At 60.0% G+C, this 57,671-nt stretch carries 50 protein-coding genes and 2 riboswitches (2 of these 52 running past the window's edge); of the genes, 21 read left to right on the plus strand and 29 right to left on the minus strand.

Annotated elements, in window-relative coordinates:
• From BMS17_RS01255 to BMS17_RS01285, 7 genes are all read right to left on the minus strand, one after another.
• Positions 1-128: the 5' end (the start) of a RidA family protein gene (locus BMS17_RS01255; protein ID WP_046027435.1), read on the minus strand. 262 nt of this gene lie to the left of the window's left edge; 128 of the gene's 390 nt are visible here — the first part of the coding sequence; its start codon is at positions 126-128; its stop codon lies off the left edge, out of view.
• A 44-nt stretch (positions 129-172) separates the two neighbouring features.
• Positions 173-964: an amino acid ABC transporter ATP-binding protein gene (locus BMS17_RS01260; protein ID WP_077430242.1), complete on the minus strand. Its 792-nt coding sequence runs from the start codon at positions 962-964 to the stop codon at positions 173-175.
• Complete coding sequence (locus BMS17_RS01265; protein WP_046027437.1) at positions 961-1,623, minus strand: amino acid ABC transporter permease; 663 nt, start codon at positions 1,621-1,623, stop codon at positions 961-963. Before BMS17_RS01265 ends, BMS17_RS01260 begins: the two co-directional genes overlap by 4 nt.
• Positions 1,624-1,631: 8 nt before the next feature.
• On the minus strand, positions 1,632-2,294 hold the full coding sequence (locus BMS17_RS01270; protein ID WP_008015908.1) for an amino acid ABC transporter permease: 663 nt from the start codon (positions 2,292-2,294) through the stop codon (positions 1,632-1,634).
• Between the two features lie 52 nt (positions 2,295-2,346).
• Positions 2,347-3,195: a transporter substrate-binding domain-containing protein gene (locus tag BMS17_RS01275; RefSeq protein WP_077430243.1), complete on the minus strand. Its 849-nt coding sequence runs from the start codon at positions 3,193-3,195 to the stop codon at positions 2,347-2,349.
• 414 nt (positions 3,196-3,609) lie between these two features.
• The gene (locus BMS17_RS01280; RefSeq protein ID WP_077430244.1) at positions 3,610-3,891 is read right to left on the minus strand and encodes a type II toxin-antitoxin system RelE/ParE family toxin; all 282 of its coding nucleotides are present in this window, start codon (positions 3,889-3,891) and stop codon (positions 3,610-3,612) included.
• Entirely contained in the window at positions 3,881-4,129 is a 249-nt protein-coding gene (locus BMS17_RS01285; RefSeq protein ID WP_046027440.1) for a type II toxin-antitoxin system Phd/YefM family antitoxin, read from the minus strand. Before BMS17_RS01285 ends, BMS17_RS01280 begins: the two co-directional genes overlap by 11 nt.
• Before the next feature lie 332 nt (positions 4,130-4,461).
• On the opposite strand from BMS17_RS01285, the gene BMS17_RS01290 reads away from it, so the two are divergent.
• Positions 4,462-4,905, plus strand: a complete 444-nt coding sequence (locus BMS17_RS01290) for a thioredoxin family protein (RefSeq protein WP_046027441.1) — start codon at positions 4,462-4,464, stop codon at positions 4,903-4,905.
• Positions 4,906-4,971: 66 nt separating this feature from the next.
• On the opposite strand, the gene BMS17_RS01295 is transcribed toward BMS17_RS01290, so the two are convergent.
• Entirely contained in the window at positions 4,972-5,838 is an 867-nt protein-coding gene (locus tag BMS17_RS01295; RefSeq protein ID WP_077430245.1) for a LysR family transcriptional regulator, read from the minus strand.
• 103 nt (positions 5,839-5,941) lie between these two features.
• Between BMS17_RS01295 and BMS17_RS01300 the strand changes: the two genes are divergently transcribed.
• The gene (locus BMS17_RS01300; protein WP_077430246.1) at positions 5,942-7,489 is read left to right on the plus strand and encodes an MFS transporter; all 1,548 of its coding nucleotides are present in this window, start codon (positions 5,942-5,944) and stop codon (positions 7,487-7,489) included.
• A 63-nt stretch (positions 7,490-7,552) separates the two neighbouring features.
• Positions 7,553-7,810, plus strand: coding sequence for a DUF2790 domain-containing protein (locus tag BMS17_RS01305; RefSeq protein WP_077430247.1), 258 nt, complete (start codon positions 7,553-7,555; stop codon positions 7,808-7,810).
• Here BMS17_RS01305 and BMS17_RS01310 read toward each other — a convergent pair.
• The gene (locus BMS17_RS01310) at positions 7,801-8,211 is read right to left on the minus strand and encodes a MerR family transcriptional regulator (protein ID WP_046027445.1); all 411 of its coding nucleotides are present in this window, start codon (positions 8,209-8,211) and stop codon (positions 7,801-7,803) included. The genes BMS17_RS01305 and BMS17_RS01310 overlap by 10 nt on opposite strands.
• 77 nt (positions 8,212-8,288) lie before the next feature.
• On the opposite strand from BMS17_RS01310, the gene BMS17_RS01315 reads away from it, so the two are divergent.
• Positions 8,289-9,512 carry an NADH:flavin oxidoreductase/NADH oxidase family protein gene (locus BMS17_RS01315; protein ID WP_077430248.1) on the plus strand — a complete coding sequence of 408 codons (1,224 nt, stop codon included), beginning with the start codon at positions 8,289-8,291 and terminating at the stop codon, positions 9,510-9,512.
• 128 nt (positions 9,513-9,640) lie between these two features.
• The gene (locus BMS17_RS01320) at positions 9,641-10,705 is read left to right on the plus strand and encodes a ComEC/Rec2 family competence protein (RefSeq protein WP_256577237.1); all 1,065 of its coding nucleotides are present in this window, start codon (positions 9,641-9,643) and stop codon (positions 10,703-10,705) included.
• 59 nt (positions 10,706-10,764) lie between these two features.
• Here the strand turns inward: BMS17_RS01320 and BMS17_RS01325 are convergent, their stop codons facing one another.
• The 4 genes from BMS17_RS01325 to cobW form a co-directional block, all read right to left on the minus strand.
• On the minus strand, positions 10,765-11,457 hold the full coding sequence (locus tag BMS17_RS01325) for a VWA domain-containing protein (protein WP_256577238.1): 693 nt from the start codon (positions 11,455-11,457) through the stop codon (positions 10,765-10,767).
• Positions 11,439-12,437, minus strand: a complete 999-nt coding sequence (locus BMS17_RS01330) for an ATP-binding protein (RefSeq protein WP_077430251.1) — start codon at positions 12,435-12,437, stop codon at positions 11,439-11,441. The genes BMS17_RS01325 and BMS17_RS01330 overlap by 19 nt, the downstream gene beginning before the upstream one ends.
• Positions 12,438-12,579: 142 nt before the next feature.
• Positions 12,580-16,437 carry a cobaltochelatase subunit CobN gene (cobN, locus tag BMS17_RS01335; RefSeq protein ID WP_077430252.1) on the minus strand — a complete coding sequence of 1,286 codons (3,858 nt, stop codon included), beginning with the start codon at positions 16,435-16,437 and terminating at the stop codon, positions 12,580-12,582.
• Positions 16,438-16,440: 3 nt separating this feature from the next.
• Positions 16,441-17,508, minus strand: a complete 1,068-nt coding sequence (cobW, locus tag BMS17_RS01340) for a cobalamin biosynthesis protein CobW (RefSeq protein ID WP_077432157.1) — start codon at positions 17,506-17,508, stop codon at positions 16,441-16,443.
• A 102-nt stretch (positions 17,509-17,610) separates the two neighbouring features.
• A riboswitch (cobalamin riboswitch) is annotated at positions 17,611-17,823 on the minus strand.
• Between the two features lie 178 nt (positions 17,824-18,001).
• Positions 18,002-18,230: riboswitch (cobalamin riboswitch) on the plus strand.
• Between the two features lie 121 nt (positions 18,231-18,351).
• On the opposite strand from cobW, the gene BMS17_RS01345 reads away from it, so the two are divergent.
• The 4 genes from BMS17_RS01345 (at position 18,352) to cobM (ending at position 20,504) form a co-directional block, all read left to right on the plus strand.
• The gene (locus BMS17_RS01345; protein ID WP_046027452.1) at positions 18,352-18,546 is read left to right on the plus strand and encodes a CbtB-domain containing protein; all 195 of its coding nucleotides are present in this window, start codon (positions 18,352-18,354) and stop codon (positions 18,544-18,546) included.
• 11 nt (positions 18,547-18,557) lie between these two features.
• Positions 18,558-19,265, plus strand: a complete 708-nt coding sequence (locus BMS17_RS01350; protein WP_077430253.1) for a CbtA family protein — start codon at positions 18,558-18,560, stop codon at positions 19,263-19,265.
• A complete protein-coding gene (locus BMS17_RS01355; RefSeq protein ID WP_046027454.1) occupies positions 19,262-19,675 on the plus strand; it encodes a cobalamin biosynthesis protein in 414 nt (137 codons plus the stop codon). Before BMS17_RS01350 ends, BMS17_RS01355 begins: the two co-directional genes overlap by 4 nt.
• Before the next feature lie 82 nt (positions 19,676-19,757).
• Positions 19,758-20,504 carry a precorrin-4 C(11)-methyltransferase gene (cobM, locus tag BMS17_RS01360; protein ID WP_046027455.1) on the plus strand — a complete coding sequence of 249 codons (747 nt, stop codon included), beginning with the start codon at positions 19,758-19,760 and terminating at the stop codon, positions 20,502-20,504.
• A 170-nt stretch (positions 20,505-20,674) separates the two neighbouring features.
• Here the strand turns inward: cobM and nfuA are convergent, their stop codons facing one another.
• Entirely contained in the window at positions 20,675-21,259 is a 585-nt protein-coding gene (nfuA, locus tag BMS17_RS01365) for a Fe-S biogenesis protein NfuA (protein ID WP_046027456.1), read from the minus strand.
• A 197-nt stretch (positions 21,260-21,456) separates the two neighbouring features.
• Positions 21,457-23,754, minus strand: a complete 2,298-nt coding sequence (locus BMS17_RS01370) for a fatty acid cis/trans isomerase (protein ID WP_046027457.1) — start codon at positions 23,752-23,754, stop codon at positions 21,457-21,459.
• A gap of 155 nt (positions 23,755-23,909) precedes the next feature.
• Here BMS17_RS01370 and metH point away from each other — a divergent pair, with 155 nt between their 5' ends.
• The gene (gene metH / locus BMS17_RS01375; RefSeq protein WP_077430254.1) at positions 23,910-27,620 is read left to right on the plus strand and encodes a methionine synthase; all 3,711 of its coding nucleotides are present in this window, start codon (positions 23,910-23,912) and stop codon (positions 27,618-27,620) included.
• Positions 27,621-27,750: 130 nt separating this feature from the next.
• Entirely contained in the window at positions 27,751-27,969 is a 219-nt protein-coding gene (locus tag BMS17_RS01380) for a DUF2970 domain-containing protein (RefSeq protein ID WP_046027459.1), read from the plus strand.
• Here BMS17_RS01380 and BMS17_RS01385 read toward each other — a convergent pair.
• The gene (locus tag BMS17_RS01385; RefSeq protein WP_046027460.1) at positions 27,966-29,039 is read right to left on the minus strand and encodes an ABC transporter substrate-binding protein; all 1,074 of its coding nucleotides are present in this window, start codon (positions 29,037-29,039) and stop codon (positions 27,966-27,968) included. The two genes, BMS17_RS01380 and BMS17_RS01385, sit on opposite strands and share 4 nt — an antisense overlap.
• Positions 29,040-29,563: 524 nt before the next feature.
• Here BMS17_RS01385 and BMS17_RS01390 point away from each other — a divergent pair.
• Together BMS17_RS01390 and BMS17_RS01395 are read left to right on the plus strand one after the other, a co-directional pair.
• The gene (locus tag BMS17_RS01390) at positions 29,564-31,222 is read left to right on the plus strand and encodes a nitrite/sulfite reductase (RefSeq protein WP_046027461.1); all 1,659 of its coding nucleotides are present in this window, start codon (positions 29,564-29,566) and stop codon (positions 31,220-31,222) included.
• A complete protein-coding gene (locus BMS17_RS01395) occupies positions 31,206-31,700 on the plus strand; it encodes a DUF934 domain-containing protein (protein ID WP_046027462.1) in 495 nt (164 codons plus the stop codon). Before BMS17_RS01390 ends, BMS17_RS01395 begins: the two co-directional genes overlap by 17 nt.
• 52 nt (positions 31,701-31,752) lie before the next feature.
• On the opposite strand, the gene BMS17_RS01400 is transcribed toward BMS17_RS01395, so the two are convergent.
• Together BMS17_RS01400 and sohB are read right to left on the minus strand one after the other, a co-directional pair.
• Complete coding sequence (locus BMS17_RS01400; RefSeq protein ID WP_077430255.1) at positions 31,753-35,505, minus strand: dermonecrotic toxin domain-containing protein; 3,753 nt, start codon at positions 35,503-35,505, stop codon at positions 31,753-31,755.
• A gap of 189 nt (positions 35,506-35,694) precedes the next feature.
• The gene (sohB, locus tag BMS17_RS01405; RefSeq protein WP_046027464.1) at positions 35,695-36,717 is read right to left on the minus strand and encodes a protease SohB; all 1,023 of its coding nucleotides are present in this window, start codon (positions 36,715-36,717) and stop codon (positions 35,695-35,697) included.
• A gap of 203 nt (positions 36,718-36,920) precedes the next feature.
• Here sohB and BMS17_RS01410 point away from each other — a divergent pair, with 203 nt between their 5' ends.
• The 6 genes from BMS17_RS01410 (at position 36,921) to BMS17_RS01435 (ending at position 43,410) form a co-directional block, all read left to right on the plus strand.
• Positions 36,921-37,631, plus strand: coding sequence for a histidine phosphatase family protein (locus tag BMS17_RS01410; RefSeq protein ID WP_077430256.1), 711 nt, complete (start codon positions 36,921-36,923; stop codon positions 37,629-37,631).
• A 64-nt stretch (positions 37,632-37,695) separates the two neighbouring features.
• Entirely contained in the window at positions 37,696-38,010 is a 315-nt protein-coding gene (locus tag BMS17_RS01415) for an SCP2 sterol-binding domain-containing protein (protein ID WP_007976511.1), read from the plus strand.
• Positions 38,011-38,304: 294 nt separating this feature from the next.
• Entirely contained in the window at positions 38,305-40,152 is a 1,848-nt protein-coding gene (locus tag BMS17_RS01420; protein WP_077432158.1) for an amidohydrolase, read from the plus strand.
• 64 nt (positions 40,153-40,216) lie between these two features.
• Complete coding sequence (locus BMS17_RS01425; RefSeq protein ID WP_046027466.1) at positions 40,217-41,080, plus strand: LysR family transcriptional regulator; 864 nt, start codon at positions 40,217-40,219, stop codon at positions 41,078-41,080.
• 99 nt (positions 41,081-41,179) lie between these two features.
• Positions 41,180-42,325, plus strand: a complete 1,146-nt coding sequence (locus tag BMS17_RS01430) for an SRPBCC family protein (RefSeq protein WP_077430257.1) — start codon at positions 41,180-41,182, stop codon at positions 42,323-42,325.
• Positions 42,322-43,410, plus strand: coding sequence for an SMP-30/gluconolactonase/LRE family protein (locus BMS17_RS01435; protein WP_046027468.1), 1,089 nt, complete (start codon positions 42,322-42,324; stop codon positions 43,408-43,410). Before BMS17_RS01430 ends, BMS17_RS01435 begins: the two co-directional genes overlap by 4 nt.
• Before the next feature lie 117 nt (positions 43,411-43,527).
• Here the strand turns inward: BMS17_RS01435 and BMS17_RS01440 are convergent, their stop codons facing one another.
• From BMS17_RS01440 to BMS17_RS01475, 8 genes are all read right to left on the minus strand, one after another.
• Positions 43,528-43,710 (minus strand): hypothetical protein, encoded by a 183-nt coding sequence (locus tag BMS17_RS01440; RefSeq protein WP_046027469.1) that lies wholly within the window; start codon positions 43,708-43,710, stop codon positions 43,528-43,530.
• A gap of 109 nt (positions 43,711-43,819) precedes the next feature.
• Positions 43,820-44,062 (minus strand): DUF465 domain-containing protein, encoded by a 243-nt coding sequence (locus BMS17_RS01445; RefSeq protein WP_046027470.1) that lies wholly within the window; start codon positions 44,060-44,062, stop codon positions 43,820-43,822.
• Positions 44,063-44,219: 157 nt separating this feature from the next.
• On the minus strand, positions 44,220-46,331 hold the full coding sequence (locus BMS17_RS01450) for a PAS domain-containing sensor histidine kinase (protein WP_046027471.1): 2,112 nt from the start codon (positions 46,329-46,331) through the stop codon (positions 44,220-44,222).
• 129 nt (positions 46,332-46,460) lie between these two features.
• A complete protein-coding gene (locus BMS17_RS01455; RefSeq protein ID WP_175648942.1) occupies positions 46,461-49,559 on the minus strand; it encodes an error-prone DNA polymerase in 3,099 nt (1,032 codons plus the stop codon).
• Entirely contained in the window at positions 49,535-50,950 is a 1,416-nt protein-coding gene (locus tag BMS17_RS01460) for a DNA polymerase Y family protein (RefSeq protein ID WP_077430259.1), read from the minus strand. The genes BMS17_RS01455 and BMS17_RS01460 overlap by 25 nt, the downstream gene beginning before the upstream one ends.
• Positions 50,951-50,957: 7 nt before the next feature.
• The gene (gene imuA, locus BMS17_RS01465; protein WP_046027478.1) at positions 50,958-51,575 is read right to left on the minus strand and encodes a translesion DNA synthesis-associated protein ImuA; all 618 of its coding nucleotides are present in this window, start codon (positions 51,573-51,575) and stop codon (positions 50,958-50,960) included.
• Positions 51,575-52,192 carry a transcriptional repressor LexA gene (lexA, locus tag BMS17_RS01470; RefSeq protein ID WP_046027479.1) on the minus strand — a complete coding sequence of 206 codons (618 nt, stop codon included), beginning with the start codon at positions 52,190-52,192 and terminating at the stop codon, positions 51,575-51,577. Before lexA ends, imuA begins: the two co-directional genes overlap by 1 nt.
• A gap of 176 nt (positions 52,193-52,368) precedes the next feature.
• A complete protein-coding gene (locus BMS17_RS01475) occupies positions 52,369-53,301 on the minus strand; it encodes a LysR family transcriptional regulator (protein ID WP_046027480.1) in 933 nt (310 codons plus the stop codon).
• Positions 53,302-53,404: 103 nt separating this feature from the next.
• On the opposite strand from BMS17_RS01475, the gene BMS17_RS01480 reads away from it, so the two are divergent.
• Together BMS17_RS01480 and BMS17_RS01485 are read left to right on the plus strand one after the other, a co-directional pair.
• Positions 53,405-55,147 carry an amidohydrolase gene (locus BMS17_RS01480; protein ID WP_046027482.1) on the plus strand — a complete coding sequence of 581 codons (1,743 nt, stop codon included), beginning with the start codon at positions 53,405-53,407 and terminating at the stop codon, positions 55,145-55,147.
• Positions 55,148-55,256: 109 nt separating this feature from the next.
• Positions 55,257-55,994, plus strand: a complete 738-nt coding sequence (locus BMS17_RS01485) for a TorF family putative porin (protein WP_046027483.1) — start codon at positions 55,257-55,259, stop codon at positions 55,992-55,994.
• Between the two features lie 106 nt (positions 55,995-56,100).
• Here BMS17_RS01485 and BMS17_RS01490 read toward each other — a convergent pair whose 3' ends face one another.
• The 3 genes in view from BMS17_RS01490 to BMS17_RS01500 are tightly spaced (each overlapping or abutting the next) and all read right to left on the minus strand, a layout consistent with a single transcriptional unit that may run on beyond the window.
• A complete protein-coding gene (locus BMS17_RS01490) occupies positions 56,101-56,394 on the minus strand; it encodes a DUF971 domain-containing protein (protein ID WP_046027484.1) in 294 nt (97 codons plus the stop codon).
• Positions 56,391-57,353 carry a HEAT repeat domain-containing protein gene (locus tag BMS17_RS01495; protein ID WP_046027485.1) on the minus strand — a complete coding sequence of 321 codons (963 nt, stop codon included), beginning with the start codon at positions 57,351-57,353 and terminating at the stop codon, positions 56,391-56,393. Before BMS17_RS01495 ends, BMS17_RS01490 begins: the two co-directional genes overlap by 4 nt.
• On the minus strand, positions 57,350-57,671 hold the final stretch of the coding sequence (locus BMS17_RS01500; protein ID WP_046027487.1) for an ABC transporter ATP-binding protein. It continues 527 nt past the right edge of the window; the window shows 322 of its 849 coding nt (coding positions 528-849); the start codon falls outside the window, past its right edge; its stop codon occupies positions 57,350-57,352. Before BMS17_RS01500 ends, BMS17_RS01495 begins: the two co-directional genes overlap by 4 nt.

Below are 57,671 nucleotides of genomic sequence, written 5' to 3' on the forward strand. Positions count from 1 at the left end.
ATTTCGCCATCCAGCGCCGGCACCTGGCCAGACACATGCAGCCAGCCATCGGCTTCAACGGCGCGTGCAAAAGGACGGGGCTGGCCGCCACCGGCGGTGCTGCCGGTGCCGTAACGAGTAATGCTCATGAGTGTTTCTCCTGATTGAGAAGTGAAAATGCTTCTGAAAAAAATCAGAAGCGCGTGTTCTTGAGAAATTCCGCCAGTCGCGGTGATTGCGGACGTTCGAACAGCTCCTTGGGTGGCCCCTGCTCTTCAATGCGCCCCTGATTCATGAAAACGATCTTGTCCGAAACTTCGAACGCAAAACGCATTTCGTGGGTGACCAGCAACATGGTCATGCCTTCGTCGGCCAGGCCCTTGATCACGTTCAGCACCTCGCCTACCAGCTCAGGGTCGAGCGCCGAGGTGACTTCATCAAACAGCATCAGGCTCGGGTTCATCGCAATCGCCCGGGCAATCGCCACGCGCTGTTGCTGACCGCCGGACAACTGACCGGGATAGTGATCACGGCGCTCCAGCAAACCGACGCGCTCCAGCCATTTTTCCGCCAGCGCGACCGCTTCGTCCTTGTGGAGCTTCTTGACCTTGAGCAAACCCAGCGTGACGTTTTGCAACGCGGTGAGGTGCGGGAACAGGTTGAACTGCTGGAACGCCATGCCGGTCATCGCACGATGACGGGCGATGACTTTTTCCGGGTGGCGCACACGCTTGCCGTTGACCTCGTCATAGCCGATGGACTCGCCATCGAGCATGATCTGCCCGCCCTGAAACTCTTCGAGCATGTTCACGCAACGCAACAGTGTGGTTTTGCCCGAGCCGCTGGAGCCGATCAGTGTGACGACGTTGCCGCGCTGCATGCTCAGGTCTACGCCCTTGAGCACTTCGAGCTTGCCGTACTGTTTGTGCAGCCCGCGAATGTCCAGCAGGGCCTGACCGTTTTGCATGTTGGAAGTTTGAGTCATGGCAAGGCCACCCGCTTTTCAATGTGCCGGCCGAGTAATTCGATGCCGTAGTTGATGACGAAAAACAGAAATCCGGCGAACAGGTAAAACTCCAGGGTCATGAAGGTCCGGGCGATGATCTGCTGCGTGCTGAGCAGCAACTCGGCCACACCGATCACCGACAACAGGGTCGACGCCTTGACGATCTCGGTCGATGAGTTGACCCAGGTCGGCAGGATTTGCCGCAGCGCCTGAGGCAACAGCACATACCCGAGGGCCTGATAAAACGTCAGGCCGATGGCTTTGCTCGCTTCCATCTGCCCGCTGGGTAATGCTTGCAACGCACCGCGCACGATTTCGGCGACGTGGGAGCCGCAAAACAGCGTCAGACCCAAGGCACCGGCCTGAAACGCGCTGATCTGCCAACCCAGTGCCGGCGCCATGTAGAAGCAGGCCAGCACCAACACAAATACCGGCGTCCCGCGAATCAGGTCGACATAAAAACGAAACGGCGCGCGCATCCAGAACTTGCCGTAGGTCAGCACCAGGCCGGCGACAATGCCGACCATCGTACCCAGCAAAATGGCCAGTGCCGACACCTGCACGCTGGTCAAAAAGCCTTGCCACAACACTTCGCGGGCCACCCATAACTCATGCAACCAACTGGGGGATTCGTACATGGGGCCTCCTATCGGCGGATCGCCAGACGCTGTTCGAGGTAACGCAGCATCATGGCAATGAGGTAGCAGGCCGCAACATAGAGCGCCGTGGTCACCAGCCAGGTTTCAATCACCCGGTAGCTCTCGACATTGATCTTGCGCGCGTAATAGGTCAGCTCCGGCACCGCAATCGCAGCGGCCAGCGAAGTGTCCTTGAACAGCGAAATGAAGTTGTTCGACAAGGCTGGCAGCACATTGCGCAACATCACCGGAACGGTGACGTACGCCTTGACCTGCCACTCGCCCAGGCCAATGGCCAACCCGGCTTCGCGCTGCCCCTTGGGAATGCTCAACAAGCCGCCCCGGAACACTTCGGTCAGATACGCCCCGGCATACAGCGACAGCGTGATGATGAACGACGGGATCTTGTCCAGGCGAATGCCCAGGCTCGGCAAGGCAAAGTAGATCAACAGAATCAATACCAGAATCGGTGTATTGCGGATCACCGTCACATACACCGACGCCAGCACCCGCAATGCGCGGTGCTTCGAAAGCAAAGCAAACGCCATCATCAGGCCGATCACACAGCCGATGGCGATCGACACCAGTGCCAGTTCGAGGCCCAGACCGAGCCCCGCCAGCAAGGTGTCGAAATCGCGCCACACGGCGGCAAAATTCAACTGATAGTTCATGGTCAGCAGTACCTTGAGCGGGGCGCGTTACAGGCGCCCCGCTCTCACGGGATCATTTGAATTCGACAGGGAAACCGATGGCCGGCGACGGCAGCTCGACACCGAACCACTGTTTGAACGACGCCGCGTAGGTCGGGAACTCCACGCCGGTCATGGCTTCATGCAAGGTGGTGTTGACGAAGTTCAGCCAGTCCTGATCGCCACGTTTGACTGCGCAGGCGTAGGTTTGCGGGCTCCAGGCGTAAGTCGGGCTGCGATAGCGGCCAGGGTTCTGCACCATCAGGTATTTGACCGACGACTGATCGGTGGCGGCGGCATCGGCACGGCCGGAGTTCACGGCCTGGTACATCAAATCCACACTGTCGTACTGATCGACCTTGGCCTTGGGCAGTGCCTGGTGCACCAACTCCTCGGCGTACACGTTCTGCAACACCGCCACGGTCACGCTGTCGCCAGCGGCCTTGAGGTCTTCGATTTCCTTGTACTTGCTGTTCGCCGGCAACAGCAGGCCGACGCCTTCACGGTAATACGGCAGGGTGAATGCCACCTGTTGCGCACGACTGGCGGTCACGGTGATGAACTGGCAACTGATGTCGACCTTGTCGGTGAGCAGATTGGGAATCCGCGCATCGGACGACTGCACCACGAACTCGACCTTGGTCGGGTCGTTGAACAACCCCTTGGCAATCATCCGCCCGATATCGATATCGAACCCCTGCAACTTGCCATCCGCTCCCTGGAAGTGCCACGGCGCATTGGTGCTGCCCGTGCCCACAATCAATTTCCCGCGGGCCAGCACGCTATCGAGCTTGCTGTCTGCTGCCTGGGCCATGCCCATGACAGAGGCAGACGCGGCGAAAAGGAAAACACACGCTTTAAACAAGGAAGGTCGGCGATGCATGGCAAGCACTCCAGGGTGATGTTTATTCCGCTATACCGGACACGAGTATGTAACAGCGGAATAGACAGCAGAAAGTGTGCCACAGGTTGTGGAGGGAATGTTGGGGAGATTGAAAAGTGTTTTGAATCAAATGGATGTGCGAAAGCACGGCAAGAGTGTTACGGAACGCACGATCAAGGGAGCGCTACCGTTGGCCACAGTTGGCGGGTATCTGGTTCACATCTGGGATGTCGGTGAGCCAAGACGGTGCTGACTAATAATGCATTCTTTCTTGGAGGAATCGAGAAGGGCAAAGTATTGCGTGCCCTACACTCCACATTTTCTTCCACGATCAATCAGGGCATCTGGCATCTACGAGTACAGCGTCTCCGTCGGCGCACATTCCTTTCGGAATAAGCCTTCAGACAGCTCCCGTCAGCGATCGCCTGCATTTTTGTAAACATCGCCCCGTTCTCGTTTCCCCACGGCGATGACAGTCACTATCAACACCTCGTCCTTCACTCGATAAACCATCCTGTATCCAGCACCACGTAGCTTGATCTTGTAAGCATTTCCAAGCCCGCTTAGCCGGTCTGCGGGAACATGCGGATTAAGCAGTCGCTCCTGAAGCTTCCTTTTGAATTGCTCCCTTAGGTTGCCCCCCAGCTTTTGCCATTCTTTCCACGCTTTTTCAGAGAATTCCAGCTCATAGGTCATCAATTGAAACCTTTATGGTGGGATCGTTCTCTCGTTCTTTGCAAAGAGCGATTAACTCCAAATCTTCCAAACGACTCATCATCGCTTCGTACTCCTTGGCGGGAACGCAATAGAAAGCCGGCTCATTACGGTTGAGGATCGCAACAGATAAACCACCACCGGCAGCAACCGTACCCATCGGGTTTTTTTTCAGCTCGGAGATGCTCGCCACGACTTGCGAAAGCACGATATGTGTCATGAATTTGTTCCTATGAGTGCTTTTAGAGACGCTAAAAATAGCACTCTAAAGCGCATCTGAGTTCCATCCTTTTGAGAGAAATTTCACGCCCCCAAGGCAAGGGTGTCTCATTACAGATCCTGAACAGTGCTTGTTCTCGATTGCACAAAAAGTATCACGTCATACGCATCTGGATTTCTGAGATCTCCGTCGGGAGAATCGTGTAATACCGTGCGCAACTTCCGAGACAACGTAAGAAGTTTCCCACCTGTAATTTCTGACAGTAGACGCACCTCATTCCCCTCCTTTACCGTCGACAAACCCTCGATGGTCGTTGTGAAAAGGAGATTTCAATGAGCTCGACAAACCACCTGACCTCGCTGGCCCCGGTGTATCGCAAGGCACTGAAAACCTGGCGTCCTGTGATCCTGTATTTCGGCAACGAACACTGCCCGGCCTGCGAATGGGCGGAACCGATCTTTCGCCAGGTTGCCGAGCGCTATCGCCATCACGCGAATATCTACGTGTTGAACACCAGCGAATCACCTCGGCATCCGAACGTTACGGGTACGCCGACGGTGCTGTTTTTCAAGGACGGGAGATTGAGGAAGAAACTCAAGGGCATTGGCTCTCAGGAGACCCTGGAGCAGGATTTCGCCCACCACGTCGGCAGGCTCAGGCCGCGATATGTGCGCCAGGCGCCGAGTCACGATCTAGCATGGTTGCGCCAGACGTTGCGCAGATTGTGTACCGTGCCTCGGGCCTTTGAGCGGTTGAATCGTCGAGCCGGGTGTTAAGGCTTGGCAATAGTGGTGTTTGACAGGACGCTATCGCGTGCAAGCTTGCTCGCGAAATTGTCGTGCTCAGGAATGTTTGACCTGCTCGATGTACCTCACCACCGCCGCCGATTTCTCGAAGCGACGATAAATCAGCGACAGCCAGGACGTCGCTTCACAGCCGCTGATCTTGCGATACAGGACGCCGGGCAAACCGACGTGGCCGACCACCGATTCCGGCACGACTGCCACGCCCTGCCCCAACGACACCAAGGCAATCACGGCCACCAACCCGCCCGGTTGCGCCCCCAGGGTCGGCGAAAAGCCGCCTTGGGCGGCCACTTGCAAGGTGCCGCTGATTTGTTCCGGCAGGATGAACGTCTCGTTTTGCAAATGTTGCGGGCCGATGTCCGGCAAACGGCACAGCCAGGACTCGGCCGAGACCGCGAGCACAAAACCTTCTGCGTCGAGGCGGATCTCGTCCAGTCCTTCCGGCAGCGTCATCGGCGAACGGACGTAGCCCATGTCAAATCGACCATCGAGCACCATGGCCGGCAACGTGGCCATGGAGCTTTCCCGCACATTCAGACTCACGTCGGGGCATTCGCGGCTGAAGGCTTGCACCTGTTTTTGCAGCACGCCGCCGAACACCGCCGAGGCCACGTAACCCAGTTCGATATGACCAATGTCGCCACGCCCAGCCCGCTGTGCGTTGCGCTGTGCACATTCGAATTGGCGCACGGTGGCTTCGGCCTCGATCACCAGCGCCGCGCCCGCCTCGGTCAGCTTCACGTCACGCTGCTGGCGCAAGAACAACCGAGCCCCCAGTTCGCTTTCCATGTCCTGGATCTGTCGGCTCAAGGTCGGCGGCGCGATGCCCAAATGTTCGGCGGCGCGGGTGAAATTGCGCTGCCGGGCAACGGCCAGAAAATAGCGAAAATGGCGAATTTCCATTAGTGCGTTAGCCCAAAGGTAATGAATTGACGGTCCATGCCTAACAAAGCAAGCCCCTGCTGGCGATAAGCTGCATGGCCCCTCACAGTAAAGAGCTCCGGTCATGCCCGTCAAACCCAAGGTCAGCCCGCGACTGACGTTACTCACAGCCTCAGGTGTCTGCTCGCTGATCGTGCTGGACACCAACATCGTCGCGGTCACGTTGCCGACCATCGCACGGGACCTCGGCGCAAACTTTGCCGACATCGAATGGGTCGTCAGCGCCTACATGCTGGCGTTCGCCGCCCTGCTACTGCCCGCGGGCAGCATTGCCGACCGCTTTGGCCGGCAGAAAACCCTGCTCTGGGGCCTGGGCATTTTCATTCTTGCGTCCCTCGGGTGCGGTGCGGCGCCCAACGCGTTGTTCCTCGATATTGCGCGGGCGATCAAGGGGGTCGGCGCGGCACTGTTGTTGACCTCGGCACTGGCCTCCATTGGCCACACCTTTCACGATGAAGTCGAGCGGGCCAAAGCCTGGGCGTTCTGGGGGGCGTGCATGGGGGTGGCGATGACCGCGGCGCCGACGGTCGGCGGGCTGATCACCGAATACATCGGCTGGCGCTGGATTTTTTACCTCAACCTGCCCATTGGCGTGTTCTTGATGGTCATGGTCTGGCGCACCGTACCGGAATCCAGAGACGCCCAATCCGCACGCCTCGATCCCTGGGGCAGCCTGGCATTCAGTGCAAGTTTGTTGTGCCTGATCTGGGGGTTGATCGAGGCTAACCGGATTGGCTGGAACAACCCGACCACTTACGTCCGGCTCATCGGCGGCGCGTTATTGTTGGGGCTGTTCGTGGTGATTGAGCGGATGCAACAGCGGCCGATGGTCGACCTGCAATTGTTCAAGCATCCGCGTTTTATCGGCGCACTGCTCGGCATGTTTGCCTACGCCGGTTGCGCTCAAGTGATGATGACCTTGCTGCCGTTTTACCTGCAAAACGGCTTGGGCTTTTCGGCGATTGCGTCGGGGCTGGGGATGCTGCCGTTTGCGTTGACCATGCTGATCTGCCCACGCATCGGCGCGCGACTGGCCGGCCGTTTTTCGCCTGCCACCTTGATGGCGGCCGGGTTGACGCTCGTCGGCAGCGGCAACTTGCTCAGTGCCTGGGCGGTCAGCAGCGGCGGCTACCTGCCCTTTGCCCTGGCGATTGCCGTGACCGGCGCGGGTGCCGGGCTGCTCAATGGCGACACGCAAAAGAACATCATGGCGTGCGTACCCCGCGAGCGCACCGGCATGGCGTCGGGCATGAGCACCACCATGCGTTTCAGCGCCATCGTGCTGGCCATCGGTGTCTACGGCGCGCTGCTCTCCAGTCATACCGAACTGTTGTTGCGCGACAGCCTTTCCACTCAAGGCGTGGTGTGGCTCAGCCAGGCACAAGGCATTGCTTCGCGGGTAGTTGCCGGTGACATGGCGGCGGCCATGAACCTGCTACCGCAAACTGCACGCTCAGTGGTCGAGCCATTGGCGCGTCAGGCCTTTGTCGGCGGCTTCAGTCTGTTGCTCTGCGTCGCCGGGCTGGTGGCGTTGCTGTGTGCCTTGGTGGTGGGCACGCTGATGCGCAATCCGATTCCGGTGCAAAAAAACTTCTCCCTGAGCCTGGAATAAACCCGTACGGGGTTCGTCGTACTGCCACTGAAATTGATCAGTAGCCACTACGAGAGCCCCATCATGAAATGCCTTCTGTCCGCGCTGTGTCTGATTGCCCTGAGCGGCACTGCCGCCGCTGCTTCTGCCGACAACGCCAGCCCCTCGAACGTCGAGGACTACAGCTATTCGAAATCGCTGAACATTGCCAGGGTCATCAACATCACCAACGGCGATTATTGCGGCATCGGCCCACGGGAGATGACCTATGTCGACACCACGGGCGCCACTCATGTCCTGCGCTACCAGGCTTACGGTGATTCATGCATCGATCAGAACTGATGCTTGAGCGACGCCAGCACCCTCTCGGCATTCGCATCACAGGCTATCCCTTCGGGTCGCACTTCGATGCTTTCGATCACCCCCAGCAACTTCGCCTTGCTCTGGGCCAGGTGAAGTTGCATTTCTTCGATCTGCTCGACTTTTCGCACAAGCCCCGCCACCAGTTCATCGCGCTTGAACTCGCCCGTTACGGTGTCAGGTAATAACTGCTTCAGCTCTTCGAGGCTGAACCCCGCCTGTTGGGCACACTGAATAATCATCAGTGTTTGCAGGGCCTGCTCTGAGTATCGCCGGTAGCCATTGGCCGAGCGCGCCACCTGACTGATCAACCCTTGAGCTTCGTAAAACCGGATTCGCGAAGCGTTCAAGCCGCTTAACTGCGCCAATTCACCAATTTTCATCACGGCCTCATTTGCCTGCTTGACATTAAAGTTAACTTTAAGCTTAGCCTCTACGCTTCACTGATGAGGAGTCAAGCATGTCGCCCTTCCAAGCGTTAAATCTACCCAACGGCCAGACCGTCGGTAATCGTATCGCCAAAGCCGCGATGGAAGAAAACCTCGCCGATACCGGCCAAGGGCCGTCACGCGCCTTGTTTCAGCTGTATCAGGCCTGGGCCGAGGGCGAAGCCGGCCTGTTGCTGACTGGCAATGTCATGATCGATCGCCGCGCCATGACCGGCCCCGGTGGCGTGGTGCTGGAAGACGAACGGCATATCGAACAGTTCCGTCAGTGGGCAACCATTGGCCGGGCCGGTGGTGCGCATTTCTGGGTGCAATTGAACCATCCCGGCCGCCAGACCATGGCCAACCTCGGCCAACAAGCCTTGGCGCCGTCGGCGGTGGCGCTGGACCTGGGGGGCTTTTCGAAGATGTTTGCCGAGCCCAAACCCATGTCCGAGGCCAATATAAGCGAGGTGATCACCCGCTTCGCCACCAGCGCAGCTCTCGCCGAAAAGGCCGGGTTCACTGGCGTGCAGATCCATGCGGCGCACGGTTACCTGCTCAGCCAGTTCCTCTCGCCGCTGACCAATCAGCGGACCGACCGTTGGGGCGGATCACTGGAAAATCGCGCGCGTTTGCTGCTGGACGTGGTCCGCGCCGTTCGCGAGGCGGTATCGCCGCAGTTTTGTGTGGCAGTGAAACTCAATTCCGCCGACTTCCAGCGTGGCGGTTTTGATGCCGACGATGCCCGTCAGGTGATCCGGTGGCTCAATGAGCAACGCATCGACCTGCTGGAACTCTCCGGCGGCAGCTACGAAGCCCCCGCGATGCAAGGTGAAGCCCGCGACGGCCGGACCTTGGCGCGCGAAGCCTACTTTCTGGAAATGGCCGGTGAACTGGCCAGTGTGGCGAACATGCCGGTGATGGTAACCGGTGGCATCCGGCGTCTGGCTATCGTGGAGCAGGTGCTCGACAGCGGCATCGCCATGGCCGGCATTGGCACGGCGATGGCCGTCGAACCGCAATTGGTCAAACAGTGGCGCCAAGGTCAGAACAGTCACCCGCAGTTGCCGCCGATCCGCTGGAAACGCAAACCATTGGCCGCGCTGGCGAACATGGCGGTGGTGAAGTTTCAGCTCAAGCGACTCAGCCGCGGGCGTAAGCCTCAGCCGCAGGTATCGGCGCTGTGGGCATTGATTCTTGACCAGTTGTACATCAGCCGACGGACTCGCCAGTATCGTCAGGCGATGAGTAAGTAACCTGAGCTAGACACGATGATGGCATATTAGTATCGTCTCTCTGCCCGCCCGGGACGATACTTTGCACTCCCAATATCGCAATCCGGAAGACGAGGCGCATCATTTGCCATGGAAGCCGAGTGTTCACAATGCTAACTGTAATAAACGTAGGTCAAGGCGACGCCTTTATTCTGAATCCAGGACAAGGTTGTGATTTAAGCGATCCACCGCTTCTAATAGACACAGGTCCCGCCAAGGCGAATATTGAAAACATACTGAGCCCAGGTATTTATCGGTTACTAATCACCCACTCACACGAAGATCATATCGGTGGGGTTCCGCGACTATTAAAGTCAAAAAAAATAGAAATTTCCCACACTTATATCCCCTACTATCTTCCTGAAATAACAAAAATATACGGCTATCTAAAAAAACACACCACTGAAAAACTTAAACAGCCGAACTGGAAGTTGATCAGCACCTTGCACCCGCAGTTGGTCGCACAGGGAGATACTTTGTGCACCCACGCAACCATATTGAACCCCCCTCGCCACCCCGAAAAAATTTTCGACGACTTCCCAACCTCCGAAACGTCCATCGAACAAGCGCTGACTATACTTTCGGAATATGGAATAGAGCTTCCGAGAGAAGAAATAATTAACTATGTCTCACCACTGGTTTTGCAACGCCACATCGAAAGCCAATTGGAGTATGGGTTCTTTGCGCGAAAATTCGTGCATTTATTTTTCATCACACTCAGTGAGTCACTCGCCGGCGCCTCAAAAAACAATATAGATTACTACGTCTCCCGGCACGTAAAGTTGAATTCCAACCGAGCCAGCATTGTATTCAAACACCAGCACGACAGCGGCGACTGGTTATTTACAGGTGATGCAGACAACTCGGTATTTGAACGACTGATCGAAGAAAAAACCGACATATCTGCGAAGTTTCTAAAAGTCCCACATCATGGCAGCAGAGAAAATATTTCCAACAACGCGATGCTCGCCATTAAACCTGATCATGCAATTATCAGCCATAACAACCGAAAATTCGGCACTTCGAATGACCCACACCCACACAACGAAGTAATCGATTTGCTCGATCGACACCGAGTTAATTGCTACTACACTAACGAAGTAGTAAAAAAATCCGTAACCATCAAAACCCAAGCTACCGGTTCCATTTTGGATGGGCTGATTAACTTTATTTAGATCTGCGAGTCCCCACACCACTGATCGCCCATCAGTGGTGCCGCCCCGAACATTTACCCTCAGAAAACAATGGGGGATTCCGGGATATCGATATGCAAATAAGTGGCACACAAGTCACTTGCCAACCGTTTAGCCCGGTTTAGTCGAATCGGTCCTCTTTCGATATCCACCAGCAAAATGGGACAATCCAGAGCAGGCAGAACTGACCACTCTTTCAATCGCCCATCGGTCAGCAGCAACACCCGTTGCTGTTCCGCCGGGAAGCGTTTTTTCCGCGCCGCCAACCAGCGCCCTGCCTCTTCCAGCGCCGCCAACACTGGCGTGCCGCCGCTTGCACCCAGCCCATCAAGCCAGGTACGCAAACCGCTGGAGGCTTTCAAGCCTTGCACCTGCCATTTCGGCACATTGCCGCTGGCCGTCAGCAACGCCAGTCGCGCACGTTGGCGATAGGCATCGTCGAACAATTGCGCCAGCAAACCCTTGGCATCGCTTAATGCTTGATGACGCCGCGTCGAGGCCGACGCATCGACGATCACCAGCCACAATTCATGGGCGCTTCGCGTGCGCAGATGGAACAGTACATCGCTGCATTGACGTGGCCGGCCGTTGAGCAAGGTTCCGGGCCAATTGATCGAGCCGCTGCGTGCAGCGTGACGCTTGCCTTGCTTGCCGTTGTCCAGCCGTCCTGCGCGGGGTCTGGCATTCGCCCCCGCATCAGATCGAGGGCGAATGCCTAAGGCTTTTTTGGCCAGCTCGGCACTTCACGGCGGGCGCCGACCGGCAACGCCTGGGCCGGCATGTCTCCCCATTGGCCCTGGCCTTCGCTCGGGTTGGAAGGTTGCGCAGACGGTGACTGACTGGATTGCGGTGCCGGCGGTGTTTGCTCGCAGCGACGATGACGCAAGGCGAAGTCGGCGACGGCGTCGATATCGTCCTCGGTGATCGCGTTCGCCCCTTGCCATGCGGCATGGGCGCGGGCGGCGCGCAGCCAGACCAGGTCGGCGCGCAAGCCATCGACCCCGGCGGCAAAGCAGCGCTCCGTAATCAGTGCGAGCGCTTGATCGTCGAGGGGGATGCTCGCCAACAGACTACGGGCCTTCTCGCAGCGTTCGCGCAGCGCCTGCTGTTGATGTTCCCACTGCGCGCAGAACTGTTGCGGATCGCTGTCGAAATCCAGTCGTCGACGGATGATCTGACCACGCTCGGTCGGTGCGGTATGGCCGCTGAGCGCAACGTTCAGGCCAAAGCGATCGAGCAGTTGTGGACGCAGCTCGCCCTCTTCCGGGTTCATGGTGCCGATCAGTACGAATTTCGCCGAATGCCGATGGGAAATGCCGTCGCGTTCGATCAGGTTGGTGCCGCTGGCGGCGACGTCAAGCAACAGGTCCACGAGGTGATCGGGCAGCAGATTGACCTCATCGACATAGAGCACGCCGCCGTCAGCCTTGGCCAGTACACCAGGGGAAAATTGCGCACGGCCATCGCTCAGCGCCGCATCCAGGTCGAGGGTGCCGACCAGTCGTTCCTCGGTTGCACCCAGCGGCAGCGTGACGAATTGACCGCTGGCGAGCAGATCTGCCAGACCACGGGCCAAGGTCGATTTGGCCATGCCGCGAGGGCCTTCGATGAGTACGCCACCGATTTTCGGGTCGATCGCGGTCAGGTACAGGGCGAGCTTCAAGTCGTCGGCGCCGACCACGGCGGATAACGGGAAATGCGGGGTGTCGGTCATGTCGGGTCTCGTTTGTGGTCGGTGATGTGATCGTTCCCACGCTCCGCGTGGGAATGCAGCATGGGACGCTCTGCGTCCCCAGAGCCGAACGCGGAGCGTCCGTTGAGGCATTCCCACGCAGAGCGTGGGAACGATCATGCCCTCATGAATCTTCTTCTATATCCAACAACAAATTCTCCAGCGCCTCGCGATACTCGCCCGGTTCCTTCCACATCCCACGCTGCTGCGCTTCCAGCATCCGTTCGGTCATGTCTCGCAACGCATGCGGGTTGTGCTCGCGAACGAAATCGCGAGTCGCCGGATCGAGCAAATAAGCGTCGGCCAGTAACGCGTACTGGTGATCGTCAATCAGTTGCGTAGTGGCGTCGAACGCAAACAGGTTGTCGACCGTCGCCGCCAGTTCAAACGCGCCTTTGTAGCCGTGACGCTTGACCCCGTCGATCCACTTTGGATTGGCCGCCCGGGAACGAATCACCCGGTTCAGCTCTTCCTTCAAGGTGCGGATTTTCGGCAAGTCCGGTTGACTGTGATCGCCGTGGTAACTGGCCGCGGCTTCACCGCTGAGGCTTTCTACGGCGGCGAGCATGCCGCCCTGGAACTGGTAATAATCGTTGGAATCGAGCAAGTCGTGCTCGCGATTGTCCTGGTTTTGCAGCACCGCTTGCACCTGGCTCAGGCGTTGGGCGAATTGTTCGCGAGCGGCGGTACCTTCGTCGGAGCCGCCATAAGCATAGCCGCCCCAGTTCAGGTATACCTCGGCCAGATCTTCGCGGCTTTGCCACAGACGCCCGTCGATGGCGCCCTGCACGCCGGCACCATACGCACCCGGTTTGGCCCCGAAAATTCGCCAACCGGCCTGACGATTCGCAGCGTCTTCATCCAGCCCCGATTGCATCAACGCTTCACGTTCGGCACGCACTTTGGCCGCCAACGGGTTCAGGTCGTCGGGCTCATCCAGCGCGGCGACCGCTTGCACCGCGGCGTCGAACAAGCGGATCAGGTTGGCAAAGGCATCGCGGAAAAAACCGGAGACGCGCAAGGTAACGTCCACACGCGGGCGGTCGAGCAAGCTCAGCGGCAGAATCTCGAAATCGTCGACCCGCTGACTGCCGGTCGCCCAGACCGGACGCACGCCCATCAGCGCCATGGCTTGGGCAATGTCGTCGCCGCCAGTGCGCATGGTCGCGGTGCCCCACACGGACAAACCGAGTTGGCGCAGATGATCGCCGTGGTCTTGCAGATGTCGTTCAAGGATCAGGTTGGCCGACTGGAAACCGATGCGCCACGCGGTGGTGGTCGGCAGGTTGCGCACGTCCACCGAATAGAAGTTGCGCCCGGTAGGCAGCACGTCCAGACGGCCGCGGCTGGGTGCGCCGCTGGGGCCGGCGGGAACGAAGCGGCCCTTCAGGGCGTCGAGCAGACCGCGCATTTCGGCTGGGCCGCAGGCGTCAAGGCGTGGTGCGACGACTTCGCGCAGGCTGTCGAGGATGGCTTGCACTTCTGCCCAGCGCGGAACCTGTGGGAGCGAGCTTGCTCGCGATAGCGGTGGGTCAATCGACATCAATGTTGAATGTTCAACCGCATCGCGAGCAAGCTCGCTCCCACAGAGTCCGCGCTCGGTGCTCAATGTTTGCGAGATGAGTTGTGCGGCGAACAATTCCAGTCGTTCACGGGTATCGCCCGCCGTACGCCAGAGTTCATCGTTCATCAGTTGCAGTTCAATTGGACGAGGCCCGGTCCACGGCTCGGCCAACGCACAATCCAGAGGATCGAATCCCAGCTCGAACGCCTTCGCCAACGCTCGCAGCAAACTGGATTGCGCACCACGACCATCGCCACGGGGAATCCGCAGCAAGGCCAGCAAGGTGTCGATGCGCAAGCGCCCGGTCGGTGACTCGCCAAAGATGTGCAGGCCATCGCGAATCTGCGATTCCTTCAAATCGCACAGATAGGTGTCCAGACGCGGCAACCAGATCGCCGCGTCGGCATCGCTGTCGAGTTTTTCGTCCAGTTGCAGTTCACGGTCAATGTGGGTGTCGCGCACCAGTTGCAGGATGTCGCGCTGCAATTCCCGAGCACGACGCGGATCGAGCAGTTGCGCTTCGTAATACTCGTCGGCCAGTAATTCGAGATTGCGCAATGGCCCGTAAGTTTCAGCGCGGGTCAGCGGCGGCATCAGGTGATCGATGATCACCGCTTGAGTGCGGCGCTTGGCCTGCGCGCCCTCGCCCGGGTCATTGACGATAAACGGATAAATGTTCGGCAGCGGCCCGAGCAATGCGTCCGGCCAGCAGTTTTCCGAGAGTCCGACACCTTTGCCCGGCAACCATTCGAGGTTGCCGTGCTTGCCGACGTGAATCACGCCGTGGGCGCCGTAGGTGTTGCGCAGCCAGAAGTAGAACGCCAGATAACCGTGCGGCGGCACCAGGTCCGGGTCGTGATACACCGCGCTCGGGTCCACCTGATAACCACGCGCCGGCTGAACGCCGACGAAGGTCAGGCCGAAGCGCAGGCCGGCGATCATCATTCGTCCGCCACGGCACATCGGATCGCTTTCGGGCGTGCCCCAGCGTTCCAGCACGGCTTGGCGGTTGGCCTCGGGCAAGGCGTCGAACATCTGCCGGTATTCGTCCAGCGCGAGGCTTTGATGACAGGGACGCTGATCCAGGGTATCGAGGTCGTTGCTGACCCCGCCGAGTAATTGCTGGATCAACGCCGTTCCGCTGTCCGGTAACTCGGCCGACAGCGGATAACCCTCGACCTGCAGCGCACGCAAGATATTCAACGCGGCGGCCGGGGTATCGAGGCCGACGCCATTGCCGATGCGGCCGTCGCGAGTCGGGTAGTTGGCGAGGATCAACGCGATACGTTTTTCGCTGTTCGCCAGCCGCGCCAGATCGATCCAGCGCCGCGCCAGTTCGGCGACGAAATCCATGCGTTCGGGTTGAGGACGATAGCAAACGACGTCCGACTGACTGCGCTCGCTGCGCCACGCCAAGTCCTTGAAGCTGATCGGGCGACTGATGATGCGGCCGTCCAGTTCCGGCAATGCGATGTGCATCGCCAGGTCACGCGGACCGAGGCCCTGCTCACTGGCGCGCCATCCTGGCTCGTTGTCCTGAGCGCAAATCGCCTGAATCACCGGGATGTTGCGGCGAAACGGGCGCAGGTGCGGCGCTTCGGGGCTGGATTGGGCGAAACCGGTGGTGTTCAAAATCMCCCCCGCCTCGACTTCATCCAGCCAATCCTCGACCACCGTCAGGCAGCCGGGCTCTTTCAAACTGGCCACGGCAATCGGCAAGGGATTTAACCCCGCCGCCTGCAAACGCTGGCAGAAAACATCGATAAAACCGGTATTGGCCGCCTGCAAATGCGAGCGGTAAAACAACACCGCCGCCACCGGTTGATCGGCGTGCCAATCGGCTTGCCAGTCTTTCAGGGCTGCGGGGCTTTTTTTCGGATGGTAAATCGCCGTGCGCGGCAGGGTTTGTGGCTCGGCCCAGGCGTAATCGCGGCCAAGCCATTGAGTGGCCAGGCAGCGGAAAAAATCCAGGGCATTGCCCATGCCGCCCTGACGCAAAAACTGCCAGAGCCGGTCGCGATCGCCGGCCGCCACGGTGCTCAGGTCGCTGAGTTCCGGGTCCGGGCGATCATCACCCGGCACCAGAATCAGTTGCACGCCCCGCTGGGAAAGCTCCACCAGCCGCTCGATGCCGTAACGCCAATAGGCGATGCCGCCGTGCAGCGAAATCAGAATCACCTTGGCGTGCCGCAGCACTTCGTCGACATACAGGTCGACCGAGGCATGGTTTTGCACCTGCATCGGGTTGGCCAGGCGCACGCTGGGATAATCATCGGGCAATTGCTGCGCGGCTTCTGCGAGCAGCGCCAGGCTGGAATCGCCGCTGCACAGGATCACCAGCTCGGCGGGGGTTTGTCCAAGGTCGGCGATGTTGTCGTCCGACACGAAACCGCCGGGCTGGGTCCTGAGCAGGTGCATGGCTTAAACGCTGAGCGCGGCGCGCAATTGCGCTTCGAGTTGCGCGGCGTCCAGGTCTTGACCGATCAACACCAAGCGCGTGGTCCGCGCCTCATCGGCGCCCCACTGACGGTCAAAGTGCTTGTCGAAACGCGTGCCCACCCCCTGAATCAGCAAACGCATCGGTTTGTTGGGGATCGCGGCGAAGCCTTTCACACGCAGGATGCCGTGCTTGACCACCAGTTGGGTCAGCGCATCCAGCAGCAGGCTTTCGTCGGCTTGCGGCAGTTCGAGGGAGATCGAGTCAAACGCATCGTGATCGTGGTCGTCATGGTCATCACCGTCGTGGTGGTGGTCGTGATGGCTGTGACGGCTGTCAATGTGCTCTTCGGAGCCGGCACCGAGGCCGATCAGCACGTCCAGCGGTAGGCGACCGCTGCAGGCTTCGATGACTTTGACCGCCGGTGGCAATTCTTCAGCGACTTCAAGGCGCACGCGGGCCAGGTCTTCAGGGCTGATCAGGTCGGCCTTGTTGAGGATCACCAGGTCGGCGCTGGCCAATTGGTCGGCGAACAGCTCGTGCAGCGGCGATTCATGGTCCAGGTTCGGGTCGAGTTTACGCTGGGCGTCGACCTGATCCGGGAACGCAGCGAAGGTGCCGGCGGCCACGGCCGGGCTGTCGACGACGGTAATGACCGCGTCGACGGTGCAGGCACTGCGGATTTCCGGCCATTGGAAGGCTTGAACCAACGGTTTGGGCAGGGCCAGGCCCGAGGTTTCGATGAGGATGTGATCGAGGTCGCCGCGACGGGCAACCAGTTCGCGCATCACCGGGAAGAATTCTTCCTGAACCGTGCAGCACAGGCAGCCGTTGGCCAACTCATAAACGCGACCGTTGGCTTCTTCTTCGGTGCAGCCGATGGAGCACTGCTTGAGGATTTCGCCGTCAATGCCCAGCTCGCCAAACTCGTTGACGATCACCGCGATGCGACGGCCCTGAGCGTTGTCGAGCATGTGCCGCAGCAGCGTGGTTTTGCCCGAGCCGAGGAAACCGGTAACGATGGTGACGGGGAGTTTGGCCAGTGTTTTCATCGGATGCCCTTTGGCTTTGGTGGCGGGCATACGGGACGACGACCGGCAGCGCGCACGCGCATGCCTGAAGAGTTCGCCACCGGATCACCCCGCCCGGTTGAAAGTGAGAATCTGTGTCGAGGCAGGTCTCCTGGCTGACGGCTGGCCAGTCGATTGACTGGCGGTTGCTGCGCCTTCCCGCTCGCGCCATGGCTGGCGCATGCAGTGGCATGGCAGAAACTGAACCGTTCACAGTTGCGGGGGCAGCCGCGGCATTGACCGCGTTCCCTTCTTAGCTTCGACAAACGCCGAAGAACCTCGAAAGCGCAAGGCTACGCATCGCGCTGGGGCGGGTCAATGTTCACATGACATTGGCGGCGCGCCCTTCGCGAGCAAGCCCGCTCCCACATTCGACCACGTTCCAATGTGGGAGCGGGCTTGCTCGCGAATGGAGCGCCTCGGTTTTCGAGTTGAGAACCCTTGCCAATTGACGGCCAACCCCCGCCCATGCTCTCCTACACGCCTTGTTACGGGTGCCCTTCACAGGGTGAAACGGGAAACCGGTGAATCATGTGCTTTACTCAAAGCCATGTCAGTCCGGTGCTGCCCCCGCAACGGTAAGCGAGCGAAGCATCAAATCCACTGTGCCAGCAGTTCGGCATGGGAAGGTGATGTTTGCAGGCCACGGCGAAAGCCAACGCCCCTCGTGAGCCCGGAGACCGGCCCGCAACACACAGTGACCCTTACGGTCACGGAACAACAAACCCGCGGTGGGCGGGCGCTGTTTGAACGTCTGCGAGCCCGAATCGCAGGGGTTTTCCATGCGCTCTATTCACCCGCTGACAGACCAGAGGGAAGCGCGCCATGTCGATCATCACCAGCACCGGCTCCAGCAGCACCGCCAGCACCACCACAACCCTGACCCAACGCCTGACCGCCGCCGTGTGTGCGTCGATCCTGGGCGCGTGCCTTGTCTATTTCGCCGGTTTCTCGCACATAGAAGCGGTGCACAACGCCGCGCACGATACCCGTCACAGCTCTGCGTTCCCGTGCCATTGAGACCTGCCCAAATGATCAAGCGTATTGCGCAAACCGCAGGTTTCACCGGGTTGCTGGCCGCCCTGTTGCTGACCCTGCTGCAAAGTTTCTGGGTGGCACCGCTGATCCTTCAGGCCGAAACCTACGAAAAAGCCGAGCCGGCAGTGGTTCAACCCCATGAACACGCCGACGGCGCCATGGCCGCTCATACCCACGACGCCGAAGCCTGGGAGCCGGAAGACGGCTGGCAGCGCGTGCTGTCGACCACCGGCGGCAACCTGGTGGTCGCGGTCGGTTTTGCCCTGATGCTTGCCGGTCTCTATACCCTGCGGGCGCCAAACAGCACCGCACAAGGTCTGCTCTGGGGCTTGGCCGGTTACGCGACGTTCGTCCTCGCACCGACCCTCGGCCTGCCACCTGAATTGCCGGGCACTGCCGCAGCCGATCTGGCACAACGGCAGATCTGGTGGATCGGCACGGCGGCGTCCACAGCAGCCGGCATCGCCCTGATCGTGTTCAGCCGTCATTGGCTGATGAAAGTGCTGGGCGCGGCGATTCTGGCCACTCCACATGTCATCGGCGCACCTCAGCCGGAAGTGCATTCGATGCTCGCGCCGGAAGCCCTGGAAGCGCAGTTCAAAATCGCTTCGCAGCTGACCAACGTGGCGTTCTGGCTGGCCTTGGGCCTGATCAGTGCCTGGTTGTTCCGACGCAAAAACGATGGCCAATACCACGCATGACAGAGACCCGCACAGCGCCGACGTTAGTGGTCGGCCTGGGCTGCCAGCGCGGCTGCCCCGCCAGCACGCTGCGGGCATTGCTTGATCAGGCGTTACAGGCTCATCAAGTCGGACTTCACGAAATAAAGGCCCTGGCCAGCATCGACCTGAAGCGCGACGAGTCGGGTCTGGTCGAGCTGGCCGCACAACTCGAGTTGCCGTTGTTGTTTTTCAGCAGTGAACAATTGGCCTGCTATCACACCAAACTCACCCATCATTCAGACATCGCCTTCGAGCGCACGGGCTGTTATGGCGTAGCGGAAAGTGCTGCCCTAGCATTGGCCGAACAATTGGCCCAGGCGCCGGCGAAGCTGCTGATATCCCGACAAAAATACGCTCAGGCGACCCTGGCATTGGCCGGCGCTGCGTAAAATCCCTGGTAATCGCGCATTCGATCATGAGCAATCTTCATCTGAAGCCGTTGCCCTGCCCCTTTTCTCACAGGAACCGACGATGACCGTCTACTTCATTGGCGCAGGCCCCGGCGACCCGGAACTGATCACGGTCAAAGGCCAACGGCTGATTCGCAGCTGCCCGGTGATCATCTATGCCGGCTCCCTGGTGCCCGTGGCCGTGCTGGAAGGCCATCGCGCCGAACAGGTGGTCAACAGCGCCGAACTACACCTGGAACAGATCATCGAACTGATCAAAACCGCCCACGCCAACGGCCAGGACGTGGCACGGGTGCATTCCGGCGATCCGAGCCTGTATGGCGCGATTGGCGAACAGATTCGCTACCTGCGTGAGCTCGACATTCCGTTTGAAATCGTACCGGGCGTAACGGCGACAGCGGCGTGCGCGGCGCTTTTAGGGGCGGAACTGACCCTGCCGGACATTTCGCAAAGCGTGATTTTGACCCGCTACGCGGACAAGACAGCCATGCCGGCTGGCGAAGAACTGGGCAGCCTGGCGCAACATGGGGCGACCATGGCCATTCATTTGGGCGTCAATCACCTGGAGAAAATCCTCGCTGAACTGCTGCCGCATTACGGCGCGGACTGCCCGATCGCGGTGATCCACCGGGCGACCTGGCCGGATCAGGATTGGGTAGTGGGGACACTTGAGGACATTGCCGGGAAGGTTGAAGCGAAGGGATTTCGGCGCACGGCGTTGATCTTGGTCGGGCGCGTATTGGGGAGTGACCAGTTCAGCGCCTCGTCGCTGTATCGCGCGGGGCATGCGCATCTCTATCGCCCATAGGGCCTCTTCGCGAGCAAGCCCGCTCCCACATTTGATCTTCGTCGTACACAAAATTTGTTTTCGCGGGAGATTCAATGTGGGAGCGGGCTTGCTCGCGAAGGGGCCAGCGAACTCCACCCATAAAAAAACGGCACTCACGGGTGCCGTTTTTTCATTTCGCAGCGAACACCTTAGTAGTAGGCGTTTTCTTTCTGCGTGTGGTCGGTCACGTCACGAACACCCTTGAGCTCAGGAATACGCTCAAGCAACGTGCGCTCGATGCCTTCCTTCAGAGTCACGTCCGCCTGGCCACAGCCCTGGCAACCACCGCCGAATTTCAGAACGGCGATACCGTCTTCAACGACATCGATCAGGCTGACCTGACCGCCGTGGCTCGCCAGCCCCGGGTTGATCTCGGTTTGCAGGTAGTAATTGATACGCTCGTTAACCGGGCTGTCGGCATTGACCATCGGCACTTTGGCGTTTGGCGCCTTGATGGTCAGTTGGCCGCCCATGCGGTCGGTGGCGTAGTCGACCACCGCATCGTCCAGGAAGGCTTCACTGAAGTGATCGATGTAAGCGGTGAAGCTTTTGAGCCCCAGCGCCGTGTCTTCAAGTTTTTCTTCGCCCGGCTTGCAGTAGGCAATGCAGGTTTCGGCGTACTGGGTGCCAGGCTGGGTGATAAAGACGCGGATGCCGATACCCGGGGTGTTCTGCTTGGAAAGCAGGTCAGCCAGGTAATCATGGGCGGCGTCGGTAATGGTTATAGCGGTCATGGAAACTCCTCGCAGGCTTGGGCGCAGTTTACGCCAATCATCGCGCCGCACAAAGTCCTAGTATTTTTGTCAGGAAAGAAATGGTGATCCCTTGCAGGAGCGGGCTTGCCCGCGAACGCGTCAGGTCATTCAACATTTATGCTGAATGTGACGACCTCTTCGCGGGCAAGCCCGCTCCCACAGGGAATTGCAGTGGCTCAGAGATTCTCGTAGCGATTCATATCCAGCACGCCCTCTTCCACCGGGTCGGTTTCGTGGACGTAACGGCTGAGGTCGTGGAAATAGAACCAGAATTGCGGATGACTGCGACGAATCCCCCACCGTTCGACGATTTTCTCGAAATCATCCGTGTCTTTGGCGTTTTCCATTGCAGCGACGAACGCCGGGACCTGGTCGGCCGGAATGTTGAACATAAAGTTCGGGTAACTGCTGAGTACACCCGGGTAAATGGTCAACGTGTCGAGCCCCGGCTGGTAGCGCAAAGATTCACCGAGCAGGAACGCCACATTGCTGTGCGCACGGTTGCGCAACAGGCTGTAGGCCACGCGTTTGCCGCTCGTCGTTTCGATACGCAACATCGTTGCTTCCGGCAACTGGTCGATGACCCTCAAGCCGGCTGCCGGGCGCGAAGTCAGGCGACTCAATACTTGTTCGGCGTCCTGCAAGTCCGGGTCGATATTCGGCCGCGAGCAATACGCACCATTGCACCGGTTGATCGGATCGGGGTTGGCATTGAGTTCGCCGTAACGGGCCAGCAACTGCATGGCGAAATCGCGCTTGGGGTCTTTCTCGTCGAGTTTCAGCGCGGTCGGTTTGTCGTCATCGATGGACTCATAGTCCAGCCACATCTTGAACTTGCCGCTGTTCTGGTACCAATCGTCGAGGTAGCCGTCCCGTGAGTCGGCCGGCATCAGGCGCAGGAAGTTCTGTTCGGCGCCGTTACGGATCAGGTCAAAGTACAGGCGGGTCTGGGCCTGGTGGGAAACGTTGCCGAACACGTCGAAGTTCACCGCCAATTGGTAGTAGGTGCGCTCCAGCAGCGGAAAATCGAACAGCCACAGGGTTTGCGGCACATCGCCGATCAAGCCTTTGTTCACCGACGCACTGTCGAAGTGGCGGAAGATCGTCAGTAACGCGTTGTCATTCCCCGCCCACAAGGTCGACCAGCTAGGCGCCGGTGCGTCGGCGTAATTGTCCCGGCGCAGCGCTTCGTATTCGTTACGCTTGTCGCGGTAGCCATGCCACAGGCTCAAGACGCTACCGACATCGTCATTCTGACCCGGCATGGCCAGCAACGGTGTGGCCTGGCCGCGGTAATTCGGGTCGGTGATATAGAGGTCGTGCTCAGGGGCCTGGAACAGCGCCCAGAAGTTGTCGCGAATCACATCCGTGGCGATCTGCCCACGGCAAACCGGGCCACGAATGAACGTGCGCACGAAGTATTCGGCGTTATCGAGCATGAACTGGTAGCGCGCCTGCGCCGGAATAGCTTCGAAGGTATCGAACGGATTGGCCCGCCGTTCCGGCCCGTAGCCTGGCAAGGCGTTGACCTGCCAGTTGCCGCTATAGAACAGGCTTTTGACCCGCGCCATCTTCGCCGCACTCAGCGGATAGGTGATGTGGGTTTTCTGCACAATCACACCCTGCACCGGCCACAAGCGGTAATACACCTGAGTACCCGGGTCATCATTCGGACGGCGTGTGTTGATCAGGTCAATCGGCTGACCGGTGGGCGTACGCGAGCGCACCCACTGGAAAAAGTGCCCTGGCTCGCCGTCCTTGAAATAGAGATGGGCAAGAAACCAGTGCTCGAACAACCAGCGGGCCACCAGACTTTGCCGGGAGCCGGGGGCGTTGAGCAGGTTTTCCCACTGCACCACCTGCAACGCTTCTTTCGCGCTCGGCACCAGCCCCTGTTCATCAATCGGCGCACCCGAGGCCAGCCAGCGCTGCAGCGTCTGGTATTGCTGGTCGGTCAGGCCGGTGACCGCCAGCGGCATGCCTTCTTTGGGATGTGAACGGGCATAGCCGTCGAACTCCGCTGGCATGGCGCAGCGGTTTTCCCGGTTCAGACCCAGCACGATCTCGTCCGGCAATTTGGCATTGGGCTGCAAGGGGGTTTTATGGCCCAGCTCAAGCATCCGCGCCATCAACGCAGCCTGACTGCCTTGAGCGTCAAGCACGGGGAAGAAGCCCTTCTGCTGCCAGGCATGCTTGCCAAAGGCATCGTAAAACAGGCGGGTCGGTGCTGCGGCCGTTCGGCGATCGCCATCGTAGACCGGCACTTTGGTCGCGCCACGTGCCGCCCCTTCGCCACTGCCCAGGTTGAGCTGACAGGCGGCATCGTTGCAGGCATGGCAGGCCACGCACTTTTCAGTAAAGATCGGTTGAATGTCCCGGCTGTAGGAAATAGCGGTGGAAATGGCCGGACCTTGCGCCGCGGCGTCCCAGCTTAGAAGCAGCATAAAAATGCTGGTGATGACGCGATACGACATATCCCTGGTCCCAATCTTGAAAAATCGCCGCGATTCTACCGGGCAGGCACCCTGTCCAACATGAACGATATTCATGCAAAACCGGGGCATGCTCTAAAAGCGCACAGGTTTGCTATGATCCGGCCCCTTCGTCATGGTCTTTCCGAGTAGTCCAAATGTCCGATCGCAGTGTTCGCCTTCAAGCTCTCAAGCACGCCCTCAAAGAGCGCATCCTGATTCTCGATGGCGGCATGGGCACGATGATCCAGAGCTACAAGCTCGAAGAGCAGGATTACCGTGGCAAACGTTTTGCTGACTGGCCAAGCGATGTCAAAGGCAACAACGACCTTCTGGTGCTGACTCGCCCGGATGTGATTGGTGGCATCGAAAAAGCCTACCTGGACGCCGGCGCCGACATCCTGGAAACCAACACCTTCAATGCCACCCAGATTTCCCTGGCCGACTACGGCATGCAGGGCCTGGCGTACGAGTTAAACGTAGAAGGCGCACGCCTGGCCCGCAAGGTGGCCGACGCCAAGACCCTCGAAACCCCGGACAAGCCGCGCTTCGTCGCCGGTGTACTGGGCCCGACCAGCCGTACCTGTTCGTTGTCGCCAGACGTGAACAATCCTGGCTACCGCAACGTGACCTTTGATGAGTTGGTGGTGAACTACACCGAATCCACCAAAGGCCTGATCGAAGGCGGCGCCGACCTGATCCTGATCGAAACCATCTTCGACACCCTGAACGCCAAAGCCGCGATCTTCGCCGTGCAAGGTGTGTTCGAAGAGTTGGGCATCGAGTTGCCGATCATGATCTCCGGCACCATTACCGATGCTTCTGGCCGAACCCTGTCCGGGCAAACCACCGAAGCGTTCTGGAACTCCGTGGCGCACGCCAAGCCCATCTCGGTCGGTCTGAACTGCGCCCTCGGCGCCCGCGAACTGCGCCCGTACCTGGAAGAGCTGTCGAACAAGGCCAGCACCCACGTTTCCGCGCACCCGAACGCCGGCCTGCCGAACGAATTCGGTGAGTACGACGAGTTGCCGGTGGACACCGCCAAGGTCATCGAAGAGTTCGCTCAAAGTGGCTTCCTGAATATCGTCGGCGGCTGCTGCGGCACCACCCCGGGCCACATCGAAGCCATCGCCAAAGCCGTGGCCGGTTACGCACCGCGTCAAATCCCGGAAATCCCCAAGGCCTGCCGTTTGTCGGGCCTGGAACCGTTCACCATCGATCGCAGCTCGTTGTTCGTCAACGTCGGCGAGCGGACCAACATCACCGGCTCCGCGAAGTTCGCCCGCCTGATCCGTGAAGACAACTACACCGAAGCCCTGGAAGTTGCCCTGCAGCAGGTCGAAGCCGGCGCGCAGGTGATTGACATCAACATGGACGAAGGGATGCTCGATTCGAAGAAGGCCATGGTGACCTTCCTCAATCTGATTGCCGGCGAGCCGGACATCTCCCGCGTACCGATCATGATCGACTCCTCCAAATGGGAAGTGATCGAAGCCGGCCTGAAATGCATTCAGGGCAAGGGCATCGTCAACTCGATCAGCATGAAAGAAGGCGTCGAGCAGTTCATTCATCACGCCAAGCTGTGCAAGCGCTACGGCGCCGCGGTGGTCGTAATGGCGTTCGACGAAGCCGGCCAGGCCGACACCGAAGCGCGTAAAAAGGAAATCTGCAAACGTTCCTACGACATTCTGGTCAACGAAGTGGGCTTCCCGCCGGAAGACATCATTTTCGACCCGAACATCTTCGCCGTCGCCACCGGTATCGAAGAACACAACAACTACGCTGTGGACTTCATCAATGCTTGCGCCTACATCCGCGACGAACTGCCGTATGCCCTGACCTCGGGCGGCGTGTCCAACGTGTCGTTCTCGTTCCGTGGCAACAACCCGGTGCGCGAGGCGATTCACTCGGTGTTCCTGCTGTATGCGATCCGCAACGGCCTGACCATGGGTATCGTCAACGCCGGCCAGCTGGAGATCTACGACCAGATCCCGCAAGAGCTGCGCGATGCCGTCGAAGACGTGATCCTCAACCGCACCCCGGAAGGCACCGACGCCCTCCTCGCCATCGCCGACAAATACAAAGGCGACGGCAGCGTCAAGGAAGCCGAGACCGAAGAATGGCGCGGCTGGCCGGTCAACAAGCGTCTGGAGCATGCGCTGGTCAAGGGCATCACCACCCACATCGTGGAAGACACCGAAGAATCTCGCCAATCGTTCGCCCGCCCGATCGAAGTGATCGAAGGCCCGCTGATGTCCGGCATGAACATCGTCGGCGACCTGTTCGGCGCCGGCAAAATGTTCCTGCCCCAGGTGGTGAAATCCGCCCGTGTCATGAAGCAGGCCGTGGCGCACTTGATCCCGTTCATCGAACTGGAAAAAGGCGACAAGCCAGAAGCCAAGGGCAAGATCCTGATGGCCACGGTAAAAGGCGACGTGCACGACATCGGCAAGAACATCGTAGGCGTGGTGCTGGGCTGTAACGGCTACGACATCGTCGACCTCGGCGTGATGGTCCCGGCGGAAAAAATCCTGCAAGTGGCCAAAGAGCAGAAGTGCGACATCATCGGCCTGTCCGGCCTGATCACGCCTTCGCTGGATGAAATGGTCCACGTCGCGCGCGAAATGCAGCGCCAGGAATTCTACCTGCCGTTGATGATCGGTGGCGCGACCACCTCCAAGGCCCACACGGCGGTAAAAATCGAACCCAAGTACAGCAACGACGCGGTGATCTACGTGACGGACGCCTCCCGCGCCGTGGGCGTGGCCACGCAATTGCTGTCCAAGGAACTGAAACCGGCGTTCGTCGAGAAAACCCGCCTGGAATACATCGACGTTCGCGAACGCACGGCCAACCGCAGTGCCCGCACCGAACGCCTGAGCTACCCGGCAGCCATTGCCAAGAAGCCGCAGTTCGACTGGAGCACTTACGCGCCGGTCAAACCGACGTTCACCGGCTCCAAAGTGCTGGACAATATCGACCTCAAAGTCCTGGCCGAATACATCGACTGGACGCCGTTTTTCATCTCCTGGGACCTGGCCGGCAAATTCCCGCGCATTCTCGAAGACGAAGTGGTTGGCGAAGCCGCTACCTCGCTGTACGCCGATGCCCAGGAAATACTCGCCAAGTTGATTGACGAAAAGCTGATCAGTGCCCGCGCAGTGTTTGGCTTCTGGCCGGCCAACCAGGTGCGTGAAGATGACATAGAAGTCTACGGCGATGACGGCAAGGCGATTGCCAAGCTGCATCACCTGCGCCAGCAAATCATCAAGACCGACGGCAAACCGAACTTCTCGCTGGCCGACTTTGTCGCGCCCAAAGACAGTGAAGTGACCGACTACGTGGGCGGTTTCATCACCACCGCGGGCATTGGCGCCGAAGAAGTGGCCAAGGCTTATCAAGACGCGGGCGACGATTACAATTCGATCATGGTCAAGGCACTGGCCGACCGGTTGGCCGAGGCCTGCGCCGAATGGCTGCACCAACAGGTCCGTAAAGACTATTGGGGTTATGCCAAGGACGAGACGCTCGACAACGAGGCGCTGATCAAAGAGCAATACACCGGCATCCGCCCTGCTCCGGGCTACCCGGCCTGCCCGGATCACACCGAAAAATCCACGTTGTTCAAACTGCTGGACCCGGAAGCCGAAGAGCTGAAGGCCGGTCGCAGCGGTGTGTTCCTGACCGAGCACTACGCGATGTTCCCGGCAGCGGCGGTCAGTGGCTGGTACTTCGCTCACCCGCAGGCGCAGTACTTTGCCGTGGGCAAGATCGACAAGGATCAGGTGCAGAGCTACACCTCGCGCAAAGGCCAGGAATTGAGCGTCACCGAACGCTGGTTGGCACCTAACCTCGGTTACGACAACTAAGTCAGCTACCTGGCCACAATACTGTGGCCAGCAGTGATTCCCTTGTGGGAGCGAGCCTGCTCGCTCCCACAGTTGTTTGTGTCCGCCGTAGGTCTATGCTTATGGCTCAAACATAAATGACGGGGGATGTATGGACGATCCAGTCGACAACAAGCCGCCAACCTTCTGGCAAATGCTGCACAGCGTCATGGCAGCAGCGTTCGGGGTGCAGAGCGGGAAGAACCGGGCCCGGGATTTCACTCACGGCAAACCGAGTCATTTCGTGATTCTGGGGATTTTGTTCACAACGGTGTTCGCGCTGATCCTGTACGGCATCGTGCAACTGGTGGTGCATCTGGCCGGGGTCTAGCGCATCAGTGTTTGCAGGGTGAACGGGTAGCGGTAGGACGTCGGCCGCCCTTTGGCTGAGAGTCGACGGAAGTTCACGCCGTAGTCCGGCGTTGCCCCCATGGCCAGCATTCGCTTGGCTTGCGCCTTGTCGATCAGTTGCAACAACGGTATCTGTCGGTCACGGCCGCCGTACCGGTCGAGGTCGACGCCCCTGTCATAATCATGCAACTGCACCAACGCCCAGCCACCCAACGTGAAGTGACCGCCCAACAGCACGCTCAGACGACCGTCAATCATCGCCTGCAACGCGACGGGAGACGCAGAGATTGCGCTGAACAACGCATCTTTGCCGGGTTTTCCACCGGTTTCCTCGAACGCCTGCATCGCGCCAAACGCCATCTCGTCATTGGCTGACCACACCAGGGATACCTTGGGGTAACGCCGGAACAACAGCTTCGCCTGCTCATAGGCCCGCTCCCGGTTCCAGCCGCTGTAAACCAATTGGCGCAAACGCACTTCAGGGTGTTCGGCCAAGGCGCGCATCATCCCTTGCTCGCGCAGTTGCGCCGAGGGGGTAATTTTCAGACCCGAGAACGCCAGCAACTCGATGGGCTGGCCGGGCACTGCCCGCGGGTGCTGGCGGATCAGTTCCTTGAGCATCAGGTAACCGCCCTCCTCGTCGTTAGGCACCAGACTGCCCACTTGGTCCTCACGCTCACCCAGCAGGCTCTGCTGATTGGCCGTCAGCGACGCATTAACCATGAACAGCTTTACCCCGCTGCCTTGAGCCAGGCGCAGGATTTGCGGGGCGACGTACTGTTCATTGGCGAAAACCAGGTAGTCCGGGCGATCAGGACCCTGGAGGGCCAGCCGGGCTTGCGCCACCGTGAGTTCAGGCATGCGCTGGGCATACAGAATTTTCAGGTCAATGCCCAAGTCTTTGGCGGCGGCTTGCATGAATTGAACGTAGCTGATCCAGAAGGCTTCCTGGGTGGTGCCGGGGCTCAGGAACAGCACCGACTCTGCACGCGCAGTCGGACCGTAAATCGCGCCAAACGCCAGCAGGAAGGTGTAGAAAAACTTCAACATTTAACGTCCGAGCCCCCGGAAATTCCGCCGCGCATTATAGCCAGTGAAGTTCCGTAAAACGGGGTTTATTACGGCTTTTGTCCGACAATCGTCGGGTTGGGGCCCGGACGGGGTCGTTTATTGATGACTGACCCAGAATACCGCCGTGCCCACGACCAGGATGATCAGAAACAAGATCGCCCAAGCATCGACCGTACTGTCAGGCTTTGTAGCTTTGGTAGGGTTGCTCATTGCATCGCCTCTTGTCGGTTTTATCGGTGATTGCACAAAGACTCGACCACAGTAAAGACGACGATTGCCCGCACCACAAATAAGGGTTTTGCAACAACGATTCTCATTAGGCGATTTGGTTCTTTACATATACTTAAACATCACTTTTGCGCATAACTGCAAACTGGTATCTTGCCCCGGCTCCGTGGGGAGTGCGCGGCCGTGCGCGCAGAATTGCAGAGGCTCTTTCGGACTCCGGCAAGCACAAAAACGCAGCTGTATCCGAGCGACCCAAGCCTGAGAACAGGACCTATATGTACGTATACGACGAATACGATCAGCGGATCATCGAGGACCGCGTCAAGCAGTTCCGTGATCAGACCCGACGCTATCTGGCAGGCGAGCTGAGCGAAGAAGAGTTCCGCCCCCTGCGCCTGCAAAATGGGCTTTACATCCAGCGATTCGCGCCGATGTTGCGAGTGGCGGTGCCTTACGGCCAACTGACTTCGCGTCAGATCCGCATGATGGCCAAGATTGCCCGCGACTATGACAAGGGCTATGCCCACATCAGTACCCGGCAGAACGTTCAGTTCAACTGGCCGGCCGTGGAAGACATTCCAGACATTCTGGCTGAACTGGCGACCGTGCAGATGCACGCGATCCAGACCAGCGGCAACTGCCTGCGCAACGTCACCACCGACCAGTTCGCCGGTGTTGCCGCCGATGAATTGATCGATCCGCGTCCATGGTGCGAGATCGTCCGTCAGTGGACCACGTTCCACCCGGAATTTGCCTACCTGCCGCGTAAATTCAAGATCGCTGTCAACGGTTCGACGTCCGACCGTGCCGCCATCGAAGTCCATGACATCGGCCTTGAGCCGGTACACAACGCCGCTGGCGAGCTGGGTTTCCGTGTGCTGGTCGGCGGTGGCCTGGGCCGTACGCCGGTGGTGGGCGCGTTCATCAATGAGTTCCTGCCGTGGCAAGACCTGTTGAGCTACCTCGACGCCATCCTGCGGGTCTACAACCGTTATGGCCGTCGCGACAACAAGTACAAGGCGCGGATCAAGATTCTGGTGAAGGCACTGACACCTGAAGTCTTCGCACAGAAAGTCGATGCGGAAATGGAACACCTTCGCGGTGGCCAGACCACGCTGACCGAAGCCGAAGTACATCGTGTTGCCAAACACTTCGTCGACCCGGACTACAAGGCCCTGGACAACCAGGCCGCCGAACTGGCCGAACTCGACCAGCAACACCCTGGTTTCGCACGCTGGCGCACCCGCAACACCCTGGCGCACAAGAAGCCGGGTTATGTCGCCGTGACCCTGTCACTGAAGCCAACCGGTGTTGCACCGGGCGACATCACCGACAAGCAGCTCGACGCTGTGGCCGACCTGGCCGACCGTTACAGCTTCGGTCAGCTGCGTACCTCGCACGAACAAAACATCATTCTGGCCGACGTGGAACAGTCCCGACTGTTCGCGATGTGGGGCGAGTTGCGCGAGCAAGGTTTCGCCACGCCGAACATAGGCTTGCTGACCGACATCATCTGCTGCCCGGGCGGCGACTTCTGCTCGCTGGCCAACGCCAAGTCGATTCCGATTGCCGAATCGATCCAGCGCCGCTTCGACGACCTGGACTACCTGTTCGACATCGGTGAACTGGACCTGAACATCTCCGGTTGCATGAACGCCTGTGGTCACCACCACGTCGGCCACATCGGCATCCTCGGGGTGGACAAGAAAGGCGAAGAGTTCTACCAGGTGTCCCTTGGTGGCAGTGCCAGCCGTGACGCCAGCCTGGGTAAAATCCTTGGCCCGTCCTTTGCCCAGGAAGCCATGCCTGACGTGATCGAAAAACTGATCGACGTGTACATCGAACAACGTACCGAAGACGAGCGTTTCATCGACACCTATCAGCGTATTGGCATCGACCTCTTCAAGGAGCGCGTCTATGCAGCGAATCATTAAGAACAACGAGGTCGTCGACGAAACCTGGCACCTGCTGCCCAAGGATTTCAACATCGACGAGATCAGCAACTGCGACGACCTCATCGTCCCCCTGCAGCTGTGGCGCGAACACAGCCGCATGCTCAAGGCCCGCGATGGCGGCCTGGGCGTCTGGCTGGATGCCGATGAAGAAGCCGAAGAAATTGGTGAAGACGTGGAGCAGTTCAAGGTCATCGCCTTGAACTTCCCGGCGTTCACCGACGGCCGCAACTACTCCAACGCCCGCCTGCTGCGTGACCGTTACGGTTTCAAAGGCGAACTGCGGGCGATTGGTGATGTACTGCGCGACCAGTTGTTCTACCTGCATCGCTGCGGTTTTGATGCGTTTGCAATTCGTCCCGACAAAGACCCGTACGAAGCCCTTGAAGGTCTCAAGGACTTCTCGGTGACCTATCAGGCCGCCACCGACGAACCGCTGCCGCTGTTCCGTCGCCGCTGATGGTCAAACCTTGAACCCCTTTCAGGGGTTCAAGGCTCCTTCCTGTAATGAGTCAAAGACTGGCCCGCGCCTCCAGCGCGTTGAAAGCTGCCATCGGATGATCGAACCGCCCGCTGCTGCGACTTAGTCGACTCCACATTTCGTCCGAAGTACCCGCCTCCTCCAACAATCGCCAGACCCTTGTCTGTAGCGACAAGTAACTGATTTGAAAGTCGGCCGTCAGACTCAATCTGTCCATGACGGCTAAAAACCGAGTGCCAGAAGGCTTGCCCGCCAGTTGCTGCCAAAGCGCAAGCCGGGACTGTTGCAACGCTGCGTCACAGTCTCGTAGCCATACTGTCGGCGATCCATAGTCGGCACCGGGCGCGCCCAGCCATAAATTGATTCCTGTTGCCTCTCGATGACTGATCAGCCGGCGAAGCGTGTCTTCGTCGGTCAGCGGATTCCCCCATAGCAGCACGCGATCGTCTGCAACCGCCTGGTTTATGACCGCGGGAGGAACTCGGGTGATCTGGTTATCACGTAAATCCAGGGACGTCAGATAAGGCTCATCCTTGATACCGATCGGGCATCGGCTGATGTAGGTATTTCTCAGGTTGAGCTGACGTAGATCGTTCAAGCCCAACACCAAAGGGGGCACACCCAGCGGGTTGTCGCTCAAGTCCAGCGATTGCAGGCGAGTCAGGTTACGCAGCCGGGACGCGGCGCTTTCACTGAAAACCAACTGTGTAGCACTCAGGTTCAGCGAGCGAAGGTGTTTCAATTGTTCGATGGCGGGCGGCAGCGAGTGACCTGTATCTCCCGCCACGAAGTAGTGACGCAAGTCCACGTTTTCCAGATTCAATATCTCAAGGTTTGGAAAGCCCTCGAGAAACCCGTTCAAGCTGTCTTCCTCGGTCAGATGGAAGCCCTTCATCAACAACTCGGTCACGTCGTCGAACCGCACATTCAACGCAGGCAATCGGTGATAATTTTCAAAGTTCATATCCAGCGTGGTATTTGGGGAGCCACCACGCTTTTGCCATACGGCGACCAGTTCTCCAGAGAGTTCCGTCCTCAGGGTTCGCTCGTCCTCCATTTCGTCCATCAGCAGCTGGACGTTGTAGGTCGAGATTTGTGCAGGGCTAAAGCCCTGCGCCGCCTCATCGCCAGCAACCAGAAAAGGAAGGTCCATGTCATCGACATCCTGGGGAACCTGATCTATCCAACCGCTCAAATCCGTGTTGAGTTGCTGTAATTGCTGGTTTAACCCATCGATGTAGGCTTGCGCAGCATTACCCGCTCGTTGCAGGGCTTCATCGGCCTGCGCAACAGTGAAGTCGGGATAAATATCCATGAGTTGCAACCTCATCATCTCGTGGGTCAGGGCGGTGCCTTGGGAGGTCGACGGATAACCTCCACCCCTCAGCCCCCGAGCCTCGAACGACAGCCCGCTGTCCATGCGTTGCAACCCGAGCAGGGTTTGCGACCGAGGCAGCGCCACTGCACCGATCTTGAGTCGTAGCTCATTGGCGGGGTCATCGGATATCAGGTGCAGGGACGAGCGTTCGTCGTCTGACAGGGCTCCGAGGATCGCCTCGTAGAGGTCAGATTGCCTGCCTTGCTGTTGATAGCGATCTCCATCCCTGATGATGCTTCGACAGTGAGCGTCATCGAGCGAACCACTGCGATCCAGCACCTGGCCGGCAGGCGAACGGTCAAGAATGTCTATTCGAAGATCTCTGGGCCATCCCGGCAGATGCTGGAGCGAATGCAGTGCCAGCGTGTCTGTCTCGGGATTGTGGAACGAGCGAAGGTAAAAGCCTTCGTAGGCACGATTGAGCCGGACATGTTGTTGATACTGCCGGGTCTTGCTGTCCAGACGCTTGATCACCTGCCTGACCTCGACAGCATCTGGCGCCTTGCGGACATCTACGCCGTAGCGGTCGAGCATTTGCTCAATGGCGCTTTTTGGCAGCCCTGGATACTCCCGCTGAAACAGCCGGACCCACTCATGCTCCGATTGCTGCAGCGAGGCATAACGACTGCTGAATAACCCGGTTTTCCCGGCCCCAACCAATTCCTGATCGAGTTTGAAGCGACTGATCGTGTCGGCCAGCAATGGCGTCGGGGGCCGACCGGTGTGTATCAAGCGCAGCAGGTCGTCATCGACCGCACTGACCTTGCCGATCTGCGTCAGGACTTCATCGCTGAATGACGCCACCGAGGGGCCGATGCCGCGGATCAGTTCCAGCCGCGACAGACCGGAAGGCGCTGCCACACTTTCCTGCGTCGAGGTGACGACGATGTGTTCACCTCGTGAAAGCGTCTCGGACGCTGCGCCTTCAACTCGGACATCCCGCCCCGCGCCTGCCAGTGGCAGCGCATTGAGCAAGCCAAATACCGTGCGGGTGATGCCCTCTTCGCGCTGGCTCGACGTGTCACCGTTCACGGCTTGATCCAGCCCATAACCGGCGTCTATGAGCCCGGCCAGCGCCAACAACCCCTCTCCCCCCGGCACAAACAGGGCCAAAGGCCCGAACCGGTTTATCCATTGCACCACCGGTTCGACAACCGCGCTCAAATTGTCGCGGTTGACTTGCGCGTCGTCCCGGATGGTTTTGACGCTTTCCCGGGCGGCCTGCTTCATGGTCAAAACCAGCTGTGCAAACGGATCGGTCGCGGGTGGCTGATCGTCGAAACCGATGTACTCGGCGGGATCCCAATAACCATCATTGTTGAAGAACCCGGCATTGCTGGTCAGCCAGTGCTTTCGGGGGTAAATCCCCATGCCGTCCAGCGCCGTCAGTACGCCGGCGTGGAACGTGCCGTCCTGTCGGTCATCGTCGGCAAAATGGGCAGCCAGTGCCTGCTTCGTGGCACCGGCATGGCTCTGTTTCACCACCCATTGGTGCAACTGCGAAACGTCGGCGAAGTCATGCAAGGGTGAAGAGTTGCCCGGGATGTACATCAACACCCGGGGGCTGGCGGCGACACGAAAGGTCCAGATGTCGATTGCGGTGTAGCGATAGAGTGTTAATCGGCTGGCCGTGACCCGAGGTGGAATTCGGGTCGGCGCTCGAAGCGCTTCGATTGTCAGCGTTTCCCACGCCTGATCCACCGGCAAACCTGCGGCCTGAAAAGCGAGCGCCAGGCCTTTTTCACTCAGGCGTTGTTCATGCCGCTGCAGCCAGGCGCACATGAGAAATGCGGCTTTGACCGATGTCCTCAACGCATAGGGTTTCGGCGCAAAGAGCGTCTCGTCGGACGGCCAGGCCTTATCGAGATAGGCCTTGTACAAACCCGGCAAATCCAGCTCCCAAACCCACTGTTTGAAGTCGGCGGGTTTTAAGCGGATTTGCGTTGCCGGCCCATAGGTTTGCGCCTTTGTTTGGCGATAAATGCCTTCATAAGTCTGGTGATTGCCGCTGCCGTGGTCAGCGAATTCATCGACATTCTGCACGATCCGGACAGACGGCCCGATGTCCGGTGGTGTGTATAGGCCGAACGCGGTTTCCGCGAAACGTCCGTCACCCACGGTCTGATAATTGGACAGCAGCGCCTGTAACAGCGTCTGCGAATGTGCCACTTGCCCCTGTTGAATGCCGTCCTGGGCAGGATGCCCCTTGTAGTTGTAATCGAGCGTAACCAGCAAGGCTGTCTGCGGATCAATGTCCGCTCCCCACTTTTCCTTGATCAAGTGTGCGCCAAATTGATCAGGGGTTTGCGGCAGTGCGATGTTCACGGCGGCGGCGAGTTCGCCACGCATTCGTAACATTGGCGACGGGCTCGGGCCAGCATCGTTTTGGTCAGGGTGGTCGGTCATGTGCAATCCGTTGCAATCATTTGGAACACCACCCTACCCAGCCTTCAATCAATCGGATGCAGGAGCAAGTCGACAGCCGGCTTAGGAGATTTCGTCACCTCAGGAAGGAATTTGCACGGATCTGAAGCCAAAAAAAAACCGGGACTTGAGCCCCGGTTTTATTTGTTTAAAACGATGATGGGATGTCGATTACCAAAAGCGTTGCTGAGTCAAACGGCTCCACCAGGTCAGCAAAACACGATCGACCGAACCGCTGGCGGCCATGCCGATGCGCTCTTGCAAACTTTTGCGCTCGGAATAGTGCAGATGAAAGAGCTCCGCATTTTTTGCCCGCTCGGCAAGGTATTCATCGCTGGTTTTGAGTTCGTCGACCAGTTGTTTGTCGAGGGCCGCGACACCGAGCCAGATTTCACCGGTGGCCACTTCATCAATGGCCAGTTGCGGGCGATAGCGCGCGACGAAGTTCTTGAACAACTGATGGGTAATGTCCAGGTCTTCCTGGAATTTTTCGCGGCCCTTCTCGGTGTTTTCGCCAAACACAGTCAGGGTGCGTTTGTATTCACCGGCGGTCAGCACTTCGAAGTCGATGTCGTGCTTTTTGAGCAGGCGATTGACGTTGGGCAGTTGGGCCACCACGCCAATGGAGCCGAGAATCGCGAATGGCGCACTAATGATCTTCTCGCCGATGCAGGCCATCATGTAGCCGCCGCTGGCCGCGACTTTGTCGATGCAGATGGTCAATGGCACGCCAGCATTGCGGATGCGCGCCAGTTGCGAGGACGCCAGGCCGTAGCTGTGAACCATGCCGCCACCGCTTTCCAGGCGCAGCACCACTTCATCCTTGGGCGTGGCAAGGGTCAGCAGCGCGGTAATTTCGTGGCGCAGATTCTCGGTGGCCGACGCTTTGATATCACCGTCGAAATCCAGCACGAACACGCGCTGTTTGGTCTCGGGGGTTTTCTTTTGCTTTTTCTCGGATTTGGACTGGGACTTGCGAAGGGCCTTGAGCTGGTCCTTGTCGAGCAAGGTTTGCTCCAGGCGTTCGCGCAACCCTTTATAGAAATCATTGAGCTTGCTGACTTGCAAATGACCGGCCGACTTGCGCCGCCCCTTGCTGCGCAACGCCGCAAAACTGGCCAGGACCACCAGAATGGCGATCACCAGTGTCACGGTCTTGGCCAGAAAACTGGCGTACTCAGACAAAAACTCCACAGTGACTCCTTCATTACTAAGCGCGGCTTGAACACGCGCGGGATACCTCCAGCATACCCATGCGCCAGCCCGGCGACCAGCCGTGCAACCTCTGGTAACAGGCCCGTAACGGCCATTTCAAACAAGCGTATGTTTTTTCATTGACAGCTCCGCGCCATCCTCATAACCTCGCCAAACCTTCAACGTACCGGGACGACGCGGACGTGGGCAGTATCTATTTGATTCGACATGGCCAGGCCTCCTTTGGTGCAGACGACTATGACGTCCTGTCGCCGACCGGTATTCGCCAGGCGGAAATCCTCGGCCAACACCTGGCCGAGCTGGGTATCAGCTTCGATCGCTGCCTCTCGGGCGACCTGCGCCGTCAGCAGCACACTGCCAATAGCGCGCTGGAACAGTACGCCGCATTGGGCCTGCCGGTGCCGACCCTGGAAATCGATTCCGCCTTCAACGAGTTCGACGCCGACGCGGTCATTCGCGCGCTGCTGCCGGCCATGTTGGAAGACGAACCCGAGGCTCTGGACGTCCTGCGCAATGCCGCGCAAAACCGCGCCGAATTCCAGCGCATCTTTGCCCTGATCATCGAACGCTGGCTCACCGGCACCTATGACACACCGGGCCTGGAAAGCTGGCTGGGCTTCGTTGAACGCGTACAGGCTGGCTTGCAGCGAATCCTGGAAAGCGCCGACAGCACCCAGAAAATCGCCGTGTTTACCTCCGGTGGCACCATCACCGCCCTGCTCCACCTCATTACACAAATGCCGGCCAGACAGGCATTTGAGCTGAACTGGCAAATCGTCAACACCTCGCTCAACCACTTGAAGTTCCGTGGTCGCGAGGTGGCTTTGGCTTCCTTCAACAGTCATGCGCACCTGCAGTTGTTGAAGGCCCCGGAACTCATCACGTTTCGCTGAGTCCGGATTATTGTGACCCTGGCTGTAATCACCCAGCTCTAATTACCCAAGAAAGGATCGAACCATGACCTCCGTAGCTGATGCCGTACAAGCAATGAAAGCCAAGTTCAACCCAGCCGCTGCTGCCGGTCTGGACCTGGTTTTCGGTTTCCGCATCGACGACACCAAGAACTTCTCGTTGATCGTCAAAAACAGCACCTGCGAGCTGCAAGAAGGCGAAAACCCTGACGCCCAGGTCACTCTGGTCATGGACGGCGAAACCCTGGAAGGCATCGTTGACGGTTCGACCGACGGCATGCAAGCGTTCATGGGCGGCAAATTGCGCGCTGAAGGCGACATGATGCTGGCGATGAAACTGTCCGAGCTGTTCCCGAGCTAAGACTGCGCTCCCGACCTTCGGGAGCCCGTCTCGCTACCAACGAATCCCGTCCCTTGTGGCGGGATTCGTCGTTTTCCGCCCCGAGAAAACGGCTACCTGCACATTCACCGTCTATATTCCTTGTGGCCGCATGCGTCAGGCAGCGGCTGATTGCCCCTCGACCCAATTGCGCGGAGCACGGCCATGACCCCGCCTGACGGCTCTGACGGTTTTAACCGCCGACGTGTACTGCAAGGCCTTTCGGCAGGCGCTGTCGGTGCCTGGATCAGCCCGTTATTCGCAGGGAGTAAAACCATGCCCGACGCCCCGGCCGACCTCATTCTGTACAACGGACGCCTGCACACCGTCGATCGCAAAAAACCCCAGGCCAGCGCCGTCGCAATCAAGGACGGGCGCTTCGTGGTGGTCGGCAGCGATGCACAGGCCATGGCCCTGCAAGGCCCCGGTACGCACATCGTCGACCTGCATGGTCGCACGGTGATTCCCGGTCTCAATGACTCGCACCTGCACTTGATCCGTGGCGGCCTCAATTACAACCTCGAACTGCGCTGGGAAGGCGTGCCGTCACTGGTCGATGCCTTGCGCATGCTCAAGGACCAGGCCGATCGCACCCCCACGCCGCAATGGGTGCGGGTGGTCGGGGGCTGGAATGAATTTCAGTTTGCCGAGAAACGCCTGCCGACGATTGATGAACTGAACAAAGCGGCGCCGGACACACCTGTGTTCGTCCTGCACCTCTACGATCGCGCCCTGCTCAACCGCGCCGCGCTGAAAGTGGTCGGTTACACCCGCGACACTCCGAACCCGCCTGGCGGTGAAATTGTTCGTGATGCCAACGGTTATCCCACTGGCATGCTGATCGCCCGGCCCAATGCGATGATTCTCTACTCCACCCTGGCCAAGGGGCCCAAGCTGCCGCTGGAGTATCAGGTCAACTCGACCCGCCAGTTCATGCGCGAACTCAATCGCCTCGGCGTCACCAGCGCCATCGACGCGGGCGGCGGTTATCAAAATTATCCGGACGACTATCACGTCATTCAGCAACTGGCCAAAGACCAGCAGCTCACGGTGCGCATCGCTTACAACCTGTTCACCCAGAAACCCAAGGAAGAACTGACCGACTTCAAAAACTGGACCAGCACTTCTCACTACGGCCAGGGTGACGATTTCCTGCGGCACAATGGTGCCGGGGAGATGCTGGTGTTTTCGGCGGCGGACTTTGAAGACTTCCTCGAACCGCGCCCGGATCTACCGCAAACCATGGAGCAGGAACTGGAACCGGTGGTCCGGCATCTGGTGGAACAGCGTTGGCCGTTCCGCCTGCACGCGACGTACAACGAATCCATCAGCCGCATGCTCGACGTATTCGAGAAGGTCAATCGTGATATTCCTTTCAATGGTTTGCCATGGTTTTTCGATCATGCGGAAACCATCACCCCGCAGAACATCGAACGGGTAAAAGCCTTGGGCGGCGGCATTGCGATCCAGGACCGCATGGCCTTCCAGGGTGAATACTTCGTCGACCGTTACGGCGCCAAGGCCGCTGAACATACGCCACCGATTGCACGCATGCTGGCTGAAGGCATCCCGGTCGGCGCGGGTACCGACGCCACGCGCGTATCGAGCTACAACCCGTGGACCTCACTGTATTGGCTGGTCAGCGGCCGCACCGTCGGCGGATTGGAGCTGTATCCCCAAGGCTTGAGCCGCGATACGGCACTTGAGCTCTTTACCCACGGCAGCGCCTGGTTTTCCTCGGAACAAGGCAAGAAGGGGCAAATCAAAGTCGGGCAATTGGCCGACCTGATTGCGTTGTCGGCGGACTACTTCCACATCGAAGATGAAGCGATCAAATGGATCGAGTCGGTGCTGACCATTGTCGACGGCAAGATTGTGTATGGCGTCCAGGAGTTCGAAAAGCTCGGGCCACCGCCGATCCCGGTGGTGCCTGAATGGTCACCCGTCACCAAGGTGCCGGGGCACTGGAAACCCGTGGCACCGCTGGCGGCGCAAGTGCATCAATGTGTTGGCGCTTGTGCAGTGCATGCCCATAGCCATGAACGTGCCCGACTGTCGAGTGCGCCGGTCAGCGACTTTCAGGGATTCTGGGGAGCGTTTGGCTGTTCGTGTTTTGCGTTTTAAGCGCAGACTCGCCACCGGTGAGGTGTAAACCTACAATGGCCGCACCTTCCCCGTCGGCCGCCCCATGGACATTGATCTCGCCCGCACCTTTCTGGAAATCGTCCGCCACGGCAGCCTCGCCGCGGCGGCCGAGAAGCTTCATGTCACCCAGACCGCGATCACCGCACGCGTGCAGAAACTTGAAAGCCAGCTCGGTAGCACGCTGTTTGTGCGCAACCGCGCCGGCGCGCGCCTGACGCCCAATGGCGAGGCCTTTGTGGTGTACGCCAATCAACTGGTCGAAACCTGGGAAGCGGCGCGCCGGGACTTGCCCTTGCCTGAAGGCTACCGCGATGTGCTGCACATCGGTGGCGAGGTCAGTCTGTGCAACCCATTGATGCTCAGTTGGGCCGGCGAGCTGCGCGAGAAGATTCCCAGCCACGCCCTGCGCATGGAAATCCGCGACGGCGAAAACCTTCTACGTCAGCTGGAACTGGGCGTGCTCGATGCGGCGCTGGTCTATCAGCCAGAGTACTGGCCGCGCCTGCAAGTCGAGCAGGTACTGGAAGAAAAACTGGTGCTGGTGCGCTTGGCGGGCAAGCCCGATCCCTACGTGTACATCGACTGGGGCCCGGATTTCCGTCGCCAGCACGATGCGGCCCTGCCGGAAAAAGCCAAAGCCGCCCTGAGCTTCAACCTCGGCCCGCTCGGTTTGCAGTACATCCTGGAAAACGGTGGCAGCGGCTACTTCCGCACGCGCGTGGTCCAGAGCTATCTGGAAAGCGGTGTACTGGAAATCGTGCCCAAGTCCCCGGAGTTCAGCTACCCGACCTACCTGGTGTATTCGCGCGATCGTGACTCGGCAACCCTGCAACAGGCATTCGATTTGCTGCGCGAAGTGATCCAGTCCGATGAAGACTGGTCGCAGCGCTGGAATCCGCTGACCTGAACACACCGGATCATGGCGTTTGTGTCCTGTAGGTTGCTCCAGCCTCTGCGGGCAGATCAGCTAATCTGCTGGTTATAACAATAACCAGAGGTGACCGCAGTGAGGCAGACCACCCAGGCATTCCGAAGCCGCTATCGCGCCGACATTCATCCGCTGTACAACCCCTGGCTGCACGGCGTCTTTGTGCTGGTGTTCGGATTGCTGGCCATCGGCGGATTCTGGAGCACCGTGCATCAGGTCAAGCCACTGGAATGGCTGGCGGTGCCGATTACGCTGTTGTTTTTCAACCTCGGTGTGTATGGGGTGCACCGACATCTGGGCCATCACAAAAAGCGCTTTGCGCGGATGTTCTACGCCCGCCATGCCGGCGACCACCACAGCTTTTTCGCCCCCGGCCACATGACCTATGACAGTGCCCGGGACTGGCGGGTGATCCTGTTTCCAGCCTGGCTGATCGTGGTGCACACCGTCGTCATCACCCTGCCCCTTTGGTGGCTGCTGGCGCAGTTCGACAGCAACGTCGCCGGTCTGGTCGGCGGTTGTCTGGTCCTGGGTTACCTGACCTATGAAGTGTTTCACGCCTGCGAGCACTTGCCGCCCGGCAACCCGATCACGCGTCTGCCGTGGATTCGCCAGATGCGCCGCCTGCATGAACTGCATCACCGCCGCGAGCTGATGCAGGAGCGCAATTTCAACATCGTGTTTCCGCTGATGGATTACCTGTTCGGCACCCTCTACTGGGAACCGGATCAGCCCTCCCTGCCCTTTTCGAGAACGCCCATGACCCGCATGCAGCACCAGATCGCTATCGCTGGAAATCCGATGGACGTGCTCGCCTATGCCAGCACCGTTACCCGTTGGCCGGAGTGGCATCCGTCTTCCCTCAAGGTTGACGGTCCGGCCGGCCCGCTGCACGCTGGATCGCGGTTTGAGGAAGACATCCGGGCCGGGGGTCGCGACGGGCATTTGAGTTGGGAGGTCAACGAATACCTGCCGGGACGCCGCTGGAGTGCCTGGGCGCAGGGCGATCACGGCTTGTCGCTGACGGTGACTTACGAATGCGCAGCGGACGGTGACGACACGCAATTTATCCGCACGCTGGATTATCAATTCGCCGGCCTCGGAATGCGCATTGCCAATCACTTGCTGCTCAAACGGCGCATCGAACGTGAATCCGCCGAATCGATGCTGGCCTTGCGAGAGATGGCGCAAAAACAGCTGACCGCCGCCGGAGCCCACGCGTGAGCAGAATCAAGTTTCGACATGGACTGTTGCTGTTACTCATTGCCCTTGGCGCCTTCCTGTTGCTGTGGCCAACCAAGGTAAAACCGGTCGCTTGGAACCCGCCACCGGCCCCTTCCCTTACCAGCGGCGTCTACGCCGACAATCAGCGCCTCAAAGGCGTGGAGCGTGTCGGTCCGGCCGACATTGCAGGGCCGGAAGCCCTGTTGCTCGAGGGCGATACGCTGATCACCGGCTTGCATGACGGTAAGTTGATTCGTACGAGCATCGACGGCAAAGACACCAATGTGCTGGCCGATACCGGTGGCAGACCCTTGGGCCTGGCGCGCCACCCCAATGGTTTGCTGGTGATCGCGGACGCCGTTAAAGGGCTGCTGTCCCTGGACGCTCAAGGCCGGTTGATTCCGCTGTCCACTACGGCGGGCGGCGTGCCTTTTGGTTTTACCGATGACGTGACCATCGACAAGTCCGGGCATTACGCCTATTTCAGCGACGCTTCCAGCCGCTGGGGTTACGGCAAGGATGGCGAGGCGATCATCGAGCACGGAGGTGACGGCCGTTTGCTGCGGTATGACTTTCAGACCGGGAAAACCGACGTGCTGCTGGACAAGCTCGAATTTGCCAACGGTGTGACACTGGGGCCGGACGACGCTTTTGTACTGGTCAACGAAACTGGCGCCTACCGTATCAGCCGCTTTTGGCTGACCGGGCCGAAAGCCGGCACGCATGACCTGTTTATCGACAACCTGCCAGGGCTGCCGGACAACCTCGCGTTCAACGGCCAGAACCGCTTCTGGGTAGCGCTCTATGCACCGCGCAATGCGCTGCTCGATCGCACGGCGCCTCACCCTCACGTGCGCAAAATGATTGTCCGGGCGATGACGCTGCTGCCTAAACCGGTGGAAAAGCGCGCCTTTGCCCTGGGGCTGGATCTGGACGGCAAGGTGATTGCCAACCTGCAGGATGCCAGCAGCGGTAACTATTCACCGATCACGACGGTGCGTGAGTATGGGGACTGGCTGTACTTCGGCTCGCTGAAGGCCACAAACATGGTGCGACTGCCGCTCACCACTGCCCTCCAGAAATAACAAAAATCAATATGTGGGAGCCGGGCTTGGCCGCGATGGCGGCCAGCCTGATACATCAATGTCGCCAGTGCCGTCGCCATCGCGGGCAAGCCCGGCTCACACAGGGTTTTGTGTGGGTTATTCGGAATCTGGGGCGTCAGCGGTTTCGTCGTGCTTGCGCGCAGTGTCGTCATCCTCTTCATTCGGATGGGTCGTGATGCGGTTCGGGCTCAACGGCTGGGGATGCGTCGGAATCGGGTCATAGCCGCCCTGCTCTTCGCTGGGGTATTTGGCTTTGCCGGGGATAGGGGGACGGGTCATAAGGCACCTCTCAGGGAGTCGATAACGATGACTACTGACTTTCGAGGTGCCGGTTTTTACGTCGTTCCAAATTTTGCGTCACCGGTCGTCGGTGGCTCGATTCGGCGCCTCAGGACTTCGCCTGCAATTGTGCGACGATCTTGTCCTTGACCTGCACGCGCTTCTCCTTGAGCTTCTTCAGCACATCATCGCTGGGCGCATCGGATGTCGCGGTCTCGGCCTTCACCACATCGGCGTCCGCCTGGGAATATTTGTTGATCAGCGAATCCAGTAACGGATCCTTGGTGCGTTTTTGCTGGATCTCTTCCTTTGAAAGCTTTAAGTCCTGATACAGGTCATGGGACACCGGCATGGAACACCTCCGTTTGATGATCGGTAGCAAACGCGATCAATTGCGCTTACCAACTATCAGAATGGCCTCGGATACCGGGTTCTGTCGACCACCTGTCAGACCAGCGGTGCCCGTTCGTCGTCCTGTCGCAAATACGGTAAAGCCTGAGCAAAGGAGTTCAACCATTAAGGACGGTGCGAACCATTCGGGTAAGCGCTTGGGGCCCGTAGGGCTTGCTCAGCAAATGCGTGTCGGGGCTGAGTAGGTGGTTGCGCGAGATAATGTCGCGGGTATGGCCCGAGGCGAACAACACCGCCACCGGGGGAATTTGCACTTTGGCCCACGCGGCCAGGTCCGCGCTTTTGATCAGGCCAGGCATGACCACGTCAGTGAAAATCAACTCCACGGCCGCCCCCTCCAGCAAGATCTGCATCGCCTGGTCGCCGTTGGCGGCCGTCAAGACGTGGTAACCCTCTTCGCACAACAACTCCACCGCCGAGGCGCGTACCGCTTCGTTGTCTTCAACCACCAGAATGGTTTCATGGCCGCCGCGGTGCTGCGCATCAAGCGGCGTCGTTTCGCTGGGCAACGGGCGCAGGCTGCGTGGGAAATACAACTGAACCCGAGTGCCCTGCCCCTCGGTGCTGGAAATCTCGATGTGCCCGCCGCTCTGTTTGACGAAACCGAACACCATGCTCAACCCCAGCCCCGTTCCCTGGCCATCGGCCTTGGTGGTGAAAAACGGCTCGAAGGCCTGGGCAAGCACCTGCGGTGGCATGCCGATACCGGCGTCTGTCACCGAAACGCAGACGTAGTCGCCGGCAACAATGCCCTTGCCCGCACAAAACGTTGAGTCGAGGACGATATGTTCGGCACTCAGACCGATGGTCCCCTCACCTTTCATGGCGTCACGGGCATTGATTGCCAGATTGAGAATGGCGTTCTCCAGTTGATTGCGATCAACAAAGATGTGCCAGGGATCCTGCGGGGCACTGACGTTGATCTGAATGGTTTCCCCCAACGCCCGCTGCAACAGCTCCGCGAGGCCGTCGAAAATCTGCCGTGGATGGCACACCGCGGGTGACAGTGGCTGGCGACGGGCGAACGCGAGCAATTGCGAAGACAATTTTGCGCCACGTTCGACGGCGGCAATCGAGGCATTGACCCGGCGCTGTACGTTGGCATTGTCCGGTTCATGCCGCGCCAGCAAGTGCAGGTTGCCGGCGATCACCTGCAACAAATTATTGAAGTCGTGGGCGACGCCACCGGTGAGACCGCCGATGGCTTCGAGTTTCTGTGATTGGCGAAGTTGCTCTTCGGCGGCCAGCCGCGCGTCGACTTCATCCGCCACACGTTGCTCCAGGTTACGCGTGAACCTGAGCAACGAATCTTCGGCAGTCTTGCGTTCATGGATGTCGATCAAGACGCCGGGAAAGCGGAACGGCTCGCCCTGCTCATTGAACTCGCAACCGCCGCTCGCCTGCACCCACAGGTAACTGCCGTCCGGGCGCAGGACACGATATTCGGCATTGAACGACTCACCGGTTTCTACCGATTTATTAACCTGCTCCTTTACCCAACCGAGATCGTCGGGATGGATCTGCGCTTCGGCAACCTCCGTGGGCAGGTTGCTCAGGTCCTGATCGGCGGGATAGCAGAAGGTGCGGGCAAAGCGCTCGTCGCCAGACAGCTTGTTGGCCTTGATGTCCCAGACGAACGAACCCAGCAAGGCTCCGGCATTGAGCGCCAGGCGAACCCGTTCGTTGTCGGCGCGATAGGCATCTTCGGCGGTCTGGCGGCGGCGTTCGGACATCACATGTCCCGTGGTCTCGACCACCATCGCCATGACACCGGCCGGCTTGCCACTATCGTCGGCCACCGGGCTGTAATAGAGGTCCAGCCAGACGTCTTCGGGAACGCCGTCGCGCAGCAACACCAGTTCTTTATTGCTATAGGACAAGGTGCCGCCCGCCAGGCAGGTATTGACCACATGCCGATTGAACTCGGCGACTTCCGGCCAGCCCATTTCCACCGGGGAACCCAACAGATAGGGATGGCGGCCACCGGCGAATCGGGAGTAGGCATCGTTGTAGATCATGTACCCGGCGCGGCCCCACAGCATCACCATCGGCAGGGGTGAAGCCAGCATCAATTGCACAGAACTGCACAGGCTTGCGGGCCAGGTGTCGAGGCTGCCCAGTTCGGTCTGGCACCAGTCGAAGGCGCGAATACGCCCGGCCATTTCACCGTTCCAGCCAGCACACCCGTGGCTTTCGTCTAGAAACTGCATCGATTGGCTCTATCCCGGTCATTGACACCCGTTTGTTTCGAGCATTGCGCACGCAATTCGTTTCATAGAGGTATAGCTGATTCAAATCCTCCGGGCACTTGTGGCGAGGATACCCCCTCTAGCCAAAGGTCAGCGGAAATCCCGGCTGTGCACGGTGATGCCGTCGAGCAATGCACTCAGGTCGCTCAAGCGTCCGGCAATCAGGTGGCGGACCTCGCCTTCCTTTTCCCAGCGGCCATCGACCTTGAGCAGCTGCGAGCCGACCAGCACCTGGCGTTGCCGCTCGGCCAGGTCGCGCCAGACCACCACGTTGACATTGCCGAACTCGTCTTCCAGGGTCACGAACGTCACGCCACTGGCAGTGCCTGGCCGTTGCCGCCCCGTCACCAGGCCCGCGATGCTGACCGGCCGCCCGTGTTCCACCGCCATCAGCTCTTGCGAACTGCGGCAGCGCCGGGCTTTCAGTTCACCGCGCAGCAACGCCAGCGGATGCGGCCCCAGAGTGGTGCCGACACTGGCGTAATCCGCTTGCAGGTCTTCGCCGACCGTGGGTTTGGGCAATGCCACCGCGTCCTCCTCCTGACTTGGCAGGCCGGCAAACAAACCGAGTTGCTTTTGCACCCCCGCCACCTCCCAGCGAGCACGATGCCGGTCACCGGCCAACCCCCGCAACGCACCGGCATCGGCCAGTTGTTCCTGGGCGCGGGCATCGAGCCGTGCGCGCTGACCAAGGTCGGCGATGTCGACAAACAGCCCACGCGAGCGGGCCACTTCAATACGCTGGGCATCGTCTTCGCGAAAGCCCTTGATCATCCGCAACCCCATGCGAATCGCCGGTTGCGCGCCGATGATCGGCTCCAGGCTGCAATCCCAGTCACTGGCGCGCACATCCACCGGGCGAATCTGCAAATGATGCCGGCGCGCGTCTTGCAGAATCTGATCCGGGCTGTAGAACCCCATTGGCCAGCTGTTGATCAGCGCACAGGCGAAGGCCGCCGGCTCATGGCATTTCAACCAGCAACTGGCGTAAGTCAGCAAGGCGAAACTGGCGGCGTGGGACTCGGGAAACCCGTAGCTGCCAAACCCCTTGATCTGTTCGAATATCTGCGCGGCGAATTCGGCCGTGTAGCCGTTTTTCTTCATCCCGGCGGCCAGCCGATCCTTGTGCGGCTCCAGCCCGCCATGGCGCTTCCAGGCGGCCATGGAACGCCGCAACTGATCGGCCTCGCCGGGGCTGTAGTCGGCGGCGACGATGGCGATCTGCATGACCTGTTCCTGGAACAGCGGCACGCCAAGGGTGCGTTTGAGCACCTCCTTCAATTCTTCGGAGGGATAGCTTTCGGGTTCTTCCTTGTTTCGACGGCGCAGATACGGATGAACCATTCCGCCCTGGATAGGGCCGGGGCGAACGATCGCCACCTCGATCACCAGATCATAGAACTTGCGCGGTTTGAGCCGGGGCAACATCGACATCTGTGCCCGGGATTCGATCTGGAAGACACCGATGGTGTCGGCACGGCCAATCATGTCGTAGGTGGCCGGGTCCTCGGACGGGATCGTCGCCAGGCTCAGGTCAAGGCCTCGGTGGCGACGCAGCAGATCGAAACAACGGCGGATCGCGCTCAGCATCCCCAGCGCCAGAATATCCACTTTGAGCAACCCGACCGCGTCCAGGTCGTCCTTGTCCCACTGAATGATCGTGCGCTCGGCCATGGCGGCGTTTTCCACCGGCACAAGGCTGTCCAGCGGTTGCTCGGAAATGACGAAGCCACCGGGGTGCTGGGACAAGTGCCGGGGGAAACCGATCAACTGTTGTGTCAGGCTCAGGACTCGACGCAGCACCGGGCTTTCGGGGTCGAACCCGCCTTCGAGCAGGCGCTCCACGGGCGGCGTTGCATCACTCCAGTGACCGCAGCAATCGGCCAGGGCGTTGATCTGATCCGGCGGCAACCCCAACGCCTTGGCCACGTCACGCACCGCGCCGGCCGCGTGATAGGTGCTGACCACCGCCGTCAACGCCGCGCGCGTACGGCCATAACGCGCAAACACGTACTGCAAGACTTCTTCGCGACGTTCGTGCTCGAAGTCCACATCAATGTCCGGCGGCTCGTTGCGCTCCCTGGAGAGAAAACGCTCGAACAGCATGTTCATCCGGTCCGGGTCGATCTCGGTGATGCCCAAGGCGAAACACACCGCCGAGTTGGCCGCCGAGCCCCGGCCCTGACAGAGAATTTTTTCGCGCCGGGCGAAAGCGACGATGTCCTGAACCGTCAGGAAATAGCTTTCGTAGCCCAGCTCGGCGATCAGCTTCAGTTCCTTGTCGATCAGCCCGCGCACCTTCTCGCTCGCCCCTTCGGGCCAGCGTTCGCGAAGGCCGCGCTCGGTCAGTTCGCGCAGCCAGGACGCGGCGCTGTGCCCTTGCGGCACCAACTCCCGCGGATACTGATAACGCAACTGGCCAAGGTCGAAGGTGCAGCGCCGGGCAATGGTCAGCGTTTCATCGAGCAAGGCTGGCGGGTAGATCGATTGCAACACATCAAGGCTGCGCACATGCCGCTCGCCATTGGGGTGAAGCCGCAGCCCGGCCTCGGCCACCGGCAGGTGATGACGGATGGCCGTCATGGTGTCCTGCAAGGCGCGGCGGCCACGGGTGTGCATGTGCACATCGCCGCTGGCCACCGCAGGTATCCGCAACTCCCGCGCCAGGGTCAACAGCGCCTCCAGGCGCCGGGTATCGTCCTGGCCGCAATGCAACTGGACGCTCAGCCACAGGCGTTCGGCGAAGGTCTGTTGCAGCCAGAGGCCCGGTTCGACGTCATCGACAGCGTCTGGCACCCACAACGCCAACAGCCCCGGCATCGGTTCGCTGAAGTCTTCGCGCAGCACGTGGTACTGGCCTTTCTGCGTGCGGCGGCGCGCCCGGGTAATCAGGCGACACAGGGTCTGATACCCCTCAAGGCTCTCCACCAGCAGCACCAGTTTCGGGCCGCCGTCGATGCGGATTTCGCTGCCAATAATCAGCGGCAGCTCCACCGACTTGGCGGCTTGCCAGGCGCGGACGATGCCGGCCAGCGTGCATTCATCGGTAATCGCCAACGCTTGATAGCCGTGCTTTTTGGCGCGTTGAAAGAGTTCAAGGGCACTGGAAGCCCCGCGCTGGAAGCTGAAGTTCGACAGGCAGTGCAACTCGGCATAGTCGATGCTCATGCAAACCAGCCTTGCAGCCACAGAGGACCGCTCTCGCCGACCGCACGATAAGCCCAACCCTGCTGGCCGGAACGGGTTTCGATCAGGTAGTAGTCGCGGCGCACGTCGTCACCGTCCCACCAGCCCGACTCGATGCGTTCCGGGCCCATGAGGATGCGCGTCGAACCTTCGTGGATCGCCTGCGGTTCCGTCAGCAACCAGCCCGGACGCAGCACACCCGGCAACCCCGTGCAGCGTTGGTTGTCGGCCCGCGCCTGCCACGCACACTCCGGCCGGTGGTCGGCCTGAAAGCGCAAGCCCTGCACCGCGTCATCCCCGAGCCGCGCACGCAAGCGTTCGCGCAATTGCTCCCACGGCAAGGACTGCTGCGGCCGGTCGTCGAACAGTTCCTGGCGCTGGGGAACGAAGCTGGGCAAGTCTTCGGCGCACAACCGAAAACCGCGCACCGGGGCCTCGACCTGCACCTGCTCCAGCCGCCCCCGGGCCAGTTCGAAGAGCATCGCCGGATCGCGCTCGGCGCTGAGCAGGCCTACCTTGATCACCGAGTCCGGCAAACCGGCGTGTTCCAGGTGCAGGTCGAAACGCTGCACGCCACTGTCCCGACCGCAGAGAAATGCCGACAGATCGCCGGTCAATCGGCGTAACGGAAACAGCAGCGCCTGATGCGACTGCACGTCGAAGTTGAGCTCGATGCGCACGTCGAAACGGTCCGGCGGCAGGTAGAACGCCAGGGCCAAGCGCCGTTCACCGAACAGCGCGTCCAGGTGCTTGAGCACCTGGGCTTCGAAACGCCGGGCCAGACTTTGTCGTGGCAGCGCCTGCACCTGACTCAAGGTGCGCAAGCCCATGCGCGACAACGCCGTGGCCACTGCGGGCTCCAAGGCGATGCGGTCGACGGGCAATTGCCCGAGATGGTGCTGCAAGGCGTCGTTGTCCGGCACCACCAGCCCGTCATACACGTTGGCCAGTACCCGCGCGGCCACCGGGTTGGGCGCCGCGACAATCCGATGGCGAAAACCCAGCTCGCCGAGCTCGGCGCGCAACCGCGCCTCAAACGTTGGCCAGGGCCCGAACAGCCCCAGGCTGGATTCGATTTCAAACACCACGGCACGCGGGTAATGGACGCTCACCTGGGAGCTGAACCGATAGGCCCACGCCGCCAGAAACTGTTGCCAGTGCTCGATCTCGGCGGCGTCGTATTCGGCCGTGGCAAAGCCTTTGCTCAAGGCTTGCGCGGCGGTCATCGACTGGCCTGGGCGCAGGCCCAATGCCCGCGCCGAGGCGTTGACCGCTTGCAACACCCGACGCTGCGCCGGGCCGGTCAGCAGGGCCAGCGGCGCCTCGGGATCGGGGCGCTGACGCAGCACCGCGTCCAGCGCCAATTGCGGGAAGAGAATACAGACCCAGCGCATGGCAACCTCAATGCCCCACGGGGAAGGCAATCGGCGCCGAGCGCGCCAGCCCGCCCCGGCACTTGAGCACGCGCAATTGCGCGGGGTTGGCGTCGATGGCGATGCGCAGGGCGGCGGGCGACGGGTTGATCGCTTCATGGAGCGAGCGGTAGGCGAACGCCAGGGTCGAACCGGTTTCCGCCGCCACCTGCAAGCGACGCAACGCCCGGTCATCGGCCTTGTGCGGCCAGCACAATACGGCGCCGCAACTGCCTGAACGCAGGCATTGCTCCGCGGCCCACAAGGCATCGCGCTCGCTGGCCTGGAGGATCGACAACTGGCGCAGATCGACCCCGGCGTTCTGCCACGCTTGCGGATACGGCACATACGGCGGCGCCACCAGCACGATGCGCTCGCCCGCCGCCGACAACCGCGCCAGCGCTGGCCACACCAGTTGCAATTCACCCACCCCCTGCCCGGCCAGGAGGATTTCGGTCAGCGCCGCTTCCGGCCAGCCTCCGGTGGGCAGCGCCGCATCCAGCGCGGCATGCCCGGTGGGTTGCGGGCTGACGGCCGGTGGCGCAGGCCGGCCCTTCCAGACCTGGCCGCCATTGAACAGCGTATCCAGCGCAACGACGGCGCCCATCACCCTTGCCTCACCAGACCGCAGAACACCCCTTCGATGGCGAGATCCTGACCGGGCTGCACGATGATCGGCTGATACGCCGGGTTGCGTGGCAACAGGCGAACCGTGTCGCCGACCCGCTCGAAACGCTTGATGGTGACTTCACCGTCCAGCCGCGCCACGACGATCTGGCCGTTGACCGCCTCGGGGTTGCGCCGCACGCCCACCAGATCGCCATCGAGAATGCCGTCCCCGATCATCGAATCGCCCTGAACCCGCAGCATGTAATCCGGCACCCGCGAAAAGATTGCCGGGTCGAGCAGCAAACGGCTGTGCACCTCGGCATCGGCACCGATGGGCGCACCGGCCGCCACCCGGCCGAGTACCGGAATGTCCAGCAACTCGGGGCGCGCCGGTTGCCCGAGCAGGCGAATGCCACGGGCCTGATGCGGGTTGACCTCGATGAAACCGGCCTCGGTCAGCGCCAGCACGTGCTTGCGCGCCACGCTGCGAGAGGCAAAACCGAACGCCTCGCTGATTTCAGCAAGGCTCGGGGACTGACCGTGCTCCGCGATTCGGTCGCGGATAAACGTCAGGATGGCGGTACGACGGGGAGTAAGGTTTGTCATGGAGTACATTTGTACTCTTTTGGCATTTCCATGACAAGGACTTGTAGGCGCCGTGTAGGAACTCTGTGTAGGAGCCCTGTAGCTGCTGTCGAGTGAAACGAGGCTGCGATTGGGTCTGTAGAAGATCGCAGCCTCGTTTCACTCGACAGCTGCTACAGGGGCCCGGTCAGTGTGTAAATGAAAACTCAACTGCCGCCGTCTTCATTCAAGCCGCGAGACGCCAGAAAACCTGCGATGTAGTCGATAAACGCCAAGACCTTCGCGGTTGCCCGGCGGTGGCTCGGGTACACCGCCAGAATGTGCGGGCCAAAGCTGTCCGGGTCGATGTCATAGTCGGCCATCAGCCGCACCAGCCGGCCGTCGGCAAGGTATGGCGCGGCGCTCCACAACGGCGTGTGCAGCAAACCGCGCCCGGCCAGCGCGTTGGCCAGCAACAGGTCGTAATTGTCGCTGCGCAGTCGCGGTGAAACCGGTTGAGGCAGGCTCAGACGCTGCCCGTCGCGTTCGACCCACCAGAATTCGCGACTGAGCAACGGATGGCGGTACAACAGCCATTCGTGGTCATCCAGGGTTTGTGGGGTGACAGGCAGCGTTTTACGCGCCAGATAAGCCGGGCTGCCACACAGGGCCAGGCGATTACTGCCGACAACGCGGGCAATCAGCCCCGGCAAGTCGTCGTGGCCTTCGCGCAAGGCGAGGTCGTAACCGCTTTCCAACAAATTGACGAACTCATCGCACAAGTCCACTTGCAGATTGATCTGCGGGTATTGCTCCAGAAAGCCGCCACACACTTGATCGAGAAACGCCTGTCCATAGGCCAGCGGCGCGGTGATTTTCAGATTGCCGCGCAGGCCATGCTGCAATTGCTCGATTTCCTCACCCGCCTCCTCCAGCCGCTGCAACACCTGGCGCGCGGTTTCCAGATAAAGCCGCCCGGACTCGGTCAACAGAATCCGTCGAGTGCTGCGCTCGAACAACCGGGCGCCGAGCTCGGCTTCCAGGTGATTGACCGCTTTGGTCAGGGCCGACGGGGTTTTGCCCAACTGCTCGGCGGCACGGCTGAAGCTGCCGAGTTGCGCCGTGACCACGAACATTTTCAACGCACCCAGCTTGTCCATACTTTTTCCATTCCGGCAAAAACGTTTTTCGTGAGGAAGGCGTTCTGCTGCGCACAAGCAGCCACTAATCTGGCCATCAGACGCAATAACAAGGAAACATTCAATGAAAAGATTCATCCCGAATCTATTGATGGCCGCAGTGAGTTTTGCCTCGATGGAAGCCATGGCAGCCACCGACCTGGTGCTGATCAATGGCAAGATTTTCACCGCTGACCGCACCCAACCGAAGGTGCAGGCGCTGGCAGTACAAGACGGCAAGGTGCTGCAAGTGGGCAGCGATGCGCAGATCAAAGCCTTGATCACACCGGAAACAAAAGTGGTGGATCTGGGCGGTAAAACCCTGATGCCCGGTCTGATCGACACCCATTCCCATGCGATTTTCGGCGGCCTGGAAATGGTCGTGGCCAACATGGAAGACGAGGTGGTCGAGCTCGACGAACTGGAAAAACGCCTGCGCGGCTGGCGTGACGACGGTAAGGCCAAACACGGCGATGTACTGACCGTGGCCGGCATGAGCTCGGTTTACTGGGCGCAGGCCGAGGCCCTGGGCAAGAAATTCAACACCGGTGAATGGGCCGATGTGCCCGTGGTGTTCACCGGCAGCGACCACCACACGGCCTGGGCCAACGACTTCATGCTCAAGCGCGCCGGTATCGACGCCGCGTTGCTCAAGTCATTGCCCGCCGCCGAAGTCGACACCATTGGCAAGCGCGCCGATGGCACCCCCAACGGTTTCCTGGTGGACGCCGGGTGGGACCGAGTGTCCTCGAAAATGCCGGTGCCGAGCACCGCCGATATGCTCAAAGCCGCCCAATCGGCCGTGCGCTACAACAACAGCTTCGGCATCACGGCGTGGATGGACCCCGCCGCCAATGCCGCGCCCGGCGAACCGCTGTTCGCACTCAAACCCACGGAAAAAACCGTTGGCGTGCTCCCGGCCTATAAGGCGCTGGCCGAAAGCGGTGACATGAGCGTCCACGTGGCCGCCCTGCTGGTGGCCAACTCGAAAAGCGTGCCGGCCGATCTCGATACGCTGGACAAGGTTCGCCAGCAATTCCAGGGCATCCCGAACCTGACCCTGCCTGGCGTGAAGATTTTCGCCGACGGCGTGATCGAATTCCCGGCCCAGAGCGCGGCAATGATCGACCCTTACAGCAACTCGCACAAACAAGGTGAATTGCTGATCGATCCGAAGCATTTCGGCGAACTGGTCAGCGCCATCGACCAGCGCGGCTGGCTGGTGCACATCCATGCGATCGGCGATCGCGCGGTGCGTGAGGCGCTGAACGGCATCGCTCAGGCACGCAAGGATCGCCAGAGCGGCGTGACGCACTCGATCACGCACTTGCAAATCGTCAATCCGAAAGAGTTTGCGCGGTTCAAACCGCTCAACGTCATCGCCTCGATGCAACTGCTGTGGGCCTCGGCCGACGACTACACCACGGACATGATCAAGCCTTACGTCAGCGCCCTCGCCTTCCGTTACCAATACCCGGCGCATTCGCTGCTCAAACAAGGCGCGACGATTTCGGGCGCCAGTGACTGGCCGGTGTCCTCGCCCAACCCGTGGAACGCCATGGCCCAGGCCATCACCCGCGTCGGTCCGCTGGGCGTGTTGAATGCCAAAGAAGCTGTCGACCGCGAAACGATGTTCTACGCCTACACCGCGAACGCCGCGCGCACCATCGGCCTGGAAAAACAGATCGGTTCGCTGACCCCAGGCAAGCAGGCTGACTTCATCGTGCTGGACCGTGACGTTTTCACCGTCGACAACAAGGCCCTGCACGACACAAAAGTGCTGCAAACCTGGTTTGCCGGCCGCGAAGTCTACGCCCCCACCCTCTAATAAAAATCCGCTGTCACCCCTGCCCGACCCCGCGCTCAACGCCGGGGCCCGGCGCAGCTTTGCGTAAAAAAACTGCCCATAAAACAATCACAACATCGGGACTTTATTCATGAAAGCTTTCACCCTGCTCGCCCTCGGATCCCTGAGCCTGCTGCCACTGAGCAGCCAGGCCATTGTCCTCAATGACGACTTCTCCGTACTGGTGGACCTGACCCTGGCGAGCGATTACCGCACCCGCGGCATTTCACAAACTCAGAATGATCCCGCTGTGCAGGCCGGCGTGACCCTCACTCACAGCACGGGTTTATACGTGGGGGCCTGGAGTTCGAACGTCGACTTCGGTGGCGGCCTGAAAACCCGCCAGGAAATCGACTACTACGCCGGCTGGTTTTGGGAAGCCACCGAAGACGTCAACCTCGACGTCGGTTACCTGAAATACTCGTACCCGAAAGAAAGCCAGTTCAACCAGAGCGAGGTCTACAGCATTCTCAGCGTCTACGGGGTGAAGTTCGGCGCCTACTATTCCGACGATGCGCCGGGCATCGAAAGCGAGCAGAACTCGCTGTACACCTATGTCGGTTACGAAACCCAATTGCCGTATGACACGGGCCTGAAACTGCGCTACGGCAACATGGACTTCAAGGACCCGCACCTGTACTCAAGCTCGGGCCACGCCGAAGATTCGTACCGCGAATGGGAAGTCAAACTGACCCACGAACTGGCTGGCGTGGTGCTGGGCTTGAGCTACGTCGACACCGACCTGTCGAAAAGCCAATGCGCCAGCAACTGGGGGTTTGACGACGTGTGCAGTGCGACCGTAGTGGCGAGTGTCAGCAAGTCCTTCTGACTGCGCACATCCCCCCTGTGGGAGCGGGCTTGCCCGCGATGAGGCCATTACATTCAACATCTATACCGAATGTCAGTCCGCCATCGCGGGCAAGCCCGCTCCCACATTAAATTTCAATAGACTCGCAAATGAGTTGTGCCAGGTAGGGCCACGGGTATATCCCGCGTTCGTGGCCGTCGCTGAACACCAGTTGCAGGCCATAACCCTGGGCATTGAGTTCAACCACACGAATGCGCGGATCAACCTTCACCGTCAGCCCTTGCAGCCGAAACGCCCGGCACTGCGAGCACGGGCACTGACGCCGCAACTCGGCATGTCCCAGCCACTGTTCACGCCCATCCGGCCAGTTCAATCGCAGCTGCTGTTTCCCCTGGGAATTGACCACGGCCAACGGGTTCATTGCAGTTGACTCAAGGCGATGCGCACGGCTTTGCGCACTTCCGGGTCGCCGTCGTCTTGCGCGGCCTGCAAGGGGGCGATGGCGCCTTTGTCGTTCAATTCGCCAAGGGCCAGCGCCGCTTCCTTGCGCAGGTTGCTGATGCGGTGGCCGAGGGATTCGATCAGTGCGTCGAGGGCCGGGGCGTAACGCAAGCGGCCGAGGCTGCGGGTGGCACGCAGGCGGACTTGCCAGTAATCATCGCTCAAGGCTTCGACCAAGGCGTCGCCGGCATCCCTGTGACCGACTTTGCCCAGTGTGGTCGCGGCTTCTTCGCGCACTTGCCAGGCGTCGTCCTGTAATGCCTGGCAGAGCGCCGGCAGCACTTGCGCGTCGGATGCCAAACCGAGGGCCCCGGTGGCGGCGCGGCGGACTTCGGTGTCCGGGTCCTGACTGGCCAATCGGGCCAGGGCCGGCAAGGCATCGAGTTGCTTGAGCCAGCCGAGTACGCCGACTGCTTCGCGCCGGACACTGGCGTCCTCATCGTTCAACGCCACGATTGCAGCACCGGCGGCATCAGGAAACCGCAACTCACGCAACGCCCTGAACGCGGCAATGCGCACGCTGATCGCGGCATGCGCCGTCCATGGCAAAATCACCCTGCCCGCCGCTTCGCTTTTGAGCAGGCTAAGGCTTTGTGCAGCGGCCGATTGCACGGTCAACGAGGGATCGGTCAGCGCCTGACACAGCGCTTCGACCACGGGTTCTTCCTCCCAGGCTTCGAGCAAGCGGGCGGCCTCGGCGCGGACTTCTTCGGTGGGGTCTTCGGCCAGTCGATTCACCAGCCACAGTAAGCCATCCGGTTCTTCAAGGTCGGCCAGTTCAATCAGCGCGATGCGGCGCACGCCGGGATCGTCATCGGTCAGGCGCGGTTGCAGGGCAAGGATGTCGTCGTTATCGGTTACATCGAATAGAGAGGTCATAGGGCAAATCGCGGCAGTTTGTTTTCAGGAGGGAGTCCGAGAGGGTTCAGGCGCGGTAGCTGCCGACCGTCTTCGTGACGCAGTAATTCGAGGCAATGGCGCTTCAAGCGGGAAAATTCGGGGCTCGTCACCAGTTCGGTGGTGCGTGGCCGAGGAAAGTCGAGACGCACGTCTTCGATGATGCGGCCCGGTCGAGTGCTCATGACCAGCAGGCGATCGGCGAGGAACAGCGCTTCGTCGATGTCGTGGGTGACGAACACCACGGTGGTGCGGATCCGCGTCCAGATGTCCAGCAGCAGTTCCTGCATGTTCAGCCGA

The sequence above is a fragment of the Pseudomonas sp. C9 genome, assembly GCF_002000165.1.
Lineage (GTDB): Bacteria > Pseudomonadota > Gammaproteobacteria > Pseudomonadales > Pseudomonadaceae > Aquipseudomonas.

Coding starts and splice junctions, on each gene's coding strand:
- BMS17_RS01260 (WP_077430242.1), bottom strand. CDS start 964: ATGACTCAAACTTCCAACATGCAAAACGGTCAGGCCCTGCTGGACATT.
- BMS17_RS01265 (WP_046027437.1), bottom strand. CDS start 1,623: ATGTACGAATCCCCCAGTTGGTTGCATGAGTTATGGGTGGCCCGCGAA.
- BMS17_RS01270 (WP_008015908.1), bottom strand. CDS start 2,294: ATGAACTATCAGTTGAATTTTGCCGCCGTGTGGCGCGATTTCGACACC.
- BMS17_RS01275 (WP_077430243.1), bottom strand. CDS start 3,195: ATGCATCGCCGACCTTCCTTGTTTAAAGCGTGTGTTTTCCTTTTCGCC.
- BMS17_RS01280 (WP_077430244.1), bottom strand. CDS start 3,891: ATGACCTATGAGCTGGAATTCTCTGAAAAAGCGTGGAAAGAATGGCAA.
- BMS17_RS01285 (WP_046027440.1), bottom strand. CDS start 4,129: ATGACACATATCGTGCTTTCGCAAGTCGTGGCGAGCATCTCCGAGCTG.
- BMS17_RS01290 (WP_046027441.1), top strand. CDS start 4,462: ATGAGCTCGACAAACCACCTGACCTCGCTGGCCCCGGTGTATCGCAAG.
- BMS17_RS01295 (WP_077430245.1), bottom strand. CDS start 5,838: ATGGAAATTCGCCATTTTCGCTATTTTCTGGCCGTTGCCCGGCAGCGC.
- BMS17_RS01300 (WP_077430246.1), top strand. CDS start 5,942: ATGCCCGTCAAACCCAAGGTCAGCCCGCGACTGACGTTACTCACAGCC.
- BMS17_RS01305 (WP_077430247.1), top strand. CDS start 7,553: ATGAAATGCCTTCTGTCCGCGCTGTGTCTGATTGCCCTGAGCGGCACT.
- BMS17_RS01310 (WP_046027445.1), bottom strand. CDS start 8,211: ATGAAAATTGGTGAATTGGCGCAGTTAAGCGGCTTGAACGCTTCGCGA.
- BMS17_RS01315 (WP_077430248.1), top strand. CDS start 8,289: ATGTCGCCCTTCCAAGCGTTAAATCTACCCAACGGCCAGACCGTCGGT.
- BMS17_RS01320 (WP_256577237.1), top strand. CDS start 9,641: ATGCTAACTGTAATAAACGTAGGTCAAGGCGACGCCTTTATTCTGAAT.
- BMS17_RS01330 (WP_077430251.1), bottom strand. CDS start 12,437: ATGACCGACACCCCGCATTTCCCGTTATCCGCCGTGGTCGGCGCCGAC.
- cobW (WP_077432157.1), bottom strand. CDS start 17,508: ATGAAAACACTGGCCAAACTCCCCGTCACCATCGTTACCGGTTTCCTC.
- BMS17_RS01345 (WP_046027452.1), top strand. CDS start 18,352: ATGTCGATCATCACCAGCACCGGCTCCAGCAGCACCGCCAGCACCACC.
- BMS17_RS01350 (WP_077430253.1), top strand. CDS start 18,558: ATGATCAAGCGTATTGCGCAAACCGCAGGTTTCACCGGGTTGCTGGCC.
- BMS17_RS01355 (WP_046027454.1), top strand. CDS start 19,262: ATGACAGAGACCCGCACAGCGCCGACGTTAGTGGTCGGCCTGGGCTGC.
- cobM (WP_046027455.1), top strand. CDS start 19,758: ATGACCGTCTACTTCATTGGCGCAGGCCCCGGCGACCCGGAACTGATC.
- nfuA (WP_046027456.1), bottom strand. CDS start 21,259: ATGACCGCTATAACCATTACCGACGCCGCCCATGATTACCTGGCTGAC.
- BMS17_RS01370 (WP_046027457.1), bottom strand. CDS start 23,754: ATGTCGTATCGCGTCATCACCAGCATTTTTATGCTGCTTCTAAGCTGG.
- metH (WP_077430254.1), top strand. CDS start 23,910: ATGTCCGATCGCAGTGTTCGCCTTCAAGCTCTCAAGCACGCCCTCAAA.
- BMS17_RS01380 (WP_046027459.1), top strand. CDS start 27,751: ATGGACGATCCAGTCGACAACAAGCCGCCAACCTTCTGGCAAATGCTG.
- BMS17_RS01385 (WP_046027460.1), bottom strand. CDS start 29,039: ATGTTGAAGTTTTTCTACACCTTCCTGCTGGCGTTTGGCGCGATTTAC.
- BMS17_RS01390 (WP_046027461.1), top strand. CDS start 29,564: ATGTACGTATACGACGAATACGATCAGCGGATCATCGAGGACCGCGTC.
- BMS17_RS01395 (WP_046027462.1), top strand. CDS start 31,206: ATGCAGCGAATCATTAAGAACAACGAGGTCGTCGACGAAACCTGGCAC.
- BMS17_RS01400 (WP_077430255.1), bottom strand. CDS start 35,505: ATGACCGACCACCCTGACCAAAACGATGCTGGCCCGAGCCCGTCGCCA.
- BMS17_RS01415 (WP_007976511.1), top strand. CDS start 37,696: ATGACCTCCGTAGCTGATGCCGTACAAGCAATGAAAGCCAAGTTCAAC.
- BMS17_RS01420 (WP_077432158.1), top strand. CDS start 38,305: ATGCCCGACGCCCCGGCCGACCTCATTCTGTACAACGGACGCCTGCAC.
- BMS17_RS01425 (WP_046027466.1), top strand. CDS start 40,217: ATGGACATTGATCTCGCCCGCACCTTTCTGGAAATCGTCCGCCACGGC.
- BMS17_RS01440 (WP_046027469.1), bottom strand. CDS start 43,710: ATGACCCGTCCCCCTATCCCCGGCAAAGCCAAATACCCCAGCGAAGAG.
- BMS17_RS01445 (WP_046027470.1), bottom strand. CDS start 44,062: ATGCCGGTGTCCCATGACCTGTATCAGGACTTAAAGCTTTCAAAGGAA.
- BMS17_RS01450 (WP_046027471.1), bottom strand. CDS start 46,331: ATGCAGTTTCTAGACGAAAGCCACGGGTGTGCTGGCTGGAACGGTGAA.
- BMS17_RS01460 (WP_077430259.1), bottom strand. CDS start 50,950: ATGCGCTGGGTCTGTATTCTCTTCCCGCAATTGGCGCTGGACGCGGTG.
- imuA (WP_046027478.1), bottom strand. CDS start 51,575: ATGGGCGCCGTCGTTGCGCTGGATACGCTGTTCAATGGCGGCCAGGTC.
- lexA (WP_046027479.1), bottom strand. CDS start 52,192: ATGTACTCCATGACAAACCTTACTCCCCGTCGTACCGCCATCCTGACG.
- BMS17_RS01475 (WP_046027480.1), bottom strand. CDS start 53,301: ATGGACAAGCTGGGTGCGTTGAAAATGTTCGTGGTCACGGCGCAACTC.
- BMS17_RS01480 (WP_046027482.1), top strand. CDS start 53,405: ATGAAAAGATTCATCCCGAATCTATTGATGGCCGCAGTGAGTTTTGCC.
- BMS17_RS01485 (WP_046027483.1), top strand. CDS start 55,257: ATGAAAGCTTTCACCCTGCTCGCCCTCGGATCCCTGAGCCTGCTGCCA.
- BMS17_RS01490 (WP_046027484.1), bottom strand. CDS start 56,394: ATGAACCCGTTGGCCGTGGTCAATTCCCAGGGGAAACAGCAGCTGCGA.
- BMS17_RS01495 (WP_046027485.1), bottom strand. CDS start 57,353: ATGACCTCTCTATTCGATGTAACCGATAACGACGACATCCTTGCCCTG.